Here is a 57,469-nt window from a genome sequence, read left to right as displayed (position 1 = left end):
GATACTGGTAAGATGGCTATCTGATGTGGCCAGCCCCATAACGACCGCCGGATTGGCGGTAAAGAAGAGCAGAACCGGCAGCACGACAAGCGCAAACGCCATACCGAAACTGAGACCTAGAATTCCTTTTACGCCGGAAAGATTGTTCGCTCCCCAATATTGGGCGGCCAGAACGCCGCAACCGCTGCTGAGGCCGACGAGGAGCACAATCGGAATCATCATCGCTTTGCTGACAATACCGACCGCAGCCACTTCGGTTTGTCCCAGCGTCCCGACCATAAGGACGTCCGACAAATTCCGCGACGACAGCATAAGCACCTGAATAATGACAGGAATCGCCGTCGTAATAAAACTGACGAAAAATGCTTTGTCAAAGCCAAAAAGCTTTTTTGTTTTCATCCTGGTTCTCCCTATCGTATGTCTGTTCATCCTTTCGCCGACTGTTTTGCAGATATCGGCGAAACTTTATCGCCGTCACTAGTTCTCGTATTCCCGCTAAGCACTCACTCCTTTTATGGTTTATTCTCCATCTCCGGTTTCCCCTAACCTCCATCAGGGAAACTCTCTCTTCTAATCCAATAAATAGTAAACACTATTTATTAAAAGGATATTATCAAATTTTTCCCATTGGATCAATAGGTTTTTATGGATTTAAATTGTATAATTTTTAATAAGAGAACCGTTGTTCATCGAGGATTGAAAATTAGAAAAGCCTCTTGCGCCATAACGCAGAGGCGGACTCTTGAAAACAAAACGTACTTTTTTCCGGTCAAAAAATCGGCAGTACATGGAAAAACACATTCGGCGAAGCAATTCGAAAATAGTAGCTGCTCCAGCCCGCGCCTTTGTTGTTAAAACGATTGCGCTGGCCGAACACCAACCGCTCCTGTTCCAATTCTTCGAGTTTATCGACTTTTCCCTCCGCATAATCCAGCAGTCGCGCGCTTGCGCTCTCCAACCTCGTCAAAACGCCGCCATAGCGAATATCGAGTACTTCCCATCCAAAAGGCTTATACATCGCGTGCCATTGGTTCCGATGGGCGATCCGCAGCGCGTTGACGCGTCGGGAAAGCTCGGGAAGCACATTCAGGGCCGCATCTTTAAGCTTTTCCAGTTGACCGTTGTCGTAAGCCTGCTTCAGTTCGATGCCCAATTGACTTTTTAACGCCAGCACTCTGCACAATTGTTCCGGCACCTCGAACAAATAGTCAAGATCCGCCTCGGGATTGCGTCGCTCATGAATCGCTTGTTCCAACTGCGCATAATGCTCCGACAGCTCCAAACCCTCGATCTGCTTGTCGAACAACCCCAACAGCACATCCTGCCACAGCAAAAACTTGGACGGATTGCTCTGCTCCGTATTGTCCGGCACGCTCCCCGGCGTTTCATCCAAATATTTCAGATGGAGGAACGCTTCCGCATCAATGCCCGTACAAAACTTCACTCTTTGATGTAATTGTTCCGTGCTCACCTCCTCGGCGTAAGCATGTTCCGCATACAGCTGAATGCCGAGCAGCGCATTGAAGTGGTTATTTTCCATGCCATCGTCGCCCCACATGGCCGCATGCACCTGCTTCACGCCCTCTTTTTTGCAAGCTTTCAAGGCTGCGTCGGAAGTTCTCAAAGAAAGCCCGTAGTTCGTACCGAAGCAGTTCCACGTCCAGATGCCGCCAAGGAAAATCGGATTTTGACCCCGGCCCAATTGACGATGAAGATCAATCAGATACGAATAGTCCTTTTCTTCCGTATGGAAAAAGTCCCAGTAAACTAACCGTACGTCATTCGGAATCACGTTCACCATTTCCTCGGGAAGCTCCACGTTTTTCACGAACACGTAATGGTCGCCATGGGCCTTGGAGGCCATCTTCAAGAACATATCTCCGTACATGCATGGCTCCAAGCCGAGCTTGTGCGCAATTTCGCGCACCTTGGACAAGTGCCGGATCATCACGTCGAACCGGTCCTTATAACCGAAACGGTCCAGGTATTTCCCCCTTCCCAGCTCCTCCGCTTCGTCCATGCCGATGTTCACTTTTTTACTGCGAAACGGAGCGGTAGCGGTTGCAAGCATTTTCTCAATCAGCTCGTACGTCGGCTCATATTCGGACAGCAGTACGCCCCTCGTGTCCCGGTAGTGCGCCGCCTGCTCCCATTTCAAAAACTCCTCCAGATGCGCGTAAGTCTGAATGCTGGGATAAGCTTCGATACCAAAGATGTCGGCGTAGTCGTCAATCGCTTTCAACTCGGCGTACGAATATCTCCCCCGCATGTAGCCGAAATAAGGCTCGCCCTCCAGCTCATACACGTCTTCCATGTAAAGAACCATCGAATTAAGCCCCATCAGTGCGAGCTTGCGGATCCATTCCTTAAAGCTGTCTGCCGTCAATACCGCATTGCGGGACAAGTCGAACTGCGGCCCGATCGCATCGAACTGCGGATGCTCCTCGATATGGAACGATTCTTTCTCGCCGTAATGCTGAATAAACAACCCTAATGCACGAAAAAATTCATGCTTTTTTCCATAGCGGATCGTTCCTTGCCCCTGTTCCAGATGAACCTCCAACACATTCGGCGTCCGCTCCACACGCACCGGAATTCCGTCATCCGACAGCGTAAACCGCAGCTCCTCCGCCAACAGCCCGATCCCGGCAGACAGCTCTTCCGTTTGCCCTTCAAACTTTATTCTCATCGCTTATCCCTCCAAACTGGTATGGATACAAAAAAATATTGATATGTAACATTATTACGTATATTATTATATTGCGAGGAATTATATTACGTCAACGAATAAATCACAAGCAGGTGAAGGTCATGAACAATGCCGGTGTATTGCTGCAAAGCATGCTCGATACGCTGCATCCGGCTGAAAAACGGGTAGCCGAGTATATTCTGAAACACCAACAGCAAATTAGCCAAATTTCCGTGCAAAAGCTCGCCGAAGATACAGAAACGAGCGTAGCGACGGTCGCCCGGCTTGCCCAACGCGCCGGCTTCAGCGGATACCGCGAGCTAAAATTCGCACTGCTTTCTACCACGGCCGCCATTCCGAAGGAAGACGATCATTTTGACGATATTCGTCCCGGCATGGAATCCGCTCAAGTGATCCAACAGCTTACCTGTTGGGCGAAGAAATGCATCGAGGATACCGCGCAGGTTCTTTCCCCCGAACAGGTGGAGAGGGCCGTTACTGCGCTGCTCAACGCTTCAAAAACGGCTTTTTTTGGAGTAGGCAGCTCTTCTTTCGTCGCGATGGACGCCTCTTTCAAGTGGATTCGCCTGAACCGGTGGAGCTTTGTTTACAGTGATCCTCAAGTCATGCTGCTTTCCGGTGTCATGCTTCAGCCGGGCGATGTGCTGGTTGCTATCTCTTATTCCGGCAAAACAAAGGAAACGCTCGAAGTGGCTGCGATGGCCAAGGAACACGGGGCCACGGTAATCAGCATCACGCAGGTCGGCAACAATCCGCTTCATCAGATGGCGGATATCGGGCTTTGGGTCACGGCGACTGAAGCGGGGATGAAACGGGGCGACATCGGTTCGCGTCTGGCGCAAACCCATGTGATCGATATTTTATACATGTCCATGATCAGCCGTAACTTTACCGACGCCGTCATGCAGTTGGAAGAAACCTACACCATGGTGCGCCAAAAAAGGAAGGACTAAACCAAAAGCAAATGGAGGCGTTGCACATGACGGAGCGCGAACGGAGCGCCGGCAGGCTGGTGCTCAAAGGGACGATCCTCGACGGGAGCGGCAAAGATCCTTTTAGCGGTTATGTCACCGTCGAGCAGGGCCGGATCGCAAGTGTATTTCCCGTAGAAGAAGCACCTGCGGAAGTTATGGCTCAGCTTGATTCTAGCGGCGCACGGGTGCTTGATTTCGGCAAGGCATACCTGACCCCCGGCTTGATCGACATTCATCTTCACGGGGGCGCTGGCGCGGATGTCATGGACGGCAGCGCCGACAGCCTGATTCGAATGCTCCGCTACTATCTCTCCCATGGCACAACCTCGATTCTCGCCACCACCTTAACGGCTTCGAAGCCGGACATTGACCGGGCGCTTGCCGCTGCTTTTTCCGTGCAGCAAACGGAGCGCATCGGCCAGGTGATCCAGGGCGTCCATCTCGAAGGACCGTTCCTCAGTCCCAAATGGCCGGGCGCCCAGCATCCGCAATGGATCTGCAATCCGCAGACCGACTGGCTTCGCGAATGGGCTTTCCGGTTCCCCGGGTTCATTCGTATACTGACGCTCGCCCCCGAACTGGAAGGAGCCGAAGAAGCCATTGCTTATGCCTTGGAGCAAAATATCATCGCCGCTTGCGGACATTCCGACGCTACCTACGATCAGGTGCGGACCGCCATCGGCTGGGGAATTTCCCACGCCGTCCACTGCTGCAATGCCATGCGCCCGTTTCATCATCGCGAACCGGGGGTTGTGGGAGCGGTGCTTCTGCACGACGAGTTGAGCACCGAAATCAATGTAGACGGGTATCATCTGCATCCGGCGGCAGTGGAATTGATTTTAAGACTAAAGCAGGACCGCGTCTGTGTCATTACGGATTCCATGCGCGCCGCGGGAATGACGGACGGCGTCTACCATTTGGCCGGACTGGAGGTGCACGTCGAACAAGGGGCTGCCCGCTTCGCCGACGGCACGATTGCCGGAAGCACCATTCCTTTGGTGCAATCGGTACGAAATCTCGTACAGAAGCACGGCAAATCGCTGCCGGAGGCGGTGAAGCATGCGACCTCGATTCCGGCGGGAATCGTAAAGCTGCACAGCAAGGGACATTTAAAGGCCGGGTACGACGCTGACCTTGTCGTGCTGGAGCCGGAAGGTCTGCAAGTGAAGCGTGTCATGCTTGGTGGGGATTGGTATGATTCCGAGACCCATGATTTTGCCTAAACGAAGAGAAGCATCAGTTCACAAGCGTTCATTTCAAGGAGGGGCTCGCTTTGAAATCCATTGGTGTCATTCAGGCCATTTACCGGTATCCCGTTAAGTCCTTTCAAGGGGAACGCCTGAGCGCGGTCGATATCGAGCGGTACGGATTATACGGGGACAGAGGGTATGCTTTTATCGATCATACACGTTCAACCGATGCTTCCCGGTCCAACAAAAAGCTGAACGCCAAATTTGTTCCGAAGCTGCTCGCTTACTCCAGCAAATATGTCGCGGACCGATCCGACAACGAATTTCCGCCCATACAGGTAACGGCCCCCGACGGCCGTATATTTCAATGGGATGAGGAGCTTTTTGAAGAAATTCGGGCCGTCGTTTCTCCGCGGGAAATATCTCCCCGGAAGTATTCGCCTGAGCATGACGACCTGCTGGGGGTTGATGAAGCAAGCATTTTGATTGCCACGGATGTTTCTCTGGCCGAGCTGGAAAAAATCATTGGTGTGGAGACCGACATGCGCAGGTTCAGGCCCAACTTCGTCATTCGTTACGACGAACCGCAGCCCTTTGAGGAATTTGATTGGATTGGGAAAACCGTCCGAATCGGAGATACGAAACTGGAGATATACAAAAAATGCCATCGATGCAGTATGGTAAACGTAGATCCGGACCATAATACCGTCAATCCGACCTTCCTAAAGCATATTGCCAAGCATCTGGATGCCTGCTTTGGGGTGTATGCCAGAGTCATTCGGACCGGAACCGTTACCGCTGGCGATCCCGTTTATTTGCTCGACTGAATTTCAAATAAAAAAGAGCGATTCGTTCCTTTACGAATTCGCTCTTGCCGGATAAATTTTATAACGTTCCCCATGCGCGCCGTGCCTCTCATAGCGCGCGTTGCGGCGTTTAGGGTTGCTCATTCATGATCAGGTTGTGCACATCGTCAGGCGCTTCGAGACTAATGCGTCCCAGCTTGCCCGCCCTCAGTTCGCGCAGAATGGCGAGCGATGCCTTCTCCAGATCCACCCGTCCCCCGCTCATCAGGGCGCCGCGCTTGCGGCCTACGGCTTCCATCAGAGCCACAATGGCATCGGTGTCTGCCGGGTCTTGCGGAATCTCGTCAACCCCGAAACGTTCTTTGACCGCTTGCGCGTAATGCTCCGTCAAATAACGCATGGCGAACAGAGCAACTTCCTCCACCTGCAAAATCTCTTCTTTGATCGCTCCGGTCGCTGCCAAACGCAGTCCGACCAACTGATCTTCGAACTTCGGCCACAAAATCCCGGGCGTATCGAGCAGTTCCATCTCCGTGCCGACTTTAATCCACTGCTGACCTTTGGTTACCCCCGGCTTGTCTCCGGTTGCGGCGATTTTACGTCCGGCCATCCGGTTGATCAGGGTCGACTTTCCAACATTCGGAATTCCGACGATCAAGGCGCGGATCGCTCTCGGGTTCATCCCTTTGCGCAGCTGCGCCTGAATTTTCTCCGACAGCAGCTCCTTGCTGCGCTGCATAATTTCTTTCACCGGATTGCCGCCTACGGAATCGATCGGGATCGCTTTCAATCCTTGTTCGGCGAAAAACTCAATCCACTGCCGAGTAACCTCCGGGTCCGCCAAATCATGTTTGTTCAGCAGTACCAAGCGCGGTTTATTTTGCAAAACTTCATCGATCATCGGGTTTCGGCTGGATAACGGTACCCGCGCATCCAAAAGCTCGATCGCCATATCAATCAGCTTCAGCTTCTCTTGGATTTGCCGCCTTGCCCGTGTCATGTGACCCGGAAACCATTGGATCGTCATCTGAGTCACCTCAATCTGTTTACCTACTGCCGGTTCGGACTATTGAAATGAACCAGGCTAATTTTATTGAACGGCCAGAATATCAGGTCGGCACGTCCGACAATTTTATCATAATTGACAAAGCCTACAGACGGGTCGCGGCTATCCGAGCTGTTCGAACGGTTGTCGCCCATCACGAATACGCTGCCCTCGGGGACTGTCTGCTCCGGGAAATTTCTTGTGTTATAGGGTCTCCCTTCCGAGGCGGCTTTATCCAGTGCCGGCTTCAGATAGGTTTCGTCCACCAATTGGTTGTCCACATACACCTTGTCGCCTTCGACTTTAACCTTTTGGCCCGGCAAGGCAATGACGCGCTTTATGTAATCTTTGTCTTTGGTTGCATGAAACACGACGACTTCCCCGTGCTCCGGCTTCCCGAACTTGTAAATAAACTTATTGACGATGAGCCGCTCTCCCGTATAGAAATTCGGCTCCATGGAAGGCCCTTCCACAATGAACGGGGCGAAAACGAGCCAGCGTATAAAAAACACGAGGGCCGCCGCAATCAGCAGCGCTTTGATCCATTCCCAAGCTTCGTTTTTGACGGGATTCGTTTTTTCTACGGTTTGATCCTGCTCCATTAGCTTTCCTGCCCTTTCGCCAGAGTGGGGTAAAAAACGAAAAGGGACTTGGTGTGCAAGCCCCTTTGTTTTCGTTATCGAATCTCTTGAATTCTTGCTGCCTTACCGCGCAGACCGCGAAGATAGTAGAGCTTCGCGCGACGGACTTTACCACGGCGAGCCACTTCAATCTTATCGATCTTCGGAGTATGAATCGGGAACGTTCTCTCAACGCCGACACCGTAAGAAATTTTTCTTACTGTGAACGTTTCGCTGATTCCGCCGCCGCGGCGCTTAATAACAACGCCCTCGAACAGCTGGACACGCTCGCGCGAACCCTCGATAACCTTAACATACACTTTCAAAGTGTCGCCAGGACGAAAGCTCGGAATGTCGCTGCGCAGTTGTTCCTTCGTAATCTCTTGGATCAAGTTCATGGATGACTCCCTCCTTCCACACAGGTGTTCATGCCGCTGCTAATAGATGTCGGTTCTTCGATGTCACGCGCAGAGGACCACCGTATTCAAGCAAATTGCCACAACGTTTTATATATTAGCATAAACTCGAGGGAAACACAACCAATTTCTTTGTTGTAAGATGAAGGATCGTTCTATTTTTGCAAATCGATCCGTTCATGTCGGATGCTTGGCGATCTCTTCCAGACATTATTCCCGTTAAAACGAAAATGTATTCCATCCGCCAAATTAAAAAACCGTCTTGTCTCATGCTCCTGCGCATGACGCAAAACGGCTCTTCCTGAGGCCCGTCATTCCGGCTTACCTGGGGCTTCTTGCCCGGAACGCTCCTGCGCTTCCCATTCGTCAAGCCAGCGGCGTTCTTTAGGCGTGAGCTCGATTCCCGCCAGCAAATCCCGACGTTTCCTCCATGTGCGCTCCAGCGACTGCTTTCTGCGCCATTCCTCGATATTCCCATGGTGGCCGGAGATCAGCACTTCGGGAACCTCCCAGCCGCGGAAATTCGCGGGACGGGTATAATGAGGGTATTCCAGCAGGCCGGTGCTGAACGAGTCCGTCACCGCCGACGTTTCGTTGCCCAGCACGCCGGGAAGCAAACGTACGACGCTGTCGATCACGACCATCGCCGGCAGCTCTCCCCCGGTCAGCACATAATCGCCGATGGACAGCTCGTCCGTCACCAAGTGCTCGCGGATTCGCTCGTCATAGCCTTCGTAGTGTCCACAGACGAAGATCAAATGCCGCTCCGCCGAAAGCTCCTCGGCTTTTTTCTGCGAGAACGACTCGCCTTGAGGACACATCAGGATCACGCGGGGCTTCGATTCGAGTCCGGAGGTTACATCTTCAACCGCAGCGAACAGCGGCTCCGGCTTCAGCACCATTCCGCCGCCGCCCCCGTACGGATAGTCGTCCACCGTATTGTGCTTGTTGTTCGCGTAATCCCGAAAATTGACCGTATTCAGCTCGACTAATCCTTTTTCCCGTGCCTTCCCCAAAATACTCGAAGCAAAGACCCCGTCGAACATCGCCGGAAAAAGCGTCAGCACATCGATTCTCATAGGTCAAGCAAGCCTTCCATCAGGCGGACTGTAACCTTCTTCTCGTTTATGTCGACGTTCAGCACAACATCGTCGATATAAGGGAGCAGCAGCGGTTTGCCGGCCGGACGCTTGACGACCCATACGTCATTGGCCCCAGGCGACAAAATTTCCGAGATCGCACCCAGCTCTTCGCCTTCTTCCGTGACGATTGTACAGCCGATAATTTCGTGGTAGTAGTACTCGTCTTCAGGAAGCTCGGATAAGTATTGCTCTTCGACTTTTAACAGCCAGCCCTTATATTTTTCCACTTCGTTGATGTTCGTGAAGCCTTGGAATTTGATGATGAACATGTTTTTTTGCTCTCGGGCCGCTTCTACTGTAACAGGAAGCTGCGTCCCTTGTTCGGGATGGACAAATACCAGCTTGCTGCCTTTGGCAAAGCGCTCGTCCGGAAAATGCGTTTCCGGGACGATCTTAAGCTCGCCGCGGATGCCATGCGTATTTACAATTTTCCCAACCGTATATAACTTTTCGCTCATAGGACCCTCCCGGGTTTGGAATAGGAGCTTATAAGAAGAGAAAAGAGTTAGGAGTAGCTCCTAACTCTCATGTTTCCCTTATGACACGATTTCAACCGAAACGCGTTTCGGTTCTTTCACTGCAGCGGATGTGACTACGGTGCGGAGCGCCTTGGCAATACGTCCTTGCTTGCCGATTACCTTGCCGACATCGTCGGAGTGTACCGACAGCTCAAACGTAATGCTGCGGTCGTCCTCGACCGTATTCACGCGTACTTCTTCAGGATGATCCACCAACGCCTTGGCGATAACGGTAATAAGATCCTTCATCGTACCCTCCGAATCTTACAGATTACTTCTGCAGTTTAGACTCGTGAAATTTTGTCAAAATGCCAGCTTTGCTGAACAGGCTGCGAACCGTATCGGAAGCTTGTGCACCGTTTTGGAGCCATTTCAGTGCTTTTTCCTCGTCGATATTCACAACGGCTGGTTGAGCAACCGGATTGTATGTGCCAATCTCTTCAATGAAACGACCGTCACGCGGGGAACGGGAATCCGAAACCACCACGCGGTAGAAAGGAGCTTTGTGAGCGCCCATACGCTTCAGACGAATGCGAGTTGCCATGTATATCACCTCCCCAATAGAGTTAAACATCATTTATCTCAAAACGGGAATTTCATCCCGCGTCCGAGCTTCTTGAGGTTCTTCAGCTGCTTGGCCCCTTTGGGTCCCATCATGCCGGAGAACTGCTTCATCATTTTGCGCATATCTTCGAACTGCTTGATGAACCGGTTGACATCCTGCACGGAATTGCCGCTGCCCGCAGCCAGACGCTTGCGCCGGCTTGGACTAAGCAGATCCGGATTTTGCCGTTCTTCCTTGGTCATCGACTTGACGATCGCGGCGACGCGAGCCATTTGCTTATCGTCGACCTTGACGTCCTTCATGCCTTTGATCTTGCCCGCGCCCGGCAGCATGTCGAGCAATTGGTCCAGCGGACCCAGCTTCTTGACCTGCTCCATCTGCTCCAGGAAGTCATCAAACGTGAATTCAGCAGTACGCAGCTTGCGTTCCATTTCCTTCGCCTTGTCGGCGTCGATGCTCGCTTGCGCTTTCTCGATCAGCGTGAGCATATCGCCCATGCCGAGAATCCGCGAAGCCATCCGTTCCGGATGGAACGGTTCGAGCGCATCCAGCTTCTCGCCCATGGCAGCAAACTTGATCGGACAGCCGGTAACGGCTTTGACCGAAATCGCCGCCCCCCCGCGCGTATCGCCGTCGAGTTTCGTCAGCACGACACCTGTCAGCTCGAGCTGCTTATGAAAGCTTTCGGCCACGTTGACGGCATCTTGCCCGGTCATCGCGTCGACTACCAGCAAAATCTCGTCGGGGCTGACCGCTTCAACGATTTGCTTCAATTCGTCCATCAAGCTTTCGTCGATGTGAAGACGACCCGCGGTATCGACGATCAAATAATCGTTGTTATGATCCTTCGCATGCTGCAGCGCCTGCTTCGCAATCTCGACTGGGCTTACTTTGTCGCCCAGCGAGAACACCGGAACCTTTAACTGCTCGCCCAGCACTTGAAGCTGTTTGATCGCAGCCGGACGGTAGATGTCCGCTGCCGCAAGCAGCGGCCGATGGTTTTGCTGGAGCAGCAGCTTCGCGAGCTTGCCGGTCGTCGTCGTTTTCCCCGCGCCCTGCAGACCGACCATCATAATGACCGTCGGCGGCTTGTTCGCCCGCGCCAGCTTGCTCTGCGTCCCGCCCATCAAGGCCGTCAGCTCTTTATTTACAATATCGACGACAACCATCGCCGGGGTAAAGCTTTGCAGCACTTCTTGTCCAATCGCCTGTTCCTTCACCTTGGCGATGAATTCCTTGACGACCTTAAAGTTGACATCCGCCTCAAGGAGCGCAAGCCGTACTTCCCGCAGCGCTTCGTTTACATCGTCCTCGGTCAGCTTGCCTTTTCCTCTAAGCTTACTGAATACACTTTGCAGCCGGCTGGATAGTCCTTCGAATGCCACAGGTCGTCACCACCTTCCGGAGGGAATATGTTAATCCAATTCGTTAAGATTTTCCATGACGGCCTGAATCTCCATACGTTGAGGCTCCGGCAGACCGCCGCTAAGCGCCTCAAGCTGCCGCAGAAGCCGCTGCCGCTCTTCATGCTTCTCCAAGAGCCGCAGCTTGCCTTCATATTCCTCAAGCACGGATTCGGCCCGTTTAATATGCTCGTAAACCGCTTGACGGCTGATGCTGAATTCCGTTGCGATCTCGCCAAGCGAATAGTCGTCGTGAAAATAATGCTTCAAAAACATTTGCTGCTTTTCTGTCAGCAGCCGTTCGTAGAAATCGAACAGCAGATTAATCCGATTCGTCTTTTGAAGGACGTTTTCCTCCGTCATTCGTGCCTCACCCCCGTTAAGGTAAAACACTTTACAGCAAATCAACCTCACTTATCATACTGAAATTGAAGAGGGATGTCAAGCTTTTCTCCTTGTCAGGTCAAAAGCATAGCTGCAGCAGCGAAAACAGAGAAAGCCGACCCTAAAAATGAGCGGCAAAAAGCCGGTTTATTGACCGGCTTTTTCCTCTTCCTTCTCCGATTCGGCAATCCATTTGCTGAATAGCGCATGCACGAACTGATCGGAGTCGAACGCTTGCAGATCGTCCATTTTCTCGCCGAGGCCGACGAATTTGACCGGCAGCTTCAGCTCCTGACGGATCGCGACGACAATGCCGCCTTTTGCCGTTCCGTCCAGCTTGGTCAGCACGAGGCCACTCAGACCGGATTTCTCGTCGAACAGCTTCGCCTGCTGCAATGCGTTCTGCCCGGTCGTCGCATCGAGCACCAGCAGCACCTCGTGCGGCGCTTCCGGTACCTCGCGGCGGATGACGCGGTAAATTTTGTTCAGCTCTTCCATCAGGTTGACTTTGTTCTGCAGACGGCCCGCCGTATCACAGAGCAGCACGTCCACGCCGCGCGATTTGGCTGCATGCAGCGCATCATACATAACCGCCGCCGGGTCCGAGCCCGCCTGCTGCTTGATCACGTCGACGCCTACGCGGCGCCCCCATTCTTCCAACTGCTCGATCGCTCCGGCACGGAACGTGTCTCCGGCGGCAAGCAGCACTTTTTTGCCCTGGGATTTCAGCATATGGGCCATTTTGCCGATCGTCGTCGTTTTGCCGACGCCGTTGACGCCTACGAACAAAATGACCGTGAGGCCGGATTCGGCCATGCTCAGCCCGGTTTGCTCCTGCCCTTTGAGCAGCGCAATCAGCATCTCGGACAAAATCGGCTGCAGCTCGCTCGGATTCTCGATTTTGCGTTTGCGAACTTCGGCCCGCAGATCCTCGATCAGCTTCAGTACCGTGTTCACGCCCACATCGGCGCCGATCAGAATTTCCTCTAGCTCCTCGTAAAAATCCTCGTCGATTTTTTTGCGGCGGGAAAACAGATCCTCTACGCGCTCGACAAACACATCTCTCGTTTTGGCCAAGCCTTCCTTGAATTTATTCGTCACCGTTTCGGCTTTGGTCGAAATCGCTTCTTTCAATCGTTTAAAAAAGCTCACGGGGCACCTACCTCAATCTCAATATATCGGCATCAGCCGGCTTCCATAATGGCTTCGTCATCTTCCAGACGAACGGATACGAGCTTCGAAACGCCGCCCTCTTCCATCGTCACGCCGTACAGCACGTCGGCTTCCTCCATCGTGCCTTTGCGGTGCGTTACGACGATAAATTGCGTCGACATCGAAAATTCGCGCAAATATTCGGCAAAACGGGTCACGTTCGCCTCGTCCAGCGCCGCTTCGACCTCATCGAGCACGCAGAACGGCACGGGCTTGACCCGGATGATCGAGAACAGCAGCGCAATAGCGGTCAGCGCCCGTTCGCCGCCGGAGAGCAGCTGCAAATTCTGCAGTTTTTTGCCCGGAGGCTGCGCTACGATCTCAATACCTGTGTCAAGCAGATTGTCCGGCTCCGACAAAATCAGGTCGGCCCGGCCGCCCCCGAACAGCTTGCCGAAGACGACGACAAAATGCGAACGGATCGCATCGAACGTGGAACGGAATCGTCTTCCCATCTCCTCGTCCATCTCGCGGATTACGAGATAAAGCGCTGTTTTAGCCTCCACCAGATCGTTCTTCTGCTCCGCCAAAAACTGGTACCGCTCGTGAACGCGCTGGTATTCTTCGATCGCCCCAAGGTTGACTTCCCCGAGAATGGCGATTTCGCGCTTCAGGTCGCGAACTTTATTTTGGGTGCCCAAGACATCCTCCGGTACGGGATAGCGCTCTTTCGCCAGCTCATAGCTAAGCTCGTAATCCTCGGAGAGCTTTTTGAGCAGGTTCTCCAGCTCCACGTCCAAGCGGTTCACGCGAACCTCCGTCTGATGGAGCTGCTCTTCGATCTGCCTGAGCTGGGTGCGCTGCTCTTTGGTTTTGCTTTCCTCGGCTTCGAGCTTCGCCACCCACTGCGCCCGCTCCGCGCGCTTCATGTCCAGTTGCTCCGCACATTGCTGCTTCTTCAGCTTCAAATCATTAAGCTGCTCGATCTGGTGCACGGATTCCTGCTCATGATTCGCCATATCGGAGTCGAGCTGCCGCTCCAGATCGCTGTTCGTTTCCAGCTCGTGCTTGATCGTCTCCAGCTCATTGCGGGAACGGCGCTCCTGCTCATGCAGCGACTGCTTCTCCTGCGATTGCGCCGCGACCTTTACCTTCAGGTCGGTGAGCTGCGTTTGCAGCTCCTCTTTCTCCGACTCGCTCGCCTTGCGGCGGATTTCCGCGTCGCGGATGGCCTGCTGCAGCTCGGCCTCCTGCCGCTGCAGCAGCTCCTGCGCCTCGAGAGCATCCGTCCGCCGGCGCTCCAGATCGCTGCGCTCGGCCGCCAGCGTTTCGCCGTCGGCGCCGTACAGCGCAAGCTGCTGGGCCACCTGCTTCGCTTCATGCTCCAGCGGCTCAAGCGAAGCGCGAATCTGCTGCTCCTCGACCCGCCGGTTCTCGCCTTCCGCCCGCAGCTCGTCCAGCTTGCGCGTCGTTTCGCCGATTTCGCGGCGCAGCTCCTCCGCTTTGGCCCGGAAGCTTTTCAGCTGGGTTTCGGACAGCGAAATGTCTTTATCCATGTCTTCGATTTGCCGTTGACGGCTCAGAAGACTGGTCGTTTTCTTCTGCTGGCTGCCCCCGCTCATCGAGCCGCCGGGGTTCACAACATCGCCCTCCAGCGTGACGACGCGGTACCGGTACTGCACCCTGGCCGCGATCCGGTTGGCAACCTCCAGCGTATTCGCAATAATGACATTGCCGAGCAAGCTGCCGGCAATTTGCCGATACGTATCTTCAAATTGCACCAAATCGACGGCAATGCCGACAAAGCCTTCCATTCCTTGAATCTGACGCTGCTCGCCTTCCGGAATGGACCGGCTGCGAATAACGTCCAGCGGCAGGAACGTCGCCCGGCCGAGCTGACGGCGCTTCAGAAAGGCGATCGCGTCCCTGCCGTTCGCTTCGTTGTCCACGACGATGTGCTGAAGCGCGCCGCCCAACGCCGTCTCCATGGCGACTTCCACATGGGCAGGCACCTTGACGAGCTCGGCCACCGCACCGCGAATACCGCGCAAATCGCCACGGTCCTTTGCCTTCAGCACTTCCTTGACGCCGTGCATAAAGCCGTCATAGTCGTTTGCCATCTCGCGCATCGTATCGCGCCGCGACACCATCGAATCGATCTTCTGCTCCCACTTGCGGACGGCGGCCTGCGCCTCTTCCGAAAGCGTCTGCTTCGATTTCAATCCTTGGCTGAGCTCCAGATACTGATTCCGCACCTCCGCAATCGCGGCCACGGCTTCTTCAAGCTTCTTCTCCAGAGCCGCCTTGCGTTCCGCGATGCTCTCCTGCTGCTCCTGCCACTTGCGGTGCTCGTCGTCGAGCCGGTCCAACCGGCGTCCGAGCGCTTCAAGCTGCTGCTCGGCATACCGCGCTTCGTTGCGGGCATTGGCCGAATCGTTCAGCACTTCGAGGAGTTCACCCTTCAGCCGATCTTCCTCCGCGCTGCTGATGCCTCCCGTCACGCCGAGCAACCGGTCTTCTTCTGCTTTCAGCTTGGCCTGCGTCTCCGCAAGCTCCGCTCCGATGGCGGCGATTTTTTCGCGCAGTTGGGCAATTTCAGCCTCTTTATCAAGCACCCGCTGCTCCTGCTGGGCGACGGCAAGTCGAAGCTGGTTTTTATTGGAAGCGTAATTTTTTTTCCGCTCCTTCAGCACCTCGCCCTGGCCTTCGCACTTCTCAAAATCCTCACTGAGCTGAAGCAGGTGCTGCTGCAATCCTTCGATCTCTTCCTCCAGCCTCCGCGTTTCCCAGCGTTCCTTCTCCAGCTCGGCGTCCTGCTTGCTGATCACGCCGGACAATTCGCGCTGCGATTCGCGAAGCTTCTCAAGCTGAGCGTTCGTATCCGTCCAGCTTGCATAAATCTGCTCGATCTGATGGACGTACATCGCGATTTCGCTGGATTTGAGCTCTTCTTTCAGCTCTTTGAAGCGCACCGCCTTCTCCGACTGCACGCGCAACGGCTCCAACTGGTCTTCCAGCTCCGATACCAGATCGTGGATACGCAGCAAATTTTGTTCCGTTTCCTGCAGTTTTTTTTCCGTTTCGCGCTTGCGCGATTTATATTTGACGATCCCCGAAGCTTCTTCAAAAATACCTCGGCGGTCTTCCGATTTCGTGCTCAAAATTTCTTCGATACGCCCCTGCCCGATAATCGAGTAAGCTTCCTTCCCGATTCCCGTGTCCATAAAGAGCTCGGTAATATCTTTGAGCCGGCAGGGCTGCTTGTTGATCATATATTCGCTTTCCCCGCTGCGATGCACGCGCCGGGTGACCGTCACTTCGCTGTAATCCAGCGGCAGCGACTGGCTCGCATTATCGAGCGTCAGCGAAACTTCGCCGTAATTGACGGCTTTTCGGGCATCGCTTCCGGCGAAAATAATATCTTCCATCTTGCCTCCGCGCAGCGACTTGGCGCTTTGTTCGCCAAGCACCCAACGGATGCCGTCGGAGATGTTGCTTTTACCGCTGCCGTTCGGCCCGACCACCGCCGTAATTCCTTGTACGAATTCCAGCTCGGTCCGATCCGCAAACGATTTGAAGCCCGAGAGCTCGATACGTTTCAAAAACAACTTGGCTCACCTCTTACGGCTATTGTACCATATTCCGGACCTATAGTAGATACCGTCCCTTACAACAGTCCGGCGATCTACACGCAGGCTGCGATCGACTTGCTTTCTCTAACCGGAACGATACCGGTTTTCGACAAATAGTCCCGTTTTCCTGCAAAAAAAAAGAGTGACGGCCCGCTGTACGGCCGTCACCTTCTGCGAACTTGCTTTATGACTGATCCACCTTGACCTCAAGCTTCGTGAGCGCTTCGGCGGCCGCATGCTGCTCCGCTTCCTTCTTAGAGCGGCCGAGTCCCCGACCGAGCATTTCCTCATGAAGATATACTTCCGCCGCGAACTCCCGCTCGTGCGCAGGTCCGCGTTCGTCTACGATTTTGTATTCCAAGGGGCCCATATTATGCTGCTGGGTATGCTCTTGCAGAATCGTTTTGTAGTCCGCCGTTAACAGACGACCTTGCTGAGGCAGGCTTGGAAACATATGGCGGCTAAGAAAAGCGCGCACCGGCTCCAAACCTTGGTCCAAGTACAGCGCACCGATGAACGATTCGAACACATCTGCGAGCAGTGCCGGACGGGTTCGACCGCCGGTCAGCTCCTCTCCTTTGCCGAGCAGCACATAAGATCCGAAATCGAGCTGCTCGGCGAAGCCGACGAGCGAGGGCTCACAGACGATGGAGGCCCGCAATTTGGTCAATTCGCCTTCCGTGCGGTCCGGATACTTGTCGAACAAATATTCCGACACGGTCAGCTCCAGGACAGCGTCGCCGAGAAACTCCAGTCGCTCGTTATCCTTGCATTGGCCGATGCGATGTTCGTTCACGTAGGAAGAATGTGTAAATGCCTGCCGTAGAAGGTCGGGACGCCGGAACGAAATCCCCAGGTCCGCTTGCAGCTGTTTTAAGTTCCGATGCATATCTAATCACCTTCGTGTAAGCAATTTGTTTCGTGGAGATTGAATACGTACAACCACCCCCACGAAACAATGTTATAGTTTGGCCAGCCCCGTGAAGTCTATGCCCTTAAGCCTCGTACTTTTGCAGAATGACCGTTGCGTTGTGGCCGCCGAAGCCGAACGAGTTCGACATGACGATGCGCAGATCGAACGGGCGCGGCGTATTCGGCACGTAATCCAGATCGCATTCGGGATCCTGATTGTCGAGATTGATCGTCGGCGGGATCATGCCATGCTTCAAGGCCAGTGCGCAGATGAGCGCTTCCACGCCCCCCGCTGCGCCAAGCAAGTGACCGGTCATCGACTTGGTCGAGCTGACGGCCAACTTGTAAGCGTGCTCGCCGAACGCCTGCTTAATCGCGGTCGTCTCCGATTTGTCCCCGATCGGCGTCGAAGTGCCATGCGCGTTGATATAATCGATCGCTTCAAACGGAATGCCGGCGTCTTTCACAGCCTTGACCATGCAGCGCGCAGCGCCGTCCGGGTCCGGATCGGTCATATGATGCGCGTCTCCGCTCATGCCGTAGCCGATCACTTCGCCGTAAATGCGGGCGCCGCGCTTCTGTGCATGTTCCAGCGATTCGAGAATGAGAATGCCGGCGCCTTCGCCCATCACAAATCCGTCACGATCCGTATCGAATGGACGGCTCGCTTTTTCCGGCTCGTCGTTGCGGGTCGACATGGCGCGCAGCGCGCAAAAGCCTGCAACGCCCGTCGGACTGATCGTCGCTTCCGCGCCGCCGCAGATCATGACGTCCGCATCGCCGTGAAGGATCGTCTTGAAGGCGTCTCCAATGGAGTGCGTACCTGTCGCACAGGCGGTAACGGCCGTACTGTTCGGTCCTTTGGCTCCCGTTATCATCGAGATTTGCCCTGCCCCCATATTGGCGATCATCATCGGAATAAAGAACGGGCTGACCCGCTTCGGTCCCTTTTCGAGCAAAATTTTATGCTGTTCTTCCCAAGTCGACAGGCCGCCGATCCCCGAGCCGACATAAACGCCGACCCGTTCCGGATCGGTATCTTCTTTGACATTCAGCCCTGCATCCTTCAACGCTGTTATGGTGGCAGCTACGGCAAATTGCACGAAGCGGTCCATGCGGCGGGCTTCTTTTTTATCAAAATAATCTTCCGGATTAAAATCTTTAATTTCGGCGGCGATCCGTGTCGGATATTCGCTGACGTCAAATGACTCAATCGCGCTGACGCCGGACTTTCCGGACAGCAGATTCCCCCAAAAGGTTTCAAGATCGCGTCCAAGCGCAGACATCACGCCGAGACCCGTAATAACGACTCTTTGCTTCATGCTGTAATTCACCTCTATTGTAAATAACCTTCGTTATGTACTTCATCCGTAAGGGGTCATGCTCACTAGTGCGCGCAGTTGGGCACGGAATGGAGATAAGTCCCGTTTATCCAAGAAAAACGGGACTTATGCGTTTTACGTATGAGATTTTATGTACTCAACTACTTGACCTACAGTAGTGATTTTCTCTGCGTCTTCATCAGAGATTTCCATATCAAACTCATCTTCCAATTCCATAACCAATTCCACGACATCGAGAGAATCGGCACCTAAATCATCTTTAAAAGAAGCCTCAAGGGTCACTTCCGCTTCGTCAACGCCGAGACGGTCCACGACGATGCGTTTTACGCGATCCAAAACGTCGGACATCCGGTTCACCTCCTCTTTGGTATTATACTTAACTTATGGACAAAATGCCATAGTAAAGCCTCAGCCAGTGCGAAAAAAAACTATTTTCGCCAAAAAATTCAATTTTTGCGGCAACTCTGGCAGTGCGACGCAAAGCTCACACCTCCGCCCATTGTTGCCGCAAGCCGCGCTACATATACATGCCGCCGTCGACATGAAGCGTCTGCCCCGTCATATAGGACGAATCGTCGGACGCCAGAAATCGTACCGCTTTGGCAATGTCTTCCGGTTGACCTAAGCGGGCGAGCGGAATTTGCGACGTAAGCTGCGAGCGCATATCTTCAGCCAGCTTGTCCGTCATATCGGTCTCGATAAAACCGGGAGCCACACAGTTGACGGTAATGCCTCTCGAAGCAAGCTCTTTCGCCGCCGATTTGGTCATACCGATGACGCCGGCTTTGGCGGCTACATAGTTCATCTGACCGGCATTCCCCATCGCGCCGACAACGGACGAGATGTTGATGATCCGTCCCGAACGCTGCTTCATCATCGGGCGCGTAGCCGCTTTTACGCAGTTGAATACGCCTTTCAGATTCGTCTCGATCACTTGATCGAACTCCTCTTCCTTCATTCGCATAATCAAGTTATCCCGCGTAATTCCTGCGTTGTTGACCAAAATATCGATCCGGCCGAACGCTTCCATGACGAGCTTGAACATCTCTTCGACTTCCTGCACGGAACCGACGTTCGCCTTCGCCTTAAACGACTTGCGGCCCAGCGCTTCGATGGCCTGTACAACTTCCGCCGCCGCCGCTTCGCTGCCCGCGTAGTTGACGACCACATCGGCTCCCGCTTCCGCGAGACCGATGGCGATGGCCCGCCCGATGCCGCGAGAGGCGCCGGTAACCAGTGCTACCTTACCCGTTAGCATGCGCTAATCCCTCCCATGAATAATCGTTTATTCCGTCGTTTCCAGCTGAAATTTCTCGATGGCTTCCAGACTGTTGATGGAATACACTTTCACGCTGCGGTCGATCTTCTTGATCAGACCTGCCAGAACGGTGCCGCTGCCGATTTCGACAAACGTGTCCACACCCTGTCCGAGCAGCCATACAACGCTGTCTTCCCACAGCACGGAGGAATGTACTTGATCGATCAACAGCTGCTTGATTTCCGTCGGCTCCTGCACCGGCAGTGCCGTCACGTTAGCAACGACCGGAACGGCCGCCGCTTTCATTCCAACGGACTCAAGCACGCCGCCGAGACGCTCGGAAGCCGGTTTCATCAACGAGGAATGAAACGGCCCGCTAACCTCAAGCGGAATCACGCGTTTCGCGCCGGCTTCTTTGCCGCGTTCGGCGAGGGCCTGCACTCCTTCTTTGCTGCCGGAAACAACGATTTGTCCCGGACAGTTCAGATTCGCAAGCTCGACGACGGTTCCTTGCCCGCTGACGTCCGAGCACAGCTGCCGCAGCGCTTCGCGCTCGGCGCCGAGGACGGCTGCCATAGCGCCTTGTCCGCTCGGTACCGCCTGCTCCATGAACTCGCCGCGTGCACGTACCGTACGGACCGCGTCTTCGAAGCTCAGCACGCCTGCAGCCACAAGCGCGCTGTATTCGCCGAGGCTGTGCCCGGCGGCATAATCCGGCTGAACGCCGTGACGCGCGCGAAACAGTTCAAGGTAAGCTATGCTGGTTGCAAGCAGCGCAGGCTGCGTATTAACAGTAAGCTTCAGTTCTTCCTCCGGACCATCGAAAATGATGCGGCTGAGAGGGAAGCCGAGCGCCTCGTCGGCCGATTCGAAAATGCCCCGCGCGGCGGCATCCGCTTCATAAACGTCTTTCCCCATCCCTACCGCCTGAGCCCCTTGGCCCGGGAATACGAATGCGATTTTCCCCATATCCGATTCTCCTTTTACCGACTGCAAGCCGTTCGGACGGACCGATACGGCCGATCCTGAACAAAGCTGTCAAGATTTAATGCATATTCCGGATATTTTACCACACCAAGACGGAAGCGCCCCAAGTCAAGCCCCCGCCGAAGCCGACAAGCACCAGGCAGTCGCCCTCTTTGACCCGTCCGGACTCCGCCGCCTCCGCAAGAGCGATCGGAATCGATCCTGCCGACACGTTGCCGTATTTGTGCAAGTTGATCATGCATTTGTCCTCGCTCAAATTCAGCTTCTGCAGTGCGGACTGAATGATGCGGATATTCGCCTGATGCGGTACGAGCAGATCCACCTCGGACTTGTCGATTCCCGCCTTGCGCAGCGCCTCTTCCGCAGCGCTTCCCATAATGCGGACCGCGAATTTGAACACCTCGCTGCCGGCCATGAAGATGAAATGCTGCTTGCCTTCCAGACTCTGCGGCGATGCCGGGCAGCGGGAGCCGCCGGCGGCAACATTCAACAGCGGGCCGCCCGCGCCGTCTGCGCCAAGCTCGAACGATTTAAATCCGCGGCCTTCCGGTACGGTGCCGAGCACGACCGCGCCTGCACCGTCCCCGAACAAAATACACGTGTTCCGATCGGTGTAATCCGTAATTTTGGACAAGCATTCCGCACCTACGACAAGCGCATATTTATACGTTCCGGTGGCGATGAAATTCGCTGCGTTGGCCAAGCTGTAAATAAATCCCGAGCAAGCCGCAGACAGGTCGAAGGCTGCCGATTTTTTGGCCCCCAGCTTGTCCTGCAAAATACATGCCGTCGACGGGAAAGCCATATCCGGGGTAACGGTCGCCACAATAATTAAATCAATCTCTTCCGGCGTGATGCCCGCGTTCTTCAGGGCGATTTTCGAAGCTTCATAGGCCAAGTCTGACGACGCTTGCTCCGCGGAAGCGATGCGGCGTTCGCGGATGCCGGTGCGGGTGACGATCCATTCGTCGTTTGTGTCCACCATTTGTTCCAGCTCGGAATTGGTCAGTACCTTCTCAGGCACGTATTTTCCCGTTCCGAGAATGCCTACAGGCTTTAAGCTGCTATTCATAACTACTCGCTCCCGTTACTGATTTCCGCAGAAATGCTGCGGACCAAATCGTTTTTCAAAGCGACCCTGGCCTGACGCACCGCATTTTTAAAAGCTACGCCGTTGGACGAGCCATGGCTTTTGAGCACCAGACCGTTAATGCCCAGCAAAGGCGCTGCGCCGTGCTCGGTGTAATCCATTTTTTTGCGGAATTGGCCGAGGCCCTTCTTCACCGCCGCCGCCGCTAGCTTCGTGTACCACGTACGCATAAATTGCTCTTTTAAGACGGAGAAGATGACCGAGGCCGCCCCTTCCATCGATTTAAGCATAATATTCCCCGCAAAGCCGTCGCATACGATGACGTCGCAAGGCTTCCGGAGCACGTCGCGCGACTCCACGTTGCCTATGAAGCGGATCGGCGCCTGCTCCAGCAGCGGAAAAGCCGCCTTCGTCAGCTCGTTGCCTTTCATCGCTTCCGTGCCCACGTTAAGGAGACCGACGCGCGGCTCGGCCACTCCGTGCACTTTGCTTCGATACAAGCTGCCCATGATGGCGTACTGCACCAGATGCTCCGCCGTCGCGTCCATATTCGCTCCGAGGTCGAGCGCAAGAACCCCTTCCCCGTCAACCGTCGGAAGCATCGGCGCAAGCGCAGGGCGCTCGATTCCTTTGATTCGGCCGACAACCAGGAGGCCCGTTGTCATCAACGCTCCCGTATTGCCCGCCGATATCATGGCGCCTACTTCCTGCTCCTTCACCATACGTCCGGCGACGACCATCGAAGCGTCTTTTTTGCGCCGCACCGCTTTCACCGGCTCATCATCCGCTTCGATCATCTCGCTTGCATGCCTCAACTCCAGATTCGCAAGCTTCTTGCCTTGAAGCAATGGCTCCAGCACGCTTGTATCTCCAACCAGCACAATCGTCGTATCCGGCCATTCTTCAGCCGCCGCGATCGCGCCATCCACCGCTGCCTGCGGCGCATGGTCTCCGCCCATCGCATCAATCGCTATCCGCATGAAGCTCTCCTCCTTCATGCCGATCTTTGCTCGCATGATAAATAATGAAATTTCCTTGGAATACCACTTCGTCTCCGACGTATGTAAAAACTTCGACCTTCGCCTTGCCTTTGGAGATCGAACGGACATAAGCCTTGGCAATGCACTTCTCCTCTAGCCGGACCTGCCGCACGAAGCGGATGTCCGCGGCGGCTGTCAGCGCCACCTTATCGTTGATCAGCGCGACGGCCAAGGAATTGGCCTGAGAAAATATATGATGACCCCGGGCGATTTTCGTCCGGGAGAACACATGCTCTTCTCGAATTTCGAACATGGAAATGCCGCTCTTGTCGAGCTGCAGATCGATGACATCCCCGATGACTTCATGCAGCGGAAGCGAGCGCACCTGATCGTACGATTGCTCCGCCATCAGCTTCATCCGCTCTCGCAGCTCGGGAATGCCAAGTTCGAGCCGGTCCAGACGGATCGTCTGGATGCTGACTTGAAACAGCTTCGTCAGCTCTTCATCCGTAATAAACGGATTTTCTTCGATCGCTTTGGCCAACTGCTGCTGGCGCTGTCGTTTCGGAAGGCGTTCGATAACGAGCACCACCTTTTTTTAGCTTGAACTAGGGAGGTCCCCACCTGATGCATATGATATGTCACTATCTCTTATGACCAAGTCACAAAGCAAAGTATACTGGATTCTGCTTGAAAAGGGAAGCGCAAGCAAACAAAAAAAATAGCACTGCACCTAAAGGTGGAGTACTATCTCTTTTGTCTGCAGGAAGATTATTGGCTAATAATCTCTCTTTTTTTGTATTGACCGCAAACTTTGCAAACCCGGTGAGCCAATTTCAATTCACCGCAATTGTCACACTTTACCATGCCCGGTACTTCCAATTTAAAATGAGTACGACGCTTGTCGCGGCGCGTTTTGGATGTTCTCCTTTGAGGTACTGCCATATTTCCCACCTCCTTCAACGAATTCAGCCTGCGTTCCTGGTTACGATCGGTCTTTAAAAAAATCCGCAAGTCCGGCCAAACGCGGGTCCACCTTCTCCGTCTTGCATTCGCAAGCCTTCTCGTTCCGGTTCGTTCCGCACACGGGACACAGTCCTTGACAATTTTCACTGCACAGCGGGATGAACGGCAGCGCCATCAGGACGCTTTCCGCCAAATAGGGCTTCAGCTCGAACCGATCCTCGGAGACATACAGCACGTCTTCCTCGTCCTGGTCCTCATCCTCGGACTCTTCCAGCTCTTGCTCTTCGCCCTTCACAAACGTCTCATGAAACGGAATCGTCAAATGCTGTCCGACCGGGGACAAGCAGCGCGAGCATGATTGCTCCACGTCGATGTCCAGTTCGCCGGTGACTTCGGCCGTGCCGGCCTTGTCCCGAGCTTCCAAACGCACCTGCAGCGGGCCGTACCCGAGCAGACTTCCGGACTTCGGCAGAATGCCTGTCATATCTTCCGTACCTTCGATCCGGATCGTGCCTTTGGATGCCAAATCTTTCAAATGTATTAACATGAGTATCACCCCAAACAAACAAAGATTATTATATCGACTTCGGTTCCGTTTTGTCAACATTTTCAGTTCATGCTATGTTCATGCTATAGTGATTAAACATAATCGTTCATGGCAAAAGAAGCCTGAAACGCTGATCGGGAGGAATCATTGCGCATGTCAACCGTCGGTCTCGTCGTCGAATACAATCCGCTGCATAACGGTCACTACTATCATTTCCAACAATCGAAAAAGGTATCGGGAGCGGACAGCGCGATTTGCATCATGAGCGGGAACTTTCTCCAGCGCGGCGAACCGGCGGTCGTGAACAAATGGGCGCGGGCCGAGATGGCGCTCCACATGGGAGCCGACCTCGTCCTGGAGCTGCCGGTCGCCTATAGCGCCCAGCCGGCGGAATGGTTCACCTTCGGCGCCGTCTCCGCGCTCGACGCTACCGGGCTCGTCGACAGCCTCTGCTTCGGCAGCGAGAGCGGCGACATCGGCTGGCTCGAAGCAACAGCCGATGTCTTGCAGGACGAGCCCGCTTCGCTGCGGGAGCTGCTGCAGCAGGAGCTGAAAGCCGGCGTCCCGTATCCGGCCGCCTACAGCCGCGCCGTAGCACAGCTCGTACCGGGCGCGGACGAAAGCGAGCTCGCCAAGCCGAACAATACGCTCGGGCTGCATTATCTGATCGCCCTGCGGCGGCTTCGCAGCGGCATCCGGCCGCAAACGATTGCAAGGACGAAAGCCGAATACAATCAGACCGACATTACGGACGGTCGCATTGCAAGCGCTACCGCTCTGCGCAAGCTGCTCTTTGAGGAACGCTCCTTGCACACCCTTCGCCCTTATGCGCCTGCGGCGACGCTGGACATTTTAGAGCGGGAATGGCAGGCTGGACGCGCGCCGGTCGATTGGGAGCGCTTTGCGAAGCCCCTGATGCTGCAGCTCATGAATCATGCGGCGGAGCAGCTCGCGGCGTTCCATGAGGTAACGGAAGGGCTGGAGCACCGCATCCGGCAGGCGCTGACCGAGACGGCAGCTCCTGGAGAAGGCTGCGTCGCTTCGCTGCTGGACCGGCTCAAAACAAAGCGCTATACGCGGACCAAGCTGCAGCGCACCTTGCTGCGCATTTTGCTGAATCACACCAAGGAAGAGCTTTCTGCCGAAACGCTCGGCCAAGGCGTGCCGTACCTGCGCGTGCTGGGCTTTCGTCCGAAAGGAAGAGAGCTGCTCCGACGAATGAAAACGACGGCGAAGGTGCCCGTTGTCACCAAAGTAACGGACACGCTTTCGCCGCTGCTCGCGATGGATATTCGCGCTACATCCGTCTATGCGCTCGGATATGAAACGCCTACTCCCCGCGATTGGTTCGCGGATTACTACGAACCGCCGCTCGTTGTGATGGATTGATCCCTAACTTCCCGTTTTCACCGGCAGCTTCGCCAAATAGTCCAAAGCCTCGGCCATCGTGGCCACCGGAACGACGGTCATCTTGGTCCCCAGCTCGTCAGCACGCTTCTTCGCATCCGAATAATTGGGGATCGTCTGCCCGTTCGGGGCTTTATAGTCTGCGGGACTGAAAAAGATTTCGGCGCCCGCTCGGTCGGCCGCTACGATTTTATGCTGAATGCCCCCGATAACGCCGACATGCCCTTCAGGATCGATCTCTCCGGTGCCCGCCACTTTGTAGCCTTTCGTAATATCGCCTGGCGTCAGCTGGTTATAAATTTCCAGCGAAAACATCAGTCCCGCCGACGGCCCGCCAATGTCTCCCGCCTTAATGGTTACCTGCTGCTCTTCCGAGTCGGCCTTCACACTGTGCAATTCCGATAATACGACTCCAAGCCCGACCCGTGAAGCTTCTGCCGGTTGTGCGCTTGGATCGGTGGGCAACGCGGCCAAAGCGATATCTTTCGTCCGGATCACGCCTTTGCGCTTGTAGCTGATCGAGACGCTGTCCCCCGCTTTTTTGCCTGTGACACCGCCTCGCACCTCATCCATCGTTTGGATCGGTTTGTCGCCGATTTTCACGATGGTATCGCCGGCCTGAAGCACCTCATGCGCCGGAACATCCGGATACACCTGCTGGATGACGACGCCGTCCTTGCTGATATGATAAGGAATTTTCAGCCGGTTATACACCGCCTGAATCGCGTCCGCCTGCGAGGTGAGCATAACCACTTCCTGACGCTGCGAATATTCCGCCTCGGTCTCGTTGTTGCGGAGCAGATCCCGCTTTAGGCGCAGCTCTTCGTAGGGTCGGACGTAGGACAGCAAATAACCGAATACGGTTGCATCGGCCACCTGCACCGTAGTCAGCATGAACTTGCCTTTTTCCACTGCAGCCTGCTTGACGTGAACCATCGGATGAATGTTCTCGGCCGTCCCCGGCTTAAAAATATAGAGCGGCAAAGGCATAAAATAAACAACGTACAATAGCGCTATCGCTATAAAAACGGAAAAAACGACGCGTGACGCGCGCTTCATGTGTCGTGCCTCTCCCATTGGCAGCTTTCCCCCCAGCCGTTCACAAATGTTGTATCTCTATAGGTAGCGTACGCCCGTCAGGTCTATTCCATGCGGACAAAGCGTAAACATGTACCACTAACCCAAGCTGGAGTGATGATTCGGATGCAACGGTTACAGGTTCTCTTCTCCCCGCGCTTTACGACGCTGCTGCTCGGCGCCGCGGCGCTTGCTCTCGTCGTCAGCATCATCGCATTTCCCGACGAAGCGTTTCGCTCGTCGCTCCAGGGGCTGCAGCTCTGGTGGAAGCTGGTCTTCCCGGCCCTGCTGCCCTTTCTGATCATCACTGAGCTGCTGCGCGGGATGGGCGTGCTGCACGGACTTGGCGTGCTGCTCGAGCCGCTGCTGCGCCTGATATTCAGGCTCCCGGGAGTCGCCGGCTGGATTGTGGCGCTCGGCTTCACGGCGGGCATGCCGGCCGGTGCCGCAGCTGTGGGCCAGCTTCGTAAGGACGGTACGCTGACCCGCGACGAAGGAGAACGTCTGCTCTCGATCTCTCACCTGCTGAACCCGGTCTTTCTCGTAAGCGTGGTCGGCGTCGGCTTCCTGCAAAGCGCGACCGCCGGACTTGCGCTTGCGGTTATCCATTATGCCTCCACGCTGCTCCTGGCCCTGCTCCACCGTTTTCGCAACGCCCCTGTACCTCATTCACTGCCGAAAACGAAAGCACGGGACATGGGAAGCTCAGGGTGGCTCAGCCGGAGCTTCGAAGCATTTCAAGACGCCCGGACGCGCGACGGCCGGACGTTTGGGAAGCTGCTGGGAGATTCGGTGACGTCAAGCGTTCAGCAGCTTTTTCTGATCGGCGGGTGCATGATGATGTTCTCCGTGCTGCTTCACGCCGTTTCGCTTTCGGGGCTTGTCTCCGCTGCCGCCTCCCTCGCCTCCGCACTTGGCCTGAACCGCGACAACGCTCTGACGCTCGCCCAAGCACTGCTGGCCGGTTTCTTCGAGCCGCATCTCGGGGCGTACGCCTTATCGCAATATACAGAAGCCGCTTCATCGACCTTGCCGTATGCGCTGCTCAGTCTGCTGCTCTCGTGGGGAGGCTTGTCCACGCACGCCCAAGTCAAAAGTTTGACTGCGGTTTCCGACTTGCGCTACCTTCGCTTTCTGCGCTCCCGGCTGGAGCATGGTACGATTGCTTTTGCGCTTACATGCTTAGCTTGGAAGCCGCTCACCGATTCGCTGGGCGGAGAGCAGCCTGTACTTGCGCACTATGCCGCGGTCCGCAGCGGCTGGTCCTTCGAACGCGATAGTCTGTGGCCCTTGATCAGCCCGATGATGCTGCAGTTCGGCACGATGCTGCTTGTCCTGCTCGTGCTCTCGGTATTCGCCGCTTTTCTCTTCCATCGCCGCCGCCATCAGCGGTAAGCCTTGCTTCCGTGCTACAAGCTTCCACTGCCGTATTTGCCGCGCAGCGCCCGCTCCACTTCCGGAGGAACCAGATCGACCACGGGTCCATGGAAACGGGCGATTTCTTTCACAATGCTGGAGCTTAAATACGAGTATTTCGGCGTCGACGTCATAAAGAACGTCTCGATGTCTTCGCACAGCTTGCGGTTGGTGGAGGCCAGCTGCAGCTCGTATTCGAAATCGGAAACCGCGCGCAGTCCTCTGACGATGAGGTGCGCGTTTTTTTGCTTCATATAATTAATGAGCAAATCCCGGAAGCTGTCGATCTCGACGTTCGGCAAGTCTCTGGTCGCCTGCCACAGCAGCTCCGTCCGCTCCTCCACTGAGAACAGCGGATTTTTGCTCGTATTGTTGAGCACGGCGACGATCAGCTTATCGAACACCTTAGCCGCACGATGAATAATATCCAGATGCCCGTTCGTCACGGGGTCAAAGCTGCCAGGATACACGGCTACCCGCAGCCCGGGTTGATCGCCAATCTCGATAATTGGATTCATTGGTACAGTCAGCTCCCTCTATTGTCGAGTTTAAGTCTCTTTACCCTCAGAGCGGGTACGGTAAATCGTAATGGCAGTATCCCCATACTCGGCCCGCCGCAGCCATTCGAGCTCTCCGAAGTCCCCCTCATGGTGGTCCTCCGCGTCATGCTCGACCACGATCCGCGCTCCGTCGGCTAGCATTCCGCCTTGCTGCAGCTCCTCCAGCAGCTCTCCAATCACTTTCAGCTTGTACGGCGGGTCCAAAAACACCAGATCAAAACGCGCTTCCCGCTTGGAAAGCGCTTTGAGAGCGCGCATCGCATCATTTCGGTATACTTCGGCCCGCTCCGTCAACCCGGTCGCCTGAAGATTGTGGCGAATCGTGTCGATGGCTTTTTTGTCCACGTCCGTGAGCACGGCGCGGTCCATCCCCCGGCTCAACGCTTCGATACTCAGCCCCCCCGTGCCCGCAAACAAATCCAGCACTTGTCCGCCTTCGAAATAAGGGCCGATCATGCTGAATACCGCTTCTTTCACTTTATCTGTCGTGGGCCGGGTCCCCATGCCCGGTACCGCCTTCAGCGGCCGCCCTTTGGCACTTCCCGATATGACTCTCATGCTGTATAGCCTTCTTTCCGCCAACTTAATATTGATATCGTATCATAAACGGAATCTTTTGCACAAAAAATCCAAAAAAATTTTGCCAGCGGATGTATATCTTTCTTCAAAAAGGATCATCCTTATATCATCGACATCCGAAAATGTCGTAGACAACCGCGGAGAAGACTTACGTTCCCCATAAGCTCTTCGTCCGGTTTCTCCTCTCCCATGAAAGGGGCTCGTCGCGAGACGGGCCCCGATTTTATTTTGAATCCCTGGATTGATAAAGATTTGTACAATATACAGTCACTATCTTTATGTTAATAATCGAAGTTACTGACCAATTGATGACGGCCGCCGGGATCGGAACTCTGTTGTCGCCATTGTGCTGATGACGAAATATCGGGACGATGCAAATTGTTGTTAATAGCAGTTGTTTTGTGACGTCCCTGCGGTAGGAGCAATTCCTAGCTGAATGATCCCTGCTGGTCGCAGTCGTCCGTCTTCTAAAACATGAGCAAGCCATCCAGGTTCTGATTTTCTGTAGCTGACAATATCAACCTCTTAATATTCCCAGCAAATGATCTTCACCCATTCCGAGGATTTCCGCCGGCCCAGCTGCTCCCTTTCACTTTTCCGATTATCCCTTCCCATTTTCGCGCCGAGAAAGCTTTGACTAAATCCCTTCCTTCGCCTTTATGGTTATTATTGTTTAATTTTACCTTATAAGGTATATTATTCTCGTAATTCAAATTTTTTTAGTTAGGAGTTGGAAGTGTGAAAAAACTAGTCTTTACTTCTCTAATTGCGACCCTTTCTTTAACTATGATGGCAGGTGGGGCATATGCTTCTGAAAGCAACTTCGAAACAGCCCCCAAAACAAAACAAATTTCTAGTCAGGCTTACTGGTCATACAATTGGCAAGTAAGTGTTGGATGGGAAGAAGATCTCTATCGTTACTCTAACGGTGGCGTTAGTTTTGCCGTTATGGGTGGGGATGGTGCTGTATTTGTCTCAAGGGATGGTCATGCTAAAGCTGTATCGACGGGTTCTACACTAATCTATTCTCGTGATGTCTCGGGTGATGTAAGAGCCATATTCAGAATTCAAGTCGTTTAATCTACAAAGAAATCTTGTTGGAACAGGCCAAAGTCTGTTCCAAGTTGTTATGTAAACTTATAATTGAAAATTGATTTCATCTTCTTAATAATATGCGTATTCAAATTACGAGTCCCCTTGTATTTTAAATTGAAGATTGCAACATAAGCATATGTACTATATCGGATTGCTACTGCTTATAATTATTTCGTGCCAATCAGCTGCTTCTAAAGCATCAAAAAAGTTTGTTTTAACGGCCATTTCCTGATAGGTTTTTGCTCATTTGTAGTGGCCCCCCTATCTTGGCACAGCGCTCATGAGCTTGCCCCGAAGCCATCGCGGCAGACAGAGACTGGATGATGCCTTGAACGAATATGAATAATAAAAAACTCCCCTACCGGCCAAAGCTGGTGGGGGTAATGAAAATTAAAAAGGAGCTCTTAAGTACATTGGATTATTTTACCCTTAATTGCTCCGGCCCATATTTTATATTCTACACCTACTTCAGCCTCAAATTCAGATGAATTACTAGTTACGTACTCATTTACTACCTCGTTTTTACCTTTAAGGACCCGTACCCAGTATTGTTCCGCACCACTGACTCCTGTGCTTTTCCTTCGGATTGAACCTGCTTAACAACGCCACAAATTCGGTAAGAAAAGAAAGAAAAAAATCCCCGCCAGCCTAAGCCAGCGGGATTCACTATATTATTTCGTATCAGGTGTGTACTCGTTCACTTCATATGTGAGAATCTTATTGAAGATCACATAATCTTTTCTGCTTTTAAATGGTCCTTTATTGTTGTCGTGCTTATCAATTGCATAGGAGGCCGGACCGGTTCCAGCAGCTTTACCTTCATACCAGGTGATGAAAGCATTTACTTCTACCATTGAGAGATCGAATTCTTTCTCAAGACCGGTATCCAAAGTAACTGTCAGAATAGCTCTGCCGTTGACAGGCGGTTCTAGTGGAGTTGCTGAGGCTTCATTTGAATTTGAACTTTCCACCCCATTGAATACAGATGATACTACATAATAATAGGTTTTACCGTTTTGTACATCGTTGTCCGTAAAAGTCGTCCCGTATACGTTTTTTTCCACTGTTGTATATGGACCACCAGCAGTAGTGGCACGTTTTATGTTATACCTAGCTTCTTTGAGTTCGGAATTCCATAAAAGTATGACTTGTTTGTTTCCACCTGTTGCTACTAAATTCTTTGGATTTTTCACATCTATTAAATACCCTGTATCGTCAATATCAAGAGCATCAATCGAAAAATAATTACTCGTCGTATATTTATCAATATTGGGCTTAATCGTAACAATATGTTCTCCTAGATTAAGTCCAGTTTTTTCGTATACAAGTCTCTGCCATAATGTTGTTGAAGAATAAGTTGAATATACTTCTGATACACCATCTATTGTTATTGTCATTCCATCACGAGCTCGATTATCAGCCAAAACATCAATAATTCTTAACTTTGTACCATAAAATTTAAACATAATATATTTGTTTTCAAATGGAGATTCAGCATACGTGTGAGATCCATTGAAAGGGTTACTGTTTGTCCATACTTTACCACCAGGAAATAATATCTTGCTGTCTGAATTATCATATCTTGTCCATCCAGCTTCTGGTGTTTTGAGTTCTTGCCCTACTGTTACTGCAGCAAATGCAGAAGAAAAAGGTACTAAAAGCATAATTGCCACAAAAAATGTGAAAATAATCTTTTTCAACATAATCTCTCCTTTATATGTCTAATACGGATACAATCATATATTTAATGTCATATCTTGTCTAAACAAATGATGGAATAATATGTAAATTATGAGTGCTAGAAGAAAAAAAATGGGGGAGTAGTTTTCCCACGCCAGTTAGCAGGGACTCTTTTTGTCATTAGATATTCAAGCAAATTTCCTACTAGTCGTTGAATCTTAATCCCCCCTAGTCTAATCAAAGGTCATCTTATGAAAGTACAGCAGTTCTTCCGCATCCCCAAAAAATAGCAAATAAACAATGTAAGCAATGTCTCTGTTATTCGCTGCTTCTTTCTTTGTCTGGTTTATACTCAAGTTTTGAACGAATCTATGAGGAATTAAAACCGCGATAAATATAGGCATTGGTCCAACCCGAAGAATGCCCTCCTACATATATTGCATTAGCCTACTTTTGAAAAGGAGTGAAATCGAATGGCGTTTATGCCTCCATTTGGACCACCGCCTGGAACGACTGCACAACAGGGACCTACACTCCCTCCTCCACCTTTTGAACCCCAAATTTCTGCTTTTGCTGTTGACCCCCGAGCTATTTCCCGTTGCTTGTTTCGAAACACTTTTGTTTGGCTTACAAATGGGAACCGTTTTTGGTTTTTTCCAACCTTTGTCGGGCGCGTTTCAGTTACAGGTTATAGGTGGACCGGTAGATTTTGGGTGATCTTTGGAATTAGTCTAAGAGAAATTAGCTCATTTACATGCTTTTAAATTTACTCTCAGCTCCCTCCTTCGCAGCAGCAGCAATGCAATAATGAATTGCCGGCGGGCATGACATCTTCGCTGCTGCTGCCGTGCCTTCCTTACGTTCAGCTCCCGTGTCAGGTCACGCGGGAGCCTTGCGCGGCGGATGGAATGGAATGATCGGACAACTGCGACACAGGAAAAGATCGGTTTTATAAAGGGAGACCAAATGAGGTTAGCATTTTGGAATGAAGCATTGCGAGCGGGTAAAGAAAGGGGGAACGGACGCGGCACGGCGATACATACGGCATAAGGCATAGAAACATTTTCGAAAGTACGTACGACCGATTTATGACGCAATTGCCTTTGCAACAAAGTGAAAGAGTCCCTCGCCAGTTCAATTGACTAGCCGGGACTCTTTAAATTTTAATCAAAAAAAATTGTCGCTCATTTCTTTGCAGTCTTTTTCTCGATCGGCTTAAAACCTTTCGTATCGTTCCACATCTTCTCGAATTCATCTGTAAATGTTTTTCCAGCTCCTTCTTCCCGGATCACGACCAGGACCTCATCGTTCGTTGTACTTGCTGCCTTGGAGTAGTTATATGAGCCGGTGGTTACGACCTTCTTATCTGCGATCGTCACTTTCAAGTGCATCAGGCCACTGTGGCTGTTGATCTTCATCGGAATCCCTGCACTGCCAAGGATCTTCAAAGCCTCTCCCTGCGCCTTCCCTTCGGATTGGGTCTTGTCCGTAATCACACGCACTGCTACGCCGCGTTTCTTAGCGTCCCGGATAGCTGCTACAATATCCGGATGCGTGATGCTGTGGATCGCAACATCCAGTGTCTCCTTTGCCGAGCTAATGACATCGATCAGAATCTTTTCAGGGTGCTGATCCGCTTTCGTAAAAGCAAACTCTGCATTCGTGGTTACTTGCTGTTTAGCTGTTTCTTTTGGTATATCTTGCGGTGCTGTAGCCGGCGCGGTATTCTGCTCAGGGGCCGCATTTACTTTTGGAGGTTCTGCTTGCGTACAACCTGCATTCATGATCATTATTACCAAGGCGAGGAGTCCGAGATACTTTTTCATAATCTATCTCCCTTCCATTTTCCCCCATGATAGCATGAATAATAATACCTCCACAAATTCGACAAGAAAAGAAAAAATTCACTCTAGCCAGCGGGGATTCATTATATTATTTTGATGCAGCAGACAGATCGTCTCCAATATCGATCGTGAAGCGAAAGGATGCGCCCGATATAACGGAGGATAACGGCAATTGTCTAGTCTATTTATTGTTTCCATTCAATCCGCAAACTCAACTTGAAATGTTCACGATTGTATTGAAGCCTAAAGGCAGCTATGTTTCTACGCCGCACAATGAGGGTGTCCAAGAGTACATTACGGTTATTTCAGGGGAATTTAAAATCAGCATTAGGGATGACACGTATACTCTGCTTGCAGGAGAAGCCATACGGTTTACTGGAAACGTTTCGCACAAATATTGGAATGACACGGACGAAGATGTTATCCAGCAAGTGGTTATGCATTATCTGGAAACATAATACCGATATGTGATCACGATGTGACAAGGAAGTGCTGCCATGGTTGAAAAGGTATTTTGGACAAATCCATACCTAACCGAACTGAATACTCGCGTCACCAGCGCAAATGGCGATGACATTACCGTGGAACAAACTATCTTTTATGCTTTCTCTGGCGGCCAGGAAAGCGATAGTGGAATGATTGGCGGGTTTTCAGTACAACAAGCAAGGAAAGACGGACAAGAAATCATTTATACCCTGGAAGAAGGGCATGGCTTGAAAGTCGGCCATCAAGTGATAATGACCATTGATTGGAATCGCCGTTACAGACTGATGCGGCTTCATTTTGCAGCGGAGGTTATATTAGAACTGGCCTATAAGTATTTGGAGGGTATCGAAAAAATAGGCGCTCATATTGCTCAAGATAAAGCCCGAATCGATTTCCTGTGGCATGAGAACATTTCAAACTCTTTCCCTTTCATCGAGAAAGAATCCCGAAAAATCATCGAGGCCAATCTCGACATCGTTAGCGCGTTCAGTGACGAAGAAAATGGGAGAAGGTATTGGGAAGTCAATGGTTTTTCACGGGTTCCTTGCGGCGGAACACATTTGAAAAAAACCGGCGAAGTGGGAGAAATCAAACTAAAACGCAATAATATCGGGAAAGGAAAAGAACGAATCGAAATCTATATAAGCGAATAGCGCACAGCTTTGACCAACCAAAAAGCTCAAGAAACTTCGTATCGTCGAGTTTCCTGAGCTTTTTTCTATTGTACCTTTTGTCAGAGAATTTGCTGGATCTGGTCCAGAGGTCTTAACAAATTCTTTTTCATGAGATGTGCGGCCTCTTCGGAATCATGCGCTTCCAGGGCGCGGATAATTTCCCGGTGTTCCTGGGCAGCGGCTTGCGATTCTCCAAGCGGCCGTTTTAGAAAAATGTACTTATATCTTCGGATATGCATTTGCAGGGAAGAACTGAAAGAAACGATATACGGATTGTCGGAAATATCAACGATCATGTTATGAAACTTCTCGTCGCACTCGACCGCCTGATATAAATCATTGTCTTCAACGTACTTCGCGAAGGAGTCGTTTAATTCATGCAATTGCTGAACCTGCTCCGGCTGAATCAGTCGGGCGGCGGTTTCGGCAGCCAGTGCATGCAGGGCGGCAAGGGTCGGGTACAATTTTAAAATATTCGCTTTGTCGATCGTCGTTACCCTCGTATCTTTGCCGGGGAACATTTGGACGAGCCCCTGCATTTCAAGGATCTGCAGAGCCTCTCTTACAGGCGTTCTGCTCACACCGAGAGCTGCGGCGATTTCCGCATCGTTTAATTTTTCATCCGGCTGCATCGTTCCTTCGATGATCCATTTCTGGAGTTGAGTCAAAGTTTTATCTTTTGCGGACAAACGAACGGGTGTTAAATAGTCCTTTGGAATAGGCATCGGAGTCTCACCTCATGGCACGCAATATTTCGATATTTAATATATCGCAATTCGCCCGAGCAATGCAAATCGAATTTTCCCCATACCATTACGGGAAAAATGTTTGGAAAGAAAGAGTTGACACATTATAGACAAGACATTAATATGTGATATATCGCATATGTATATTGATCTGAAGGGTTAAATTCCCCTTCTTGGTCAGGAAAGGGGTTGGCTAATAAATTTGTATTGATAATAATAATCATTATCGATTAATGGATTTGCGGAAGGAGGATAGCCGGGGCTTCACGATAAAATGAAGTGTTCTTGATATGCATCTGAAACATAGAAACTAGTGGGGAGAAAACGACATGTCAACCAAAACGAATACGATTCATCCCTCGTCCGATGCGATGAAAACCATCTATCCCATTTTATTGATCATTAGCATGGTTCATTTGCTGAACGATACGATTCAGTTCATCGTTCCGTCTCTTTTTCCGATTCTGAAAGATTCGCTATCGCTCAACTTCTCGCAGATCGGTCTTATTTCGCTGATGATTAATTTGACTGCGGCGGTCATGCAGCCGGCTATCGGGATCTATACCGACAATCGGCCCAAGCCTAAAATGCTGCCCGTCGGCATGCTCTTTACGCTGATCGGGGTCGTTACTTTGGCTTATGCCGCTCATTTCTGGGTCGTGATGCTGGCCGTTATGCTGATCGGACTTGGCTCGGCCGTATTTCATCCGGAGTCGGCCCGTGTTTCCTTCATCGCCGCTGGTGCGAAGAAAGGCACGGCATCGTCGATTTTTCAGTTCGGCGGCTTTATCGGGCAAGCTATTGCTCCTGTCATCACCGCATTCCTATTTGTGCGCACGGGGCAGCAAGGCGTGGTCTGGCTGGCCATTCTGGTTTGCATCGGATTCATCGCACAGTTTTATGTCGCCAGCTGGTATGGAAGGCGGTTGTCTTCTGCGAAGAAGACGGATGCTCCCCGGGAAACCGGTCCGATGGTTCAAACCGTTTCAAAAGGGTACGTCATCCTCGCTATTACCATTCTCATGATTCTTGTTTTTTCCAAAAATTTATATGTCGCCGCCATCAGCAGCTACTACGCTTTTTTTGCTATCGATCGTTTTGGAGTTTCCATGGCTCAGGCGCAAATTATTTTATTTGTTTTTCTGGCAGCGAACGTAATCGGGCTGATGCTCGGCGGTTTACTGGCCGATCGTTTTAGCAAGCTCAGCTTGATTTGGTTCTCTATTTTGGGAACGGCTCCCTTCTCACTGCTGCTTCCGTATTCGAACCTGACCTTTTCCGTGATCTGGATTTTTATGGCGGGCATGATTTTGGCCTCCTCTTTCTCCGTCATCATGGTCTATGCGAATGACCTGCTGCCAGGAAAAGTTGGACTGGTTTCCGGGATTTTCTTCGGACTGGCTTTTGGCTTAGGGGGAATTGGTTCGGCCATCTTGGGCAATCTTGCCGATTCGACCAGCATTGATTTCGTGATTTATTGCTGCGCCTACCTTCCATTGATCGGATTGTTGACGATCTTTCTTCCTTCCGATAAAAAAATGCGAGCTTCGGCTCGTGAGGCCGGCAAGTCATCGATCGCTTAGCGGACCGTTTTTATAGACGAAAAGCCCAAGGATCAATCCCTTGGGCTCTCCACTTTCATGATATCCATATAAGGAACTTTCAGCGTATCGCCGTAACACGCTATATGTACCAGCCGGGTTCGCGGGTCCATGTTGGTAATTCGTCCCCGCACCTGCTCGTCCATTCCCCATACGGTCAAAAAAATCTCAGCTCCCTCTTCTTGAGCCTCGAACAATTGGGTACCCAGTTCCTCCAATTCAAATTCGTCTCTTGCCAGGCGTTGCGCAGCGTGTTTCTTGCTTAACGTCGGTAAGCCTATCATAATTTCCATCTCCTCTTCGAATTCTTCTTCCGTCTACTGCGGTACCCTTTGTTCCAAGCCTTGTATGACCCGAAGCTCATCCCTACGAACTTCTACGTAACCATCCTTGACGAGACACAATACAATTTTTCGAAGTTGCTCTACCGTGCCGCCGGATAACCACGAAATCCTTTTGACATCAGGCCTCACCCAAGCGGTTTTGTATAGATTCCATAAGATTCGAAGCACTTTCTTTTCAACATCTGTCATCAACGAATTCCACCCCAATCACGTCTGCGAGCTCATTAGCTGCCGTTTACGTCATAATTCTACTTTTATGATTTGATTTCGCCGGTCTGCCGGACCGGCTTTGCGTCAGCTCATGATACCCTCGATGACACGGAAACCTGCTTCACAGCCAAAATATTTTCGATCCGAATCATTCGCAGTGCCTGCCGTTGATGGCAAAATGCTTTGACGAGACCATTCTCAACCATCAAGACCTCAATTCTCCGCTGCTTGGTTTTATTGTCGATATCCAAATAAATAACTTCAATGATATGGCCAATGTATCTTTCCATTACGTTCGCCTCCAAATGAGAACATTTGTTTGTATTATATACGAACAAGATGCGAACACGCAATAGTCCATTTGGTTTATACTGGATAATACACCATAATGATGTGCATCGGAGAGGAGAGAACGAGGTTGCGAAACCGAAGCGTGCATAGTAGGAAATGGGTCCCGAGCTGCCCCCTAGCGCAAGTCGGCCTTGTCCAAAACAAAAAAGCGCCCTGTAGGCGCTTTTTGTCTAAATTGTTCCTATATCCTATCAAATCCGGACATCGATTCTCTTGCTATGCAACCCTCCCCCCTGCTCTTGACGGCGGCTTGTGCCCGGTTCCTCCCGCTCTCGGGTCAGCGCATCCGCTTCGTTCAAGCTTTGGTCCCGATTCGGTGCAACGGTCTCGACCCGGGTACCGTCTTCCGCTTTGTCGGTCTCTTCCTTCTTTCGGTCAGTTTTTTGCGCTTCGGCCATCGTTTCCCCGATTTTCCCGTCCATGCTGGAAATTTTGGCTTTTAAAGCCGTTTCTTGCTCCAATTTCGGCTTAAATACCGACTGCTCGGCATTTTCCAGCATTTGTCCTCTCCCGCTGTCGTTAGCCGGTCCTAATTCAAACTGCAGTCTGCCCAGCCTGACTTCCGACTGCAAATTGTTCGCTGCCGTTTCCAGCTTGCCTCGAACCTGAGTCATCTTCTTGAGCTGTCCATGCAAGGAGTCGGCTCGGACAATGTCCTTCATGGAAGAATCGGATGAACGGTCCGGTTTCGGATCTCGGGCTTCCGCGCTTGGCGAAGCGCCGTTTTTACGGTTTTGGGCTTGCTCCATTCGAATCTGCGCGATTTGGGCTTCGATCGTTTGCTGTTCCGTTGTCAAGGACTTCAATCGTTCCTCTTTTATTTTGCTATCCAGCTCTTGACTTGCCTTCACTTTGGCCTGTTCTTCTTCAATTCGGCCTTTTTGCTTTAGCAAAGCTTGGATTCGCCTATCATATTCGGACATGAGGCTTGTTGTGGATGGTTTAGGCTGAGCTCTGCCGGCGGCACTGGAAATCTGCGTCATTTTAACATCTCCTATATAAGTTATCCAATAATCTCCTTATTTACATTTATCGGTGCGGAACTTCTTTTTGTTAACAATGTTTCGCTAAATTGAAAAAGGATAGCCCGTCAGAGGTTGACTCTGACAAACTATCCCTGTTAAGAAATCTTGTCCGATTACTTCAGCAACCACAACGAAGCTGCGTTGGACGGCTCCCAGCCGACCAGCGAGGTGTGGGCCTGACGGCACTCGTACGTTTTGCCGTTGTACGTGACAAGCGTGCCTACCGTATACGCCACATTCGGCGCCCATGCGGAAACCGCCGGACCGGAAGCCGTCTTGGCATTTACGGCGTTGCTGTCGGCCGATACGTTACCGGCGGCGTCAATTGCGCGAACCGTAAACGTATAGGACGTATCTGGCGTCAGCCCTGTAACCATATATTCGAGCGTCGTCCCCGAAACCGTAGTTACTAAAGTGGTTCCGTTATATACCCGGTAGCCCGTTACCCCAACATTATCCGTCGATGCACTCCACATCAGATGAACGCTGGAGGAAGTCGGAGTACCCATCACATGCAAGCCGGTCGGAGCCGTAGGCGGCTCATTGTCCACAGGTACGGCCGGAGTTGTAATCGTGACGGCGTTGCTTGCACCGGAGATGTTGCCTGCGGCATCCTCGGCGCGAACCGTAAACGTATAGGACGTATTCGAGGTCAGCCCTGTGACGTTGTAATTTAAAGTCGAGCCGGAGACGGCGGCTATCTGCGTCGAGCCGTTATAAATTTTGTACCCGGACACTCCGACGTTATCACTCGATGCGTTCCATGCCAGCGATACGCTCGTGGCTGTAAGGTTGGAAGCGCTTAAGCCCGTCGGTGCGGTAGGAGGTTCATTATCCGAAGGATCTCCTCCGAAGTTCACGTCGATGACATTATAGAACGCATTGGCCGTGTCGGCAATTTCCCAAACAGCCAGAATGACTTGATATCCGGTCCGGCTAGGAACGTTGCACGTATCGGAATACGTCGTAGGAGGAATCTTTCCGCCGTAATTTACCGAGCAGAACGGCGTGAGGTCGAACGATGCCCGGCTGAGCGGGGCGTTCTGATCCCAGTTTTGCTTCGTAATGTAATACTTCCAGCTGGATGTCGCATGAGCGACTTTAAGAAACCATGAAAACGTTTTCGTTCCTGCCGTCATCGGTACCTTACTCCAACGTGTAGCCGATTGCTGGTCAAGCTCCGAAAATCTCCCCACTGCGGCGCTGGCGATTTTGCCGTCGGCAGGCCCGGCCTGCGGAAACCCTTTCAGTCCTTCCAGGCTGTACGGTTCGTAAATAATCTCTCCGCAGTTCTTGTTTTGCCCCAGACTGCACAAATAGGCGCGGCTGCCGGGCGAATCGACATGACCATGGGCAAAAGCCTGGTTCGAGAACAGCAGCATGACTACGGCCATTAGCAGCATCATGCCGCTGGCAACGAGCAGTTTGAATAGAGAATGGTGTGGTAAACGAAGCTGTATCATATATTGTTACCTCCTTATTTTTGGAGTCGGTAAGGATACTAAAGACACTACGATTATTTATTACCCTCGCAATCGTTCACAATCGTCAGTTCGATCAAACCTTCTTGAAATATAGCTGTGAACCCGTATGTGGAAGCTCTTGTAAGTATTTCCTATCCTCCTTTCTATCCTATGTTTTATATAAACTCGATTACTTCAGCAACCACAACGAAGCTGCGTTGGACGGCTCCCAGCCGACCAGCGAGGTGTGGGCCTGACGGCACTCGTACGTTTTGCCGTTGTACGTGACAAGCGTGCCTACCGTATACGCCACATTCGGCGCCCATGCGGAAACCGCCGGACCGGAAGCCGTCTTGGCATTTACGGCGTTGCTGTCGGCCGATACGTTACCGGCGGCGTCAATTGCGCGAACCGTAAACGTATAGGACGTATCTGGCGTCAGCCCAGTAACCATATATTCGAGCGTCGTCCCCGAAACCGTCGTTACTAAAGTGGTTCCATTATATACCCGGTAGCCTGTTACCCCGACATTATCCGTCGATGCACTCCACATCAGATGAACGCTGGAGGAAGTCGGAGTGCCCATCACATGCAAGCCGGTCGGAGCCGTAGGCGGCTCATTGTCTACAGGTACGGCCGGAGTCGTCACCGTGACGGCGTTGCTTGCACCGGAGACGTTGCCTGCGGCATCCTCGGCGCGAACCGTAAACGTATAGGACGTATTCGAGGTCAACCCTGTGACGTTGTAATTTAAAGTCGAGCCGGAGACGGCGGCAATCTGCGTCGAGCCGTTATAAATTTTGTAGCCGGACACTCCGACGTTATCACTCGATGCGTTCCATGCCAGCGATACGCTCGTGGCTGTAAGGTTGGAAGCGCTTAAGCCCGTCGGTGCGGTAGGAGGTTGAGTATCCGAAGGATCTCCTCCGAAGTTTACGTCGATGACATTATAGAACGCATTGGCCGTGTCGGCAATTTCCCAAACAGCCAGAATGACTTGATATCCGGTCCGGCTAGGAACGTTGCACGTATCGGAATACGTGAAAGGAGGCTGCTTTCCGCCGTAATTTACGGAGCAGAACGGCGTGAGGTCGAACGAGGCCCGGCTAAGCGGGGCGTTCTGATCCCAGTTTTGTTTCGTCATGTAATACTTCCAGGTGGATGTCGCATGAGCGGCAGTCAGCTTCCATGTAAACGTTTTCGTTCCTGCCGTCATTGGTACCTTACTCCAACGTGTAGCGGATTGCTGGTCAAGCTCCGGAAAAGCTCCGGCTGCGCTGGCGATTTTGCCGTCTGCAGGCCCGGCTTGCGGAAATCCTTTCGGCGCTTCCAGACTTTGCGGCTCATAAATAATCGCTCCGCAGTTCTTATTTTGCCCCAGCTTGCACAAAGAGGCGCGGCTTCCCGGCGAATCGATATAACCATGGGCAAAAGCCCGGTCCGAGAACAACAGCATGATAACGGCCATCAACAGCATCATGCCGCTGGCAACGAGCAGTTTGGATAGGGAATGGTGGGGTAAACGAAGCTGTATCATATATGTTACCTCCTTATTTTTGGGGTCGGTAAGGATACTACGATCAGGCATTATCCTTTCAATCGTTCGCAATTATCCGTTCGATTCAAACCTCCTCTCCACCTAAAATATAGCTGTGATCCCATTGTGTAATTTCTTGCGAGTATTGCCTATCCTCCTTTCTATCCCATGTTTTTATATAAACTCGTAACGAGTCTATATATGCCGATATTCTACGAATGTCATCCATGTTCGGTCTTGCTGTCGGTAGAATTGAAGGAGTCAAGTAGAGGAACGGACACTTGGCGCATGTCTCCTGTGTCCAGCATATGGCGCGATGCGGGGAACTTGATGTAAGCGATTGCGTTAAAATGATCACATGGCCGATGGATTATAGCAGGACTATGTAATCCACTTATAGTACTTGGAATTATATGAATAGTAAATATATAGTAATAATAATATATCGATTAAAAAATTACAATATAGTCCATGATCTAACATGAAATTACTTTTCTCCACAAATTCAACAAAAACAGGACAAAAGACACATGCCCTACTGCCTAATCAACGAAAAGCGCAATCGAGCCCTTCTTCTCGCAAAGGGAGCTCTCTTGCGCAGTTGCAATCAAGGACAGAGCTTGGTAGATTAAGTTTATGCCAAAATACGCAGCCGGGAGCGAATGACGATGAGTTTTACTTTAGACAGAATCGAGAATAAAATTGAATTTTTCGAAGCTTATGATTTGAAAACGCTCGAAGCCAAAATCGACGCGCAAATCGAGAATAACAAAGCGCTGCTGCTGGATGTGTTCTCGATCAACCATCAAGTGGTGTTCGATCCGAATGCCGGGAAAATGCTGTACAGCGCCGTCGTTCATTTTAAAGTGAAAAAATAACGAATCCCGCCAAGACAATAGCTTCATACCCACAAAAACCATCGGCCCCTCTGGCCGATGGCTAGGATTTAAATAAACAGCGCGATGCCGGCCATGACCAGTCTGTACCAGCCGATCATCGACAACCACAGCGGGACGCTCAGCAGCACCCCGAACATGACTCCTACCGAAAATCTTCCTTCCATACGCCGCACCTCCATCATTGTCCCCTTGCGCCCAAGCGCTTCTGTGATGATAAGGCAAGCATAGCAAAGTTATGTTTGGAATCTTTTAGGTCCTTGTTAGATTTCAATGAGCTTTTTGAACTATGACGAAACAAATTCACAACTTTTTACCTATTTTTGCACGAAGCAAACCATGCTTATCAAAAAAAGACCCGTGCACAGCGCACGAGCCTTGCTTCTTGCGTTACTCTATTTTTCGTACAGCTCCAAGGGAAGCCGGTCCGGATCGAAAAAGAACGTAAATCGTTTTCCCGTGGTCTCATCGACACGAATCGGCTCCACGGCGATTTCTTCGGCTTCCAAAGCCTTGACGGCCGCTTCGATATCGTCAACCTCGAAGGCCAGATGCCTCAGACCTCTTGCTTCCGGATAGCTTGGCCGCTCCGGTGCGTCCGGGAACGAGAAGAGTTCGATTTGATGACTATCCCCGACCCGCAGATCCAGCTTATACGACCGGCGCTCCGCCCGATACGTTTCCCGGATGACCGTCAGTCCGAGCACGCCGACGTAAAAATGCTTCGACTTCTCGTAGTCCGAGCAAATGACCGCGGCATGGTGAATGCTGTTCAGCTTTAGCATGACGTTGTGCACAACCTCCTTCGGAACCAAACTTTATGTCGTCCGATCAATAGCTGATTAACGAAGCCAGCAGAAGACCCGACGCCAGACTCAAACAAAACGAGAAAATACCAACGGACACATTGCCCTTCGGAATTTCGGCCAGCACTTTAAAAGGAGTCAGCAGTTCGAACAAGTAGAACACGATAATCTGGAACGCGATCCCGATGAGCCCCCAGATAATTAAATCGACGAGACCGACCGAATGATATACCGCGGACGCGAGAACGAGCACTTGGCCGATAATTTTACCCCCAAGATCGTAAGCCGTAGCTTTGGCGGCTGCCGCTTTAGCGGGATCGGACAAATCACCGCCCTCCCGGATGAGTGCAAATTCATTATACGGCGTCGTCAGGTTGAAAAATAAAATGCCGAGCCCCACAAGCGGTACGGTCACGCCCAAATACATCAAAAAGTTAATGATATTCCCAAACTGATCCAACGAACTCCAACTCCCCAATAAATGTTGTAATGTAAGGCTGTTCTTCTCTGCTAGACTAGCCTATGACCGACGAAGGCAAATAATAGGACAAATTATTCGTGATGCTCCCGCCGACTCGCGCAATGACGGCAGAGCTTCGGCCGTCGATCAGAAAGCAGCCCCATAGCAGCCGGCCGTCGTACGGGCCGTTTAACGTTTCCACCCGGATACGGGGTAGCTCGGCATATTGCTGGTAGACCATCGGCTGATCCCCGTATTCATCTTCCCCGCTCGCCTCCGCAATATCCCCGCTCCCCGCATAGATCGTGACTCCGCTGCCTTCGCGTCCCAGAATCGGCTTCACCACATAAGGCGTGCCTTCGGGGAAGCACGGCTCCATAAACGTCGGCAGCATGTAGGCTTCGATCGTCTCATGCTCCTCTTCCGTGTAAAACTCCCCCGCTTGATGCAAATTCCAGATCAGCGCCTGGAGCGCCTTCGTCTGTGCGGCGAACCCCGAGGGCGGATTAATGATTGCCAGTTTGCCGTCCGCGATTAATTCCAGCACATGCTCGCCGGTCGGATAGCCGTCTGTATCCCGGTCTTCAGCCAGCTTCTCGATCGCATGCAGCCGGTACAATACATCGATCGGACATATCGCCGCTTCTTCGTCACCGGTATTGGGCTGCGCCCATATCCGGTCTCCCTCCACGCGAAGGTCGGACAGCGCTGCAAATTCCGCGCTGGCAATCCCGGATTGCTTCAGAAGATAGCGGGTCGTACCGGCATCCTCCTCATGCCAATCGAGTGAGCTGAAGACGACATGCTCGGACGCATAGCCCGCTTCGCGGTATAGGTCGAGCATCCGTTTGAACGCCTGGCGGAAATCCCCGCTGCAGCCTTCGTTCGGGTCCTCTTCGCCATAGGCGGCGCACACCCGGCCATTCGCATGAAAGGCTTCGACGATCCCCGTCGGCGTGTCGCTGTTAAACTCAAGCATCTTGAGCCCCTGCGGTGTCATAGCAAAATCGAACCGCCCGATCAGCGTCGGGATATCTTCATCGAACCGGAGACGAATGGCGCCGAACGACGCGGGAGGCAGTCCCAGTTCAGCCAAAAGCGCCGGTTCGCCCTGCTGGACGATCCGAACGGTCTTGGCATAGATGCGTCCTAACGCTTCTGCGGATTTGCGCATTTCAGCCAGCTGCGCCCGTTCCAACCGGTACAAGCCGGCGAGCGCATATTCCTGATCGTATAGGCAGTCCCATGTAAATATCCCCTCTTGCCGCAGCGGCCCGTAGATCGCTTCCCGGCGTTCCTCATAAGAAGCGTCCGGCCGAAGCGGCTTTGCCATGCTCATGCCCGCACGCCTCCTCTCTGATCGTTGCTTTTTATCGTCGTCGGACCGCCCATGGCAGCTCTGCGCTAGGAGCTTGAGCTGCCGCTGCCGCCGATGCCGCCTTTGCTGATCCCGGAAGAGCTGTCCGAAGACGCTTTAGAGGAGCTTCCGCCTGAGCCCCCGCCGCCGTAATAATGTCCTCCGGACGAACCGCTGCTGCCATTGTCGCAGTAACCGTCCCCGTTTCGATCGGCGCAGTTCTGGGAATCGGAGCAGCCCGCCGTACCGCCGAGCATCAGTGTCGACGCCACGAACAGCGCTACCAGTTTGCGTGTCCTGCTGCTTTTTTGCTGTTCCATTCTTCGTCACTCCTGTTTTCCCCGGTTTGAATTGCGGCTACATGGGCACGGCGTAATATACATACGTCTCCCGGTCTTCGTCGATTTCGGCGGAAGTGCGCTGCCATTCCCGACCCTCCGCATATAAATAATTCGCCTGAAGGTTCAACATCGCCTCCAGCGTATCGGGAAATGTAAACGTATGCACCAGTCGGTAATCCGCCGTCCATTCGCGGTATTCCCTCAGCTCCATGCGAACGCCGCGGGGACCTTCCGGCTTACTCCATAGCATCGTCCGCTCGTCAAGCGCTTCCTGCACATAAACGACATAACACTCCGGCTCCACAGCGCACGAGGTTTTCTCGTACACCTTGCCGTCCTTAATAAAATAGTCGCACGCAAAACGCAAAGCGACCTCGTCCCGGCCGATCCGGTCATAATAATACAGCAGCGGGAACGTCTCGCTGCCCTCGGCATACAAACGGTATTCCAATCGTGTCATCATGCTTCAGCACTCCTTTTCTCTCTCGGAAACGGGCCCTTCTCACGGAGATTCACCAAACATATACGCACAACGGCGCAAAAGGATTCGCCGTCCGCCCTTGCGGTTTGCTCCCCGGCCCGGAAGCTGCATCCAAAATCGATTATAGATTTCTGACACGATACGTCAAGCAAAATTTGCCTCAGATCTGGTAAAGCAACAAAAAAAGAGGCCTATGCCTCTTATCTATGAACTTAAAAAATCCAATAAATCCAGTAGGCCAATCCGCATTACCCTATAGGAACCATCGCTCTTCTCCTCCCCCGATACAAGCCTCAACTCTATACTTGCATTGTATGTATAGGTGACATAGCAAGTACTAAGCGTTCTCCTATTTCTAGCATTTTCAATCGTTTATATTCACCGCTCCGATAAGCTTGCATAAGCATGAAAAAAGCGCCGCGCCAATGAACAATCCATGGCTCAGCGCTTCGATGAATTTTTAAGAACTTGCGCGAATAAACAGCTAAGGTCCGGGCATCCTTTTAAACGCTAGGAAAAGAAGCAAGATCATCCCGAGATAGCCGAACAAAGGATAAAGATAGGAAAGCAGCGGCGTATAACCGATCTGGCTGATCAGAAAGCTTCCGAGCAGAATCGCTAACACCAGCCCTTTGGTCGGGAGAACGAACAGGCTTTGAATTTGACGCGCGATCCCAAATACGTTGCCGACGATTGTTGTAAAAATTTCCCCGTAGATGACCAGCAAAAACAAAATATGAACCGCTCCGCCCAGATCCCGAATAATTTCGGCCATCGGAATATCAAAAGCTGCAATTTCCGGCATCTTGGAATTCATGGCCCAGTGGCTGATCAGCAGCATGAATCCAAGAGCTACGCCACCCCACAAGCCGCCCCATTTCAAGGCGCTTTCGTCCTGTACCTCGCTGCCGAGAGGCACCATCACCGCTTGGACAAAGGCAAAATTCAATGCGGCGTAGGCAAACGGACTAATCAGCCACGTTAGGTCGGACCATGGCGTGTTTCGCCAACCGATGCTTGGGGCCGTCCCGCTGTTGCCGAACACCTGCAAGGCAATGAGAAGCATGAAGCAAAGCATCAGAGGCACTACCACCGAGTTTACCGCCAAAATTCCCTGCATATCTCTGGTCATGACCAGATAACAAAGGATGATACTGATAACAATGCCCCACTGATACGGCAGACCAAGCTGTTCCTCAAAAATGGAGCCGGCGCCCGACAGCATCACCGAAGTCATCCCGAATAAAATCGCGAACGTTGCAGCATTGGCGACCTTGCCGAACAAGCTGCCGAAAAGATAGGTATTAAGCTCCTGATAAGAAAATGCCTGAATCCTGTGAGCCAAAACCATCATCTTGGTTCCAATCCACATAAAAAGAAACGTACTGATCAAAATGCCTACGGCTCCCCATGTCCCGTAAACCGTAAAAAACTGCATAATCGACTGTCCGGAAGCAAATCCGGCTCCCACCACTGTCCCCGCGTATGTGGCTGCAATTTGCAAGATCGAGACCGATTTTTTAACCATAAATCCTCCGGGAGTACCGCATAAAGTAATCTTATGCTTCATTTTATGTCCGGCAGGCTTGTATATGCCCGCTTTGTCCGACCTCTTGGGACAAACTTTTCATCTTGCTACGGCTCGCCCACACGATAAAATTACCTTTTAAATATTCCTTGACAGGAATATTCCCTTCGAGGTATATTTTAAACAAGCAAGAATACGTTACCGACAAACGAAACAAGATACCCGAGGTAACGCGTACCGAAAAGAATATTAGGAGGAATTTGGATGTCGAACCCAATGACAATCAAGGCAGAAGGTCAGGAGCTTATTCTGGAGCGTGTGTTCCATGCGCCGCGCGAGCTTGTATTTAAAGCGTTCTCGCAGGCTGAGCATCTCAAGCACTGGTGGGGACCGCGCGGCTGGACGCTTACGGTTTGCAACGTTGATTTTCGTCCAGGCGGCATCTGGCATTACTGTATGAAATGTATCGATCAGAACCAAGGCGATTTTTACGGTTTCGAATCTTGGGGCAAAGCCGTCTATCAGGAAATCGTCGAAACGGAAAAAATCGTCTACAAGGATTACTTCTCGGATGCCGAAGGCAACGAAGCGGAAGGAATGCCCTCGCCTCTCATTACGATGACTTTCACAGAGTTCGAAGGCAAGACGAAGCTTGTCAGCCGGGCCCAATACCCTTCTGCCGAAGCGCTCAAAACCGTTATCGACATGGGGATGGAGCAAGGAATTACCGAAACCTGGGATCGTCTCGCCGAGCATTTGCAAGCCATGCAATAAAACAAATTTTGTTATCAGCAAAGCCGTTCGGCCCAGAGCCGGCGGCTTTATTTATTTAAGTTAAGCGTTAAATCCACCTTTCTTTATTTTAATAAATAAACACCCAATTGCGAATTACTTAAATATTTAACGTTTTTTACAAAAATATTTAAAAAATGAAACCAACAAAGATGGGGTGGCTATTTTGGATACAATCGATCTCTAGCTTGAATATTGCAGACTTTGAGGACACAACCTCATTTGTCTACGCAGTCCTTCTGACGGCATCGAGTCCTTTTAACTCTGGTGGCATTCATGGGCAGTTTGACCCGTGAATTCATTTCGCCTTTCGTACTTCAAGTTTTGAATGGTTCTGTAGGAGCAGCATTTATTTATTTTTCCATAAAAATGGTTTTGCAAAAGAAGGGTTGAGTTTCGAATTCGTTGTCCCTTCATTCTCCATACTCCATTCGGTAAGTTTTTTTGCATCCGTTAAGTTTTTTTGTCGAATTATGAAGGAAAATTGCACTTGATATTGAAATTCTTTCTAAAGAAGGTTCCGACATCATGAAATTCCCATAACTTATGAACCTGACAGAAACTAATCGGAAGATGGAATGGGAGTAATGACGAGTATGGAAAATACGACAAACACCCCAGCAACGTCTGCGGGGGCGGGAACGGCAGCCAAAAAATCAAATAAGAAGCTGATCATCATCATGAGCTCGCTTCTCGTTGTATTGGCAGCAACCGGAGGAATCGCCTACAAGCTTACGAATAACATGAAATACGATTCGTTGGTCAGGCAGTATAATCAGGATTTTGAGTCGATTCAGGCGGCGGGTTCCGCATTCAAAAAGCAGATCGAAACGCCTCCTGTCGACAAAAAAACGCTTAAGGAAATCGTCGGTTTTTATGAAAGTTCCAAATCAACGATCAATTTTGAAGCCCAAGTGAAGGAATTGAACAGCAATCCCAAGTACGCTTCGCTTACGGCGGAAAAGAAAGATTACTCCAGTCTTAACTTGGAAACTGCAATCGCGGAGTACAAAGACCGGTTGAAGGATATCGAAAAGCTTCAGAGTGTCATCCAGCGAAGCGACAACATCGATTCAGAAATCAGACAGTTGAAGAAGCCCAACGACAATATGTATGCCATTTATGGCACAGTTGACGCTCTTATCGAAAAAAACAACAAGCTTAAGGATGAAGTGCTCAGCGTAGTTTTATCGCCGAAATTAAAAGATATTCAATCCAAGTTCGTCGATGCTTTGACTTACCGCGGCAAATATTTGACCGAAATGCAAGCTGCGCATGAGGCTGCAGAAAGTTATAAATATAACGAAAGCAGTTACGAACGCAATATCGCCGACATCAAGAAAAACAAGCAGCTGGCACAAAATAATACGTATTCCTACGGATTTATTACTGCTGCCTACAAAGCGGCCGATAACGCGGAGTCCAATCGAAAATATTTAGAAAAAAAGGGGGCCGAGCAAAGAAGTCATGCAACCGAAGCCGCTAACATGCTGGCCAAGTATGTGGAATTGACGGGGGCCGAATCGGCCGATTTGACGAAAAGCGAGATCAATCCTAAGCCGCTTCCGGAAAGTCCGGCAAAGCCATCCGGCGATGAGGAGAAGGCCAAGATGATGGTCGAGATTTTCCTGACGAAAAACATGTGGGCCCTCACCTCGGACAACATCCATGTCGTGACGCCGTATTTAAGTTCGAAGAAACACCAAGAACAGGCCAATTATATGCAATACCTGAAAAGCAAAGGGATCAAGGAATCCATGACCCTGGCCGAAGCCAAGTCGGTAGAAAAATCGGGCGATTCCACCTTCATCGTTACGACATCGGAGAAGTACAACATCTCCTATGGCGATGGCAGCCGCAAAACCAAGAGCTTCACTTCCAAATATAAAGTCGTGAAAACCGACTATTACGATTATGACTTCGTGATTGACGAATTGCTCGAAGCGAAGGAAACGGAAAGCATAGACAGCTAAGATTGCTTGCATCAGCGAAATAATTACCGGCCGTCGTATAAAACAGCCATACCAGCCTCCGGATTTTGATTCCGGAGGTTTTTTGACGATGTAGCGTGAGGTAATTTCAATTATTTACCTTTGCATAAAGAACATGTGTTCGGTATATAATAGTCGTGTACGAACATATATTCGCAGGTGATGGAAATGCAACGAACTGTTCTCATGGCAGATGGGCAAAGTTTTTATGCGAGCATCGAAAAAGCAGCGCACCCGGAATATCGGGATAAACCCGTTGCGGTAGGGGACCCGGCACGAAGAAGTGGAATTATTTTAGCTGCCTGTCCGATTGCAAAATCACGCGGCGTAACTTCAGCCGAAAGAGTCGGTGAAGCGCTGGCCAAATGCCCGGATTTGGTCGTCATACGGCCACGAATGCAAACGTATATCTCGGTATCCCTGCTCATTACGGAAATTTTCGAATCCATTACAGATCAAGTTGAACCGTTCTCCATCGACGAACAGTTTCTCGATGTGACAGGATCTTTGGCCTTGTTCGGTTCTGCTGAAGAGATTGCCCGTTTGATACAAACCCGAGTAAAGCTTTCAACCGGAGTATGGTCCCGTGTCGGTATCGGCCCCAACAAAATCCTTGCCAAAATGGCTACGGATAATTTCGCAAAAAAGAGGCCTACAGGTATATTTGAACTTACCCATGACAATATCGAAGAAGAACTTTGGTCCCTGCCTGTCCATCAAATGTTTATGGTAGCCGGGCGCATGACTTCCCATTTTGCTCGAATGGGCTTACACACCATCGGCGATATTGCGCGTCTCGATCTCGGTGAATTCAAGAAACGGATGCGCTTCCGGATGGGTCGGCAAAGCGACATTCAAGCGGAATATTACTGGCAAACGGCGAACGGCATCGACCCGAGCCCCGTTGTCACTGGAATGCGCAGCCAAATTAAAGTGATCAACCACGGTAGGGCATTAAAATGGCAGGCCTATCGAACGATCGAAGACATTGAACCACTTATGCTCGAACTTATCGTGGAGGTTTGCCGCCGTGCCAGGCGGTACGGATATATGGGCAGAGTCGTTGCGGTGGGAGCTGCAGAAACCGACGGACATCGGTCTTCAGGCTTTGGGAGGCAAAGAACATTGCCGCGTCCTACCCATTTGGAACATGAAATCGGCCCGGTCATACGCTCACTCTTTTTGGAGCACTGGAAGGGCTTGCCTCTTACTCATTTGCATATTACGCTCACGGACCTTTCAAGAGATGATATGTATCAACTTGACTTATTTGAGGATCGAGAACGATTGATTCACCGCGAAAAAACAGTCGATGCGCTGAAAGAGAGATTTGGACCAACGGCTATTATCCGTGCATCGTCCTTGTTAAAAACGGCTCAGGCATTTGAAAGGGCAGCTCAAATAGGGGGTCACTGGGCATGAGTAAACTAGACGGAAATGGCCGCTGGCAGTCGAAAATGACGCTCACGGAACATACGGAGCAATATGAGGCGCGTAATGAGCTCAAAACTTCTCGACCGACACCCGAAGAATACACCATGGCTCGGGATTACATTCTGCTGCCACATATGTTAACCATGGTTGAGCGGAGTATCGAGGAAATAAGAGCTTCAACAAATATCTTAAAGCGGTTGTATTTGATCGCGGCGCAAACCATTATGAATCAAATCCATCAAGACATGTACTCGTTGCGTCGGGAATTAAGTAAACGAAACATTAAAGTGATCAACGACGAGCAGATCGACCTCGTTATTTATTACAAAATCATATGCCGGGGCTACGAAGAACGATTCGGTATCGTTCGCGATGTAGTTCGATCGGAGATCAGTGTGCGTTTGACCAAGTATCTGCAAGACGTTGCAAAATTCATTGAGCAATACGGCAAATGATGTGCGTGACCGGGACTTCTTATCTATCAAGAAATCCCGGTGATCATCTCCTCTAGTCCAGTGTACTATGAGCATATCCCCGGATCGTGCTATAATCGGAAAAAGAAAAGCGTCCCGCCTCGACAGAGACGGAACGCTAAAATGGAAGCAAAGGTGAAGACGCATGCTGCTGCATAAGGGCGAAACGTTGTTTCGCCAAGGAGAAACCGGACCGCTGTACCGCATCAAGAGCGGCCTGCTCAAAATCGTCCGGATTCATGAGGACGGAAATCCCGTCCTGGTCAATATTATCGTTCCGGGGGAAACGATCCCTCATCATTCCTTGATCAGTCCGAAAGAATATTACGGGATGGCGATTGCGCTCATGACCTGCGAGATCGAAACGCTTCCCGCTCAAGAATGGTATGCCAAGCTTCAACGGGAACCGCAAACGTGTCTTGAGATCGCCATGCTGCTGGAGAGCAAGCTGCGGATGATGCAGCAGCGAATCGATCAGCTGACGCAGCTTGCGCCTGCGGATAAGCTGGCGAAGCTGCAAGCCTGGTTCGAAGCGTATATTGCCCCGGCCCGATTGACGGATCTGCTGACACAGGAAGAGATCGGCCAGTTTATCGGACTGCGCCGCGAGACGGTCAACCGTCTGCTTCGCGCTCAAGCAAGCACCCGCGCTGCCTTGCAGGCCCGGGATGATAGCAAACGCCGACGCTAAGCATACCGTTCCTCTGTTTATCCGAACCGCATTTTAGCGTTGTCCCGGAACTGCTGGTTCCCCTGCTTCCTCCAGCGAGCCTGACGGTCCGAAAAATTCGTAACGCGCATCCTCCTTGCGTACGCCCCAGGATTGCAGCATCCGGTTGACCGTCTTCATGAACGGCACCGGTCCGCAGAAATAGAACGTCGCATCCGGCGAAGGAGCGACGGATTGCAGCCACTCCAGATCGATGTAGCCCTCCTTGTGGAACGTACACTCCTCCCGATCGGCAGCGGTCGGCGATTGATAACAAAAGCGATATGAAAAGCCGGGATGCCTGCGGGCCAGCTCTTCTACCTCGGCGCGCATCGCGTGCGTCTCGCCGTTGATGGCAGCGTGAATGAACGTGACCTGCCGGTCCGGCGCCGTTTCGCCGAGCGTTTTCAGCATACTGAGCAGCGGAGTCAGACCGACGCCGCCGCTCAGCAATACGACTGGGCGCGGGTCGGAGATGTTGAGCGTGAAGTCCCCAGCAGGAGCCGTTAGCCATAGCGTATCGCCTTCGCTCACATGTTCGTGAAGGAAGACGGACACTTTGCCCGCCGGGCGGTCCGGCGCGCCGTCCTCGCGTTTGACGGAGATGCGGTAATACGGCTTACCCGGCGCATCGGACAAGCTGTATTGCCGAATATGCGTATAGGTCTCACCGGGCATCTCCGGCTTCACGCTGACATACTGTCCAGGCTCGAACGAGGCGATCGCGCCACCGTCAAGCGGAACCAAATAGAACGATGTAATGACGCTGCTTTCCTTTTGCTTGCGCTCCACCCGGAACGCGCGGAATCCTTCCCAGCCGCCCGCTTGCCGCTCGGCCTGGGCATACATTTCCGCCTCTACGCCGATGAAGGCGTCGGCAATGATGCCATAGGCGGTTTCCCACGCCTGAAGCACCTCGTCCGTAGCTGCCTCGCCGAGCACCTCCCGCATGGCCGTCAGCAGCGTCTGGCCCACGATAGGATAATGCTCAGGCTTCACTCCAAGGCTCCGGTGCTTATGCCCGATCTGCTTCACTACAGGCAGAATGGCAGCCAGATTATCGATATGCACGGCGGCGGCGTACACGGCATTAGCTAGCGCCGTCTGCTGATGTCCCTGCTTTTGGTTCGTATGGTTAAAGACGTTCAGCAGCTCCGGATGCTCGGTGAACAAAATTTCATAAAATCGTTTCGTTACTTCAGTCCCCTTCGACTCCAGAAGCGGGGCCGTCGATTGAATAATGCGGATCGTCTGTTCGTTTAACATCGTTATCCCTCATTTCATCATAGCGGATTTCGTTACCTTCATGAGAAAGTATACAAGGACGCCCGGAACGTCTTTGTGATTTAGATCACATCAAAACAAAACGATTTGTGGCAAGCAGACAGCCGGTCGGGATCTTTATTTCTCCGACCGGCTGTCCGCTTGCCGAGTTATTTGATTCCGGGATTGTATGCCTCAGAGGTTAAAAGCCCGTCTTCGACGTATCCTTCCCTTGATCGGCCAGTGTTTCGCCGTTACCCGTACCGGCATTGCCGTAAACCGTGTTATTTTCGCAGCGGCTGCCGGCGATCTGGATGGCGGTCGCCGAACAGCGGGACAGCATATTGCCCGTGACGAGATTGTGCCGGCTGAAGGAGCCGTCGGCATTGCCGGATGTTTCAAGCGTAATGCCGGTTTGGACCCGCCGCACATCATTGCCCGTCACCGTAGTGACGTCGCTGTTCAGCAGGACGATGCCGCGCTCCGTCTGATCGATTTTGTTGCCGGAAACGATGTTACCGAACGGCCGCTCGCCGTCTGCCGCGCCGTCGCCCGTCAGTGAGATGCCGGATTCTTTTGCCCGGGAAATGATGTTATGGACGATCACGTTGTCCGTACAGTAATCGCGCAGCACGATGCCCTGCTTGCTCGCAAAAGCGCCGTTTTCCAGCCCTTCCGCCGACAAAATGTTGCCTTCGATCCGGTGGTACGAGCTCGGCTTCAGCTTGGAGGATATCACGATAAAAGCATCTTCGCATTGCTGCGCCACGTTATCGGAAACGATCGAATACGAGCTGCCTGCGGAAATATAGATGCAGGGTCTTTTCAACAAATGAAACCGGTTATCCGTCAGCCGGAAATTCGCCGCCGATTCGGCAAAGATCCCATAGCCTTCGTAAAAATTTTCATAAGCGAGTAGCTGGGAGAACGAGCTTTGGCTAACCGAGACGTGCCGGCTGTCGTTAAGCCACACGCCGTTGACGATGGTGGTGAAATGACAATTCCGAACGGAGACGTGTTCGCATTTTTCAAAATAAACGCCGCGTTCCGTCATCTTGAAATTAGCCAGCGATAAGGCGCCCATGCCTTCGAAGCCAAGCCCCTCGACCAGATTCTTCTTCGTGCCGAGTCCCATCACCATGGATAGGTTCGGCTCCGCCGCTTTCAGTATGGATGCACCCGGTCCATCTCCGACCAAACGTACATTCGGCCTCAGCATAATGGAGGATCTCAGAATGTAGCGCCCGGGCGGCAAATAAACGGTCCCTCCCAGAGGCGCCGCCGCTTCGATGGCCGATTGAATCGCCGGCGCGTCGTTTTGATCAAAACGGCCCAAGCCTTGCGCTCCGTAGTTTTTTACGTTAATCCAGGCGACCGATTCCGGGCGAAACCCCGGATTTTGCATCGGATTGGGCATCGGCTCCGCCGCGGCCGTGCCGCTCCAGCCCGTACTGGCGGCCAGGATCATGCCGGCTGTCGCCGTGCCCATCGTGGCCAGCAGCTCGCGGCGGGACATTGCTTTGTCTTTGGATGAAGATGAAGATTCCGAAGTCGACATATCGTATATCGTTCCCCCTTCCACAATCTAGCAATCTATCAGCATTATAGCCTTCTCCGCTTCATTTGACAATTGGGCCGGTGCCCAGCACTCCGACAAAAAAAAGAACATGCCCGCTTAGCGGAACATGCTCCACAGTTTGATCAGATGAAACGCATTGTTCGGATCGATTTTTTGCGAGATCACGAACTGGACGAGCTGCTCGCTCTGCTGCTCGGTGACTCTTTCGCCGAGCACCTTCGTCAGCATGCCGACGAACCGACGAACCTTCACGCGGTCCTGTAAATCGTACTTCGTAACGCCCTGTAAAATCATTTTGACCCGTTCTTTTGTCTCGGGATTTTTCATCTTCAGCTTGATCCGCTCGACTTGCGCAGGGTCAAAGCCGTACTGCGTATAGCTCATGCCGCACACCTCCGCGTTCTTGCAAATAGGACTTACAACCACCATACAGTAGTAAGTCTATGTCGGAGAGCTTGGCCTTGTGTACCTATTTCTTTCGCCCGTCTTTCCCCTTCGCCCCGCAGGAGGAGCGTCAAGCAGGCTATCGTCTAATCCAGCATCTCGCTGTCGAAGATGTGCTCGCGCTGCAAATAGTGACGGAGCGGCACGTAGTCGGCTTCAGTCCAAAAATCCGGCTGCTTG

The 57,469-nt window shown here is 51.9% G+C and carries 59 protein-coding genes (2 of these 59 cut by a window edge); 15 read left to right on the top strand and 44 right to left on the bottom strand.

Annotation, left to right across the window (positions count from 1 at the left end):
* Positions 1-399 carry the beginning of an MATE family efflux transporter gene (locus ET33_RS26060; protein ID WP_051775610.1) on the bottom strand. It extends 1,005 nt beyond the left edge of the window, so the window shows 399 of its 1,404 coding nt (coding positions 1-399); the start codon lies at positions 397-399; its stop codon lies beyond the left edge, outside the window.
* A gap of 370 nt (positions 400-769) precedes the next feature.
* Positions 770-2,689, bottom strand: a complete 1,920-nt coding sequence (locus tag ET33_RS26055; protein WP_036689064.1) for a beta-N-acetylhexosaminidase — start codon at positions 2,687-2,689, stop codon at positions 770-772.
* A 122-nt stretch (positions 2,690-2,811) separates the two neighbouring features.
* On the opposite strand from ET33_RS26055, the gene ET33_RS26050 reads away from it, so the two are divergent.
* The 3 genes from ET33_RS26050 to ET33_RS26040 are packed head-to-tail and all read left to right on the top strand — an operon-like array spanning position 2,812 to position 5,701.
* Positions 2,812-3,663: a MurR/RpiR family transcriptional regulator gene (locus tag ET33_RS26050; RefSeq protein ID WP_036689062.1), complete on the top strand. Its 852-nt coding sequence runs from the start codon at positions 2,812-2,814 to the stop codon at positions 3,661-3,663.
* A 26-nt stretch (positions 3,664-3,689) separates the two neighbouring features.
* Positions 3,690-4,907: an N-acetylglucosamine-6-phosphate deacetylase gene (nagA, locus tag ET33_RS26045; RefSeq protein ID WP_051775609.1), complete on the top strand. Its 1,218-nt coding sequence runs from the start codon at positions 3,690-3,692 to the stop codon at positions 4,905-4,907.
* Between the two features lie 50 nt (positions 4,908-4,957).
* Complete coding sequence (locus tag ET33_RS26040; protein WP_036689060.1) at positions 4,958-5,701, top strand: MOSC domain-containing protein; 744 nt, start codon at positions 4,958-4,960, stop codon at positions 5,699-5,701.
* Positions 5,702-5,810: 109 nt separating this feature from the next.
* Here ET33_RS26040 and ylqF read toward each other — a convergent pair whose 3' ends face one another.
* The 21 genes from ylqF to ET33_RS25940 all read right to left on the bottom strand — a co-directional run bounded on the left by ylqF (position 5,811) and on the right by ET33_RS25940 (position 24,640).
* On the bottom strand, positions 5,811-6,707 hold the full coding sequence (ylqF, locus tag ET33_RS26035; protein WP_036689058.1) for a ribosome biogenesis GTPase YlqF: 897 nt from the start codon (positions 6,705-6,707) through the stop codon (positions 5,811-5,813).
* Between the two features lie 23 nt (positions 6,708-6,730).
* Positions 6,731-7,327 carry a signal peptidase I gene (gene lepB, locus ET33_RS26030; protein WP_010501086.1) on the bottom strand — a complete coding sequence of 199 codons (597 nt, stop codon included), beginning with the start codon at positions 7,325-7,327 and terminating at the stop codon, positions 6,731-6,733.
* A 74-nt stretch (positions 7,328-7,401) separates the two neighbouring features.
* Complete coding sequence (rplS, locus tag ET33_RS26025) at positions 7,402-7,743, bottom strand: 50S ribosomal protein L19 (RefSeq protein ID WP_010501088.1); 342 nt, start codon at positions 7,741-7,743, stop codon at positions 7,402-7,404.
* 329 nt (positions 7,744-8,072) lie between these two features.
* On the bottom strand, positions 8,073-8,840 hold the full coding sequence (trmD, locus tag ET33_RS26020; protein WP_036689054.1) for a tRNA (guanosine(37)-N1)-methyltransferase TrmD: 768 nt from the start codon (positions 8,838-8,840) through the stop codon (positions 8,073-8,075).
* Positions 8,837-9,361: a ribosome maturation factor RimM gene (gene rimM / locus ET33_RS26015; RefSeq protein WP_036689051.1), complete on the bottom strand. Its 525-nt coding sequence runs from the start codon at positions 9,359-9,361 to the stop codon at positions 8,837-8,839. Before rimM ends, trmD begins: the two co-directional genes overlap by 4 nt.
* 78 nt (positions 9,362-9,439) lie before the next feature.
* Complete coding sequence (locus ET33_RS26010; RefSeq protein WP_036689049.1) at positions 9,440-9,670, bottom strand: KH domain-containing protein; 231 nt, start codon at positions 9,668-9,670, stop codon at positions 9,440-9,442.
* Between the two features lie 22 nt (positions 9,671-9,692).
* Entirely contained in the window at positions 9,693-9,965 is a 273-nt protein-coding gene (gene rpsP / locus ET33_RS26005; protein ID WP_010501096.1) for a 30S ribosomal protein S16, read from the bottom strand.
* Between the two features lie 38 nt (positions 9,966-10,003).
* On the bottom strand, positions 10,004-11,371 hold the full coding sequence (ffh, locus tag ET33_RS26000) for a signal recognition particle protein (protein ID WP_036689047.1): 1,368 nt from the start codon (positions 11,369-11,371) through the stop codon (positions 10,004-10,006).
* 30 nt (positions 11,372-11,401) lie between these two features.
* On the bottom strand, positions 11,402-11,752 hold the full coding sequence (locus tag ET33_RS25995; protein ID WP_036689044.1) for a putative DNA-binding protein: 351 nt from the start codon (positions 11,750-11,752) through the stop codon (positions 11,402-11,404).
* A gap of 168 nt (positions 11,753-11,920) precedes the next feature.
* Complete coding sequence (gene ftsY / locus ET33_RS25990; RefSeq protein WP_036689040.1) at positions 11,921-12,925, bottom strand: signal recognition particle-docking protein FtsY; 1,005 nt, start codon at positions 12,923-12,925, stop codon at positions 11,921-11,923.
* 32 nt (positions 12,926-12,957) lie between these two features.
* The gene (gene smc, locus ET33_RS25985) at positions 12,958-16,533 is read right to left on the bottom strand and encodes a chromosome segregation protein SMC (RefSeq protein WP_036689036.1); all 3,576 of its coding nucleotides are present in this window, start codon (positions 16,531-16,533) and stop codon (positions 12,958-12,960) included.
* 208 nt (positions 16,534-16,741) lie between these two features.
* Complete coding sequence (rnc, locus tag ET33_RS25980) at positions 16,742-17,446, bottom strand: ribonuclease III (protein ID WP_036689033.1); 705 nt, start codon at positions 17,444-17,446, stop codon at positions 16,742-16,744.
* Positions 17,447-17,552: 106 nt separating this feature from the next.
* Entirely contained in the window at positions 17,553-18,791 is a 1,239-nt protein-coding gene (fabF, locus tag ET33_RS25975) for a beta-ketoacyl-ACP synthase II (RefSeq protein WP_036689030.1), read from the bottom strand.
* Positions 18,792-18,926: 135 nt separating this feature from the next.
* The gene (gene acpP / locus ET33_RS25970; RefSeq protein ID WP_010501107.1) at positions 18,927-19,160 is read right to left on the bottom strand and encodes an acyl carrier protein; all 234 of its coding nucleotides are present in this window, start codon (positions 19,158-19,160) and stop codon (positions 18,927-18,929) included.
* Between the two features lie 169 nt (positions 19,161-19,329).
* Positions 19,330-20,070, bottom strand: a complete 741-nt coding sequence (gene fabG / locus ET33_RS25965) for a 3-oxoacyl-[acyl-carrier-protein] reductase (RefSeq protein ID WP_036689027.1) — start codon at positions 20,068-20,070, stop codon at positions 19,330-19,332.
* Between the two features lie 27 nt (positions 20,071-20,097).
* Complete coding sequence (gene fabD / locus ET33_RS25960) at positions 20,098-21,039, bottom strand: ACP S-malonyltransferase (RefSeq protein ID WP_036689022.1); 942 nt, start codon at positions 21,037-21,039, stop codon at positions 20,098-20,100.
* Between the two features lie 97 nt (positions 21,040-21,136).
* Positions 21,137-22,129, bottom strand: coding sequence for a beta-ketoacyl-ACP synthase III (locus ET33_RS25955; RefSeq protein WP_036689019.1), 993 nt, complete (start codon positions 22,127-22,129; stop codon positions 21,137-21,139).
* 2 nt (positions 22,130-22,131) lie between these two features.
* Complete coding sequence (gene plsX / locus ET33_RS25950; protein WP_036689016.1) at positions 22,132-23,127, bottom strand: phosphate acyltransferase PlsX; 996 nt, start codon at positions 23,125-23,127, stop codon at positions 22,132-22,134.
* The gene (gene fapR / locus ET33_RS25945) at positions 23,111-23,719 is read right to left on the bottom strand and encodes a transcription factor FapR (RefSeq protein ID WP_036689013.1); all 609 of its coding nucleotides are present in this window, start codon (positions 23,717-23,719) and stop codon (positions 23,111-23,113) included. The genes plsX and fapR overlap by 17 nt, the downstream gene beginning before the upstream one ends.
* A gap of 179 nt (positions 23,720-23,898) precedes the next feature.
* The gene (gene rpmF / locus ET33_RS37765) at positions 23,899-24,072 is read right to left on the bottom strand and encodes a 50S ribosomal protein L32 (protein WP_010501119.1); all 174 of its coding nucleotides are present in this window, start codon (positions 24,070-24,072) and stop codon (positions 23,899-23,901) included.
* Between the two features lie 40 nt (positions 24,073-24,112).
* The gene (locus ET33_RS25940; RefSeq protein ID WP_036689010.1) at positions 24,113-24,640 is read right to left on the bottom strand and encodes a YceD family protein; all 528 of its coding nucleotides are present in this window, start codon (positions 24,638-24,640) and stop codon (positions 24,113-24,115) included.
* A gap of 153 nt (positions 24,641-24,793) precedes the next feature.
* On the opposite strand from ET33_RS25940, the gene ET33_RS25935 reads away from it, so the two are divergent.
* Positions 24,794-26,029, top strand: a complete 1,236-nt coding sequence (locus tag ET33_RS25935) for a nucleotidyltransferase (protein WP_036689008.1) — start codon at positions 24,794-24,796, stop codon at positions 26,027-26,029.
* 3 nt (positions 26,030-26,032) lie between these two features.
* Here ET33_RS25935 and ET33_RS25930 read toward each other — a convergent pair whose 3' ends face one another.
* On the bottom strand, positions 26,033-27,106 hold the full coding sequence (locus ET33_RS25930; RefSeq protein ID WP_235206818.1) for a SepM family pheromone-processing serine protease: 1,074 nt from the start codon (positions 27,104-27,106) through the stop codon (positions 26,033-26,035).
* A 144-nt stretch (positions 27,107-27,250) separates the two neighbouring features.
* Between ET33_RS25930 and ET33_RS25925 the strand changes: the two genes are divergently transcribed.
* A complete protein-coding gene (locus ET33_RS25925; RefSeq protein WP_036689004.1) occupies positions 27,251-28,519 on the top strand; it encodes a nucleoside recognition domain-containing protein in 1,269 nt (422 codons plus the stop codon).
* A gap of 14 nt (positions 28,520-28,533) precedes the next feature.
* Here ET33_RS25925 and coaD read toward each other — a convergent pair whose 3' ends face one another.
* Both coaD and rsmD read right to left on the bottom strand, forming a co-directional pair.
* The gene (gene coaD / locus ET33_RS25920) at positions 28,534-29,058 is read right to left on the bottom strand and encodes a pantetheine-phosphate adenylyltransferase (RefSeq protein ID WP_036689001.1); all 525 of its coding nucleotides are present in this window, start codon (positions 29,056-29,058) and stop codon (positions 28,534-28,536) included.
* A 30-nt stretch (positions 29,059-29,088) separates the two neighbouring features.
* Positions 29,089-29,658, bottom strand: coding sequence for a 16S rRNA (guanine(966)-N(2))-methyltransferase RsmD (gene rsmD / locus ET33_RS25915; RefSeq protein WP_036688998.1), 570 nt, complete (start codon positions 29,656-29,658; stop codon positions 29,089-29,091).
* Between the two features lie 759 nt (positions 29,659-30,417).
* Here rsmD and ET33_RS25910 point away from each other — a divergent pair.
* A complete protein-coding gene (locus ET33_RS25910; protein WP_036688996.1) occupies positions 30,418-30,759 on the top strand; it encodes a hypothetical protein in 342 nt (113 codons plus the stop codon).
* Between the two features lie 686 nt (positions 30,760-31,445).
* Here the strand turns inward: ET33_RS25910 and ET33_RS39925 are convergent.
* Both ET33_RS39925 and ET33_RS25895 read right to left on the bottom strand, forming a co-directional pair.
* Positions 31,446-32,474 carry a fibronectin type III domain-containing protein gene (locus ET33_RS39925; protein WP_235206817.1) on the bottom strand — a complete coding sequence of 343 codons (1,029 nt, stop codon included), beginning with the start codon at positions 32,472-32,474 and terminating at the stop codon, positions 31,446-31,448.
* Between the two features lie 1,164 nt (positions 32,475-33,638).
* Positions 33,639-34,280, bottom strand: coding sequence for a phospholipase D-like domain-containing protein (locus ET33_RS25895; RefSeq protein ID WP_051775607.1), 642 nt, complete (start codon positions 34,278-34,280; stop codon positions 33,639-33,641).
* Between the two features lie 239 nt (positions 34,281-34,519).
* Here ET33_RS25895 and ET33_RS40680 point away from each other — a divergent pair, with 239 nt between their 5' ends.
* On the top strand, positions 34,520-34,756 hold the full coding sequence (locus ET33_RS40680) for a cupin domain-containing protein (RefSeq protein ID WP_407668117.1): 237 nt from the start codon (positions 34,520-34,522) through the stop codon (positions 34,754-34,756).
* Positions 34,757-34,795: 39 nt separating this feature from the next.
* Entirely contained in the window at positions 34,796-35,437 is a 642-nt protein-coding gene (locus tag ET33_RS25885; RefSeq protein ID WP_036688988.1) for an alanine--tRNA ligase-related protein, read from the top strand.
* 80 nt (positions 35,438-35,517) lie between these two features.
* On the opposite strand, the gene ET33_RS25880 is transcribed toward ET33_RS25885, so the two are convergent.
* Positions 35,518-36,183, bottom strand: coding sequence for a GntR family transcriptional regulator (locus ET33_RS25880; protein WP_036688985.1), 666 nt, complete (start codon positions 36,181-36,183; stop codon positions 35,518-35,520).
* Between the two features lie 350 nt (positions 36,184-36,533).
* Here ET33_RS25880 and ET33_RS25875 point away from each other — a divergent pair, with 350 nt between their 5' ends.
* Positions 36,534-37,787, top strand: a complete 1,254-nt coding sequence (locus tag ET33_RS25875; RefSeq protein ID WP_036688980.1) for an MFS transporter — start codon at positions 36,534-36,536, stop codon at positions 37,785-37,787.
* A gap of 32 nt (positions 37,788-37,819) precedes the next feature.
* Here the strand turns inward: ET33_RS25875 and ET33_RS25870 are convergent, their stop codons facing one another.
* The 5 genes from ET33_RS25870 to ET33_RS25845 form a co-directional block, all read right to left on the bottom strand.
* Positions 37,820-38,089 (bottom strand): YolD-like family protein, encoded by a 270-nt coding sequence (locus ET33_RS25870; RefSeq protein WP_036688977.1) that lies wholly within the window; start codon positions 38,087-38,089, stop codon positions 37,820-37,822.
* 359 nt (positions 38,090-38,448) lie between these two features.
* On the bottom strand, positions 38,449-38,649 hold the full coding sequence (locus ET33_RS25860; protein ID WP_036688970.1) for a hypothetical protein: 201 nt from the start codon (positions 38,647-38,649) through the stop codon (positions 38,449-38,451).
* A 252-nt stretch (positions 38,650-38,901) separates the two neighbouring features.
* Entirely contained in the window at positions 38,902-39,693 is a 792-nt protein-coding gene (locus ET33_RS25855; protein ID WP_036688965.1) for a hypothetical protein, read from the bottom strand.
* A 155-nt stretch (positions 39,694-39,848) separates the two neighbouring features.
* Entirely contained in the window at positions 39,849-41,198 is a 1,350-nt protein-coding gene (locus ET33_RS25850) for a lytic polysaccharide monooxygenase (RefSeq protein WP_036688961.1), read from the bottom strand.
* 190 nt (positions 41,199-41,388) lie between these two features.
* On the bottom strand, positions 41,389-42,735 hold the full coding sequence (locus tag ET33_RS25845; RefSeq protein ID WP_036688958.1) for a lytic polysaccharide monooxygenase: 1,347 nt from the start codon (positions 42,733-42,735) through the stop codon (positions 41,389-41,391).
* Between the two features lie 668 nt (positions 42,736-43,403).
* On the opposite strand from ET33_RS25845, the gene ET33_RS25840 reads away from it, so the two are divergent.
* A complete protein-coding gene (locus ET33_RS25840) occupies positions 43,404-43,613 on the top strand; it encodes a YrzA family protein (protein WP_036688954.1) in 210 nt (69 codons plus the stop codon).
* 413 nt (positions 43,614-44,026) lie between these two features.
* Here the strand turns inward: ET33_RS25840 and gloA2 are convergent, their stop codons facing one another.
* The 6 genes from gloA2 to ET33_RS25810 all read right to left on the bottom strand — a co-directional run bounded on the left by gloA2 (position 44,027) and on the right by ET33_RS25810 (position 48,604).
* Entirely contained in the window at positions 44,027-44,416 is a 390-nt protein-coding gene (gene gloA2, locus ET33_RS25835; RefSeq protein WP_036688949.1) for an SMU1112c/YaeR family gloxylase I-like metalloprotein, read from the bottom strand.
* A gap of 46 nt (positions 44,417-44,462) precedes the next feature.
* Positions 44,463-44,897, bottom strand: coding sequence for a DUF350 domain-containing protein (locus ET33_RS25830; protein WP_036688946.1), 435 nt, complete (start codon positions 44,895-44,897; stop codon positions 44,463-44,465).
* A gap of 55 nt (positions 44,898-44,952) precedes the next feature.
* On the bottom strand, positions 44,953-46,236 hold the full coding sequence (locus ET33_RS25825) for a glutathionylspermidine synthase family protein (protein ID WP_036688942.1): 1,284 nt from the start codon (positions 46,234-46,236) through the stop codon (positions 44,953-44,955).
* Positions 46,237-46,301: 65 nt separating this feature from the next.
* The gene (locus ET33_RS25820; RefSeq protein ID WP_036688937.1) at positions 46,302-46,574 is read right to left on the bottom strand and encodes a hypothetical protein; all 273 of its coding nucleotides are present in this window, start codon (positions 46,572-46,574) and stop codon (positions 46,302-46,304) included.
* A 37-nt stretch (positions 46,575-46,611) separates the two neighbouring features.
* Entirely contained in the window at positions 46,612-47,055 is a 444-nt protein-coding gene (locus ET33_RS25815) for a hypothetical protein (protein ID WP_036689114.1), read from the bottom strand.
* Positions 47,056-47,560: 505 nt separating this feature from the next.
* Complete coding sequence (locus ET33_RS25810; RefSeq protein WP_036688933.1) at positions 47,561-48,604, bottom strand: YkvI family membrane protein; 1,044 nt, start codon at positions 48,602-48,604, stop codon at positions 47,561-47,563.
* 264 nt (positions 48,605-48,868) lie between these two features.
* Between ET33_RS25810 and ET33_RS25805 the strand changes: the two genes are divergently transcribed.
* From ET33_RS25805 to ET33_RS25785, 5 genes are all read left to right on the top strand, one after another.
* Positions 48,869-49,378, top strand: coding sequence for an SRPBCC domain-containing protein (locus ET33_RS25805; protein ID WP_036688929.1), 510 nt, complete (start codon positions 48,869-48,871; stop codon positions 49,376-49,378).
* Between the two features lie 614 nt (positions 49,379-49,992).
* Positions 49,993-51,369 (top strand): TcaA NTF2-like domain-containing protein, encoded by a 1,377-nt coding sequence (locus ET33_RS25800; protein ID WP_036688927.1) that lies wholly within the window; start codon positions 49,993-49,995, stop codon positions 51,367-51,369.
* Positions 51,370-51,555: 186 nt separating this feature from the next.
* Positions 51,556-52,809 (top strand): DNA polymerase IV, encoded by a 1,254-nt coding sequence (locus ET33_RS25795; protein ID WP_152570703.1) that lies wholly within the window; start codon positions 51,556-51,558, stop codon positions 52,807-52,809.
* On the top strand, positions 52,806-53,276 hold the full coding sequence (locus ET33_RS25790; protein WP_036688921.1) for a hypothetical protein: 471 nt from the start codon (positions 52,806-52,808) through the stop codon (positions 53,274-53,276). The genes ET33_RS25795 and ET33_RS25790 overlap by 4 nt, the downstream gene beginning before the upstream one ends.
* Positions 53,277-53,439: 163 nt before the next feature.
* Positions 53,440-53,985, top strand: a complete 546-nt coding sequence (locus ET33_RS25785; protein WP_036688918.1) for a Crp/Fnr family transcriptional regulator — start codon at positions 53,440-53,442, stop codon at positions 53,983-53,985.
* A 33-nt stretch (positions 53,986-54,018) separates the two neighbouring features.
* On the opposite strand, the gene hmpA is transcribed toward ET33_RS25785, so the two are convergent.
* The 4 genes from hmpA to recG all read right to left on the bottom strand — a co-directional run.
* Complete coding sequence (gene hmpA, locus ET33_RS25780) at positions 54,019-55,269, bottom strand: NO-inducible flavohemoprotein (RefSeq protein WP_036688915.1); 1,251 nt, start codon at positions 55,267-55,269, stop codon at positions 54,019-54,021.
* 199 nt (positions 55,270-55,468) lie between these two features.
* Positions 55,469-56,824: a right-handed parallel beta-helix repeat-containing protein gene (locus ET33_RS25775; RefSeq protein WP_051775603.1), complete on the bottom strand. Its 1,356-nt coding sequence runs from the start codon at positions 56,822-56,824 to the stop codon at positions 55,469-55,471.
* Positions 56,825-56,941: 117 nt separating this feature from the next.
* Complete coding sequence (locus ET33_RS25770) at positions 56,942-57,229, bottom strand: stage VI sporulation protein F (RefSeq protein ID WP_036688912.1); 288 nt, start codon at positions 57,227-57,229, stop codon at positions 56,942-56,944.
* Between the two features lie 146 nt (positions 57,230-57,375).
* A protein-coding gene (gene recG / locus ET33_RS25765) for an ATP-dependent DNA helicase RecG (protein WP_036688909.1) crosses the window boundary here: on the bottom strand, positions 57,376-57,469 show its 3' portion. The gene runs 1,961 nt beyond the window's last position; 94 of the gene's 2,055 nt are visible here — the last part of the coding sequence; its start codon lies off the right edge, out of view; the stop codon is at positions 57,376-57,378.

The organism is Paenibacillus tyrphae, from assembly GCF_000722545.1.
Lineage (GTDB): Bacteria > Bacillota > Bacilli > Paenibacillales > NBRC-103111 > Paenibacillus_G > Paenibacillus_G tyrfis.
The sequence above is the reverse complement of the archived record's forward strand: the minus strand, read 5'-3'. Positions and strand labels throughout refer to the sequence as shown.

Bases quoted from the DNA above. Each gene is read 5' to 3' on its own strand.
- rpmF (WP_010501119.1), bottom strand. From the start codon at position 24,072: ATGGCAGTACCTCAAAGGAGAACATCCAAAACGCGCCGCGACAAGCGT.
- lepB (WP_010501086.1), bottom strand. From the start codon at position 7,327: ATGGAGCAGGATCAAACCGTAGAAAAAACGAATCCCGTCAAAAACGAA.
- ET33_RS26055 (WP_036689064.1), bottom strand. From the start codon at position 2,689: ATGAGAATAAAGTTTGAAGGGCAAACGGAAGAGCTGTCTGCCGGGATC.
- fabG (WP_036689027.1), bottom strand. From the start codon at position 20,070: ATGCTAACGGGTAAGGTAGCACTGGTTACCGGCGCCTCTCGCGGCATC.
- ET33_RS25860 (WP_036688970.1), bottom strand. From the start codon at position 38,649: ATGGAAAGATACATTGGCCATATCATTGAAGTTATTTATTTGGATATC.
- plsX (WP_036689016.1), bottom strand. From the start codon at position 23,127: ATGCGGATAGCGATTGATGCGATGGGCGGAGACCATGCGCCGCAGGCA.
- acpP (WP_010501107.1), bottom strand. From the start codon at position 19,160: ATGTCCGACGTTTTGGATCGCGTAAAACGCATCGTCGTGGACCGTCTC.
- rnc (WP_036689033.1), bottom strand. From the start codon at position 17,446: ATGCATCGGAACTTAAAACAGCTGCAAGCGGACCTGGGGATTTCGTTC.
- ET33_RS25785 (WP_036688918.1), top strand. From the start codon at position 53,440: ATGCTGCTGCATAAGGGCGAAACGTTGTTTCGCCAAGGAGAAACCGGA.
- hmpA (WP_036688915.1), bottom strand. From the start codon at position 55,269: ATGTTAAACGAACAGACGATCCGCATTATTCAATCGACGGCCCCGCTT.
- rpsP (WP_010501096.1), bottom strand. From the start codon at position 9,965: ATGGCAACTCGCATTCGTCTGAAGCGTATGGGCGCTCACAAAGCTCCT.
- ET33_RS25805 (WP_036688929.1), top strand. From the start codon at position 48,869: ATGTCGAACCCAATGACAATCAAGGCAGAAGGTCAGGAGCTTATTCTG.
- ET33_RS25930 (WP_235206818.1), bottom strand. From the start codon at position 27,106: ATGAAGCGCGCGTCACGCGTCGTTTTTTCCGTTTTTATAGCGATAGCG.
- ET33_RS25770 (WP_036688912.1), bottom strand. From the start codon at position 57,229: ATGAGCTATACGCAGTACGGCTTTGACCCTGCGCAAGTCGAGCGGATC.
- ET33_RS25845 (WP_036688958.1), bottom strand. From the start codon at position 42,735: ATGATACAGCTTCGTTTACCCCACCATTCCCTATCCAAACTGCTCGTT.
- ET33_RS26050 (WP_036689062.1), top strand. From the start codon at position 2,812: ATGAACAATGCCGGTGTATTGCTGCAAAGCATGCTCGATACGCTGCAT.
- ET33_RS25880 (WP_036688985.1), bottom strand. From the start codon at position 36,183: ATGCCTATTCCAAAGGACTATTTAACACCCGTTCGTTTGTCCGCAAAA.
- ET33_RS40680 (WP_407668117.1), top strand. From the start codon at position 34,520: ATGTTCACGATTGTATTGAAGCCTAAAGGCAGCTATGTTTCTACGCCG.
- nagA (WP_051775609.1), top strand. From the start codon at position 3,690: ATGACGGAGCGCGAACGGAGCGCCGGCAGGCTGGTGCTCAAAGGGACG.
- ET33_RS25955 (WP_036689019.1), bottom strand. From the start codon at position 22,129: ATGAATAGCAGCTTAAAGCCTGTAGGCATTCTCGGAACGGGAAAATAC.
- ET33_RS25875 (WP_036688980.1), top strand. From the start codon at position 36,534: ATGTCAACCAAAACGAATACGATTCATCCCTCGTCCGATGCGATGAAA.
- ET33_RS25810 (WP_036688933.1), bottom strand. From the start codon at position 48,604: ATGGTTAAAAAATCGGTCTCGATCTTGCAAATTGCAGCCACATACGCG.
- ET33_RS25855 (WP_036688965.1), bottom strand. From the start codon at position 39,693: ATGACGCAGATTTCCAGTGCCGCCGGCAGAGCTCAGCCTAAACCATCC.
- ET33_RS25940 (WP_036689010.1), bottom strand. From the start codon at position 24,640: ATGTTAATACATTTGAAAGATTTGGCATCCAAAGGCACGATCCGGATC.
- ET33_RS25775 (WP_051775603.1), bottom strand. From the start codon at position 56,824: ATGTCGACTTCGGAATCTTCATCTTCATCCAAAGACAAAGCAATGTCC.
- ET33_RS25935 (WP_036689008.1), top strand. From the start codon at position 24,794: ATGTCAACCGTCGGTCTCGTCGTCGAATACAATCCGCTGCATAACGGT.
- rplS (WP_010501088.1), bottom strand. From the start codon at position 7,743: ATGAACTTGATCCAAGAGATTACGAAGGAACAACTGCGCAGCGACATT.
- ET33_RS25885 (WP_036688988.1), top strand. From the start codon at position 34,796: ATGGTTGAAAAGGTATTTTGGACAAATCCATACCTAACCGAACTGAAT.
- trmD (WP_036689054.1), bottom strand. From the start codon at position 8,840: ATGAGAATCGATGTGCTGACGCTTTTTCCGGCGATGTTCGACGGGGTC.
- ET33_RS25790 (WP_036688921.1), top strand. From the start codon at position 52,806: ATGAGTAAACTAGACGGAAATGGCCGCTGGCAGTCGAAAATGACGCTC.
- ET33_RS25815 (WP_036689114.1), bottom strand. From the start codon at position 47,055: ATGACACGATTGGAATACCGTTTGTATGCCGAGGGCAGCGAGACGTTC.
- fabD (WP_036689022.1), bottom strand. From the start codon at position 21,039: ATGGGGAAAATCGCATTCGTATTCCCGGGCCAAGGGGCTCAGGCGGTA.
- ET33_RS25995 (WP_036689044.1), bottom strand. From the start codon at position 11,752: ATGACGGAGGAAAACGTCCTTCAAAAGACGAATCGGATTAATCTGCTG.
- ET33_RS25925 (WP_036689004.1), top strand. From the start codon at position 27,251: ATGCAACGGTTACAGGTTCTCTTCTCCCCGCGCTTTACGACGCTGCTG.
- ET33_RS25850 (WP_036688961.1), bottom strand. From the start codon at position 41,198: ATGATACAGCTTCGTTTACCACACCATTCTCTATTCAAACTGCTCGTT.
- coaD (WP_036689001.1), bottom strand. From the start codon at position 29,058: ATGAATCCAATTATCGAGATTGGCGATCAACCCGGGCTGCGGGTAGCC.
- ET33_RS25795 (WP_152570703.1), top strand. From the start codon at position 51,556: ATGCAACGAACTGTTCTCATGGCAGATGGGCAAAGTTTTTATGCGAGC.
- fabF (WP_036689030.1), bottom strand. From the start codon at position 18,791: ATGAAGCAAAGAGTCGTTATTACGGGTCTCGGCGTGATGTCTGCGCTT.
- ET33_RS25825 (WP_036688942.1), bottom strand. From the start codon at position 46,236: ATGAGCATGGCAAAGCCGCTTCGGCCGGACGCTTCTTATGAGGAACGC.
- rimM (WP_036689051.1), bottom strand. From the start codon at position 9,361: ATGAGCGAAAAGTTATATACGGTTGGGAAAATTGTAAATACGCATGGC.
- rsmD (WP_036688998.1), bottom strand. From the start codon at position 29,658: ATGAGAGTCATATCGGGAAGTGCCAAAGGGCGGCCGCTGAAGGCGGTA.
- ET33_RS26010 (WP_036689049.1), bottom strand. From the start codon at position 9,670: ATGAAGGATCTTATTACCGTTATCGCCAAGGCGTTGGTGGATCATCCT.
- ET33_RS25895 (WP_051775607.1), bottom strand. From the start codon at position 34,280: ATGAAAAAGTATCTCGGACTCCTCGCCTTGGTAATAATGATCATGAAT.
- ylqF (WP_036689058.1), bottom strand. From the start codon at position 6,707: ATGACGATCCAATGGTTTCCGGGTCACATGACACGGGCAAGGCGGCAA.
- ET33_RS25840 (WP_036688954.1), top strand. From the start codon at position 43,404: ATGAGTTTTACTTTAGACAGAATCGAGAATAAAATTGAATTTTTCGAA.
- gloA2 (WP_036688949.1), bottom strand. From the start codon at position 44,416: ATGCTAAAGCTGAACAGCATTCACCATGCCGCGGTCATTTGCTCGGAC.
- ET33_RS25870 (WP_036688977.1), bottom strand. From the start codon at position 38,089: ATGATAGGCTTACCGACGTTAAGCAAGAAACACGCTGCGCAACGCCTG.
- ET33_RS25820 (WP_036688937.1), bottom strand. From the start codon at position 46,574: ATGGAACAGCAAAAAAGCAGCAGGACACGCAAACTGGTAGCGCTGTTC.
- ET33_RS25800 (WP_036688927.1), top strand. From the start codon at position 49,993: ATGGAAAATACGACAAACACCCCAGCAACGTCTGCGGGGGCGGGAACG.